This window comes from Streptomyces hokutonensis (assembly GCF_042751305.1).
Classification (GTDB): domain Bacteria; phylum Actinomycetota; class Actinomycetes; order Streptomycetales; family Streptomycetaceae; genus Streptomyces; species Streptomyces hokutonensis_A.
On record NZ_JBHYWD010000021.1, the window covers coordinates 122,677 to 167,709 of the forward strand.

Sequence of the window (45,033 nt, forward strand, 5' to 3'; positions counted from 1 at the left end):
CGGACCGCACCCCGCCCAGACCCCAGTACGTGCTGATTAGACGCGCGTCGGGCCCCGGGGGCGCCGTATACACCAAGGCGGCAGTTGTGGTGGTCGGGCGCGCACCACACCGCGTCGTACGCGCCCACGCCGATGTCGGCGAAATTGGCGAGGCTGTCGGTGCCGGCGGCGAAATAGCCGGTGTGGCCCTGGGCGTCCTTCGCGGCCAGCACCCGTGCGCCGAACGCCCTGGACACCGGGTCCTCGCCGTGGCCGAGACCGCCGACCTCCATGTACGGCACGTCCTGGATCCAGTCGTTGGCGTCCCGCATCGCCCACACCCGGGCGAGAGTGCGCAGATGGGCGGCGTTCGAGGCGCGCATGCCGGGGCTGCCGGCCACCGCGATGTCGGTCACCCGGGGCGGCAGTTCGTGCGCGGCGACTCCGCACACCACCGAGCCGTAGCTGTGGCAGAACAGGGCGACCTGGGAGGCGCCGGGAAGGGCGCGCACCAGCGCGTTCAGTCGTACGGCGCCTGCCTCGGCGCGGCCCGCGGTGGCCGAGTCGATGCCGAGGCCGCCGGGCGCGGTGTAGTCGGCCCAGGCGATGACGGCGGTGCGCGTGCCGGTGTCGGTCGCGGACTTCGCCGTGTTCTCGGCGGCGTACAGGTTCTGCGCCATGCCGACCGGCGCCGAGTAGCTCTTGTTCGTCTTCTGGAAGGTCAGCAGGTCGGTGTCGACACCGGGGACGATGACCGACACGCGCTGAGCGGTGTCCAGGTCGCCGAAGACCTCGGCGATGCGGCCCGAACCCTCGGGGTCGAAGGCCAGGATGTGACGGTCCCCGCTCATCAACGCCTCGAAGCGGTGCATGAGGCGGCCCGCCTCCTGCTTGCCGTAGGGCGTGAGGCGGCTGTCGTGCATGCGCTTCCGCTCGACCTTGCGGGCCCGGTCGAGGGCGATGTGGTTGGCGCGGTAGCGCAGCTGGACCGGGGCGCCGTTCATGTTGCCGACCGCGAGCGGGTAGCGGTGCGCGAGGCGGGTGCGCTGCTGTGCGGTGAGCGAGGCGAAGAAGCGGGCCAGCCGGGTCGGGGAGGCGTCCGGGTCGGGCAGCTCGCGCCCGTTCACATGGCCGTGCTCCCACGCGGAGAGGGAGGTCTGGAGCGCCGTTTTCCCGGGATGGCTGCGCACCGCGGTCCAGCCGGTGGTCGCCAGCATCACGAACACCACGGCCAGCGCGAGCAGCGCGCGCCAGGCGTTCAGCGTGGGGGAGGAGTCGAAGGAAGTCACTGGGAGGACACACTAGGAGAACGAGAGGGTCTCGCGTTAACCGAGTGATGGGGATCACGTTTCAGCGGTACGTGATGAGGAACTCAGTACGACTCGCTCGCGCGCCAGTTCCCCGCGAGCGCCGGGCCCACCCCGTCGAGGTAGGCGGCCGTCAGCTCCCGCATCGCCTCGATGCTGAGGTCGTCCCCCGCGATCCAGGTCCGCTCCACCACCCGCATCGCCCCGCCGAACACCGCCACCACCAGGCGGGGCCGGTGGTCCGTGTCCACGTCGAGCCCCTCGCGTACGGCGATGATCTGCGCGAGTTCCTCCTCCAGCTCCATCGAGCGCCGCAGATGCGCGGCGAGCAGCGCGGGCGTCGACTCGATGACCCGGTAGGTGCGCATGTGCAGTTCCAGCGGTACGACCTGCTGGACCGCCTCGTTGATGGTGTCCCAGCTCTCCAGGACGGCCCGTCGCAGCGCCTCCAGCGGGGCCTCGTGCGGCGGGCGGGCGCGGACGGCCTCGACGAAGTGCGTCTCGGTGAGCCGGGGCACGAAGAAGGCGGCCTCCTCCTTGCTCGCGAAGTAGCGGAAGAAGGTGCGCTGCGAGACGTCGACGGCCTCGGCGATCTCGTCGACGGTGGTCTGTTCGTAGCCCTTGGCGGTGAACTGTTCGAGGGCGGCACGCAGCAGCGCGTCCCGCGTGCGGGCCTTCTTGCGCTCGCGCAGTGTCTCCATGCCGTTCTCCTCGCGATTGTTGACAGCCGCCGACATCTGAATCTGTTTGTCAACTGTCAGTGGCTGACACTAGCCTCGAACGCATGACTGGTCAGACCACCATCAGCGCGACGGGGCCGGGGGACAAGGCAGCAGCCGCCCCGTCCGACCCGACGCCCTCCACGGGGCTGCGCGGCCACCCGTGGTTCACCCTCATAACCGTCGCCGTCGGCGTCATGATGGTGGCCCTCGACGGCACCATCGTCGCCATCGCCAACCCGGCCATCCAGAAGGACCTCGGCGCCAGCTTCGCCGACGTCCAGTGGATCACCAACGGCTACTTCCTCGCCCTCGCGGTCTCCCTCATCACCGCCGGCAAGCTCGGCGACCGCTTCGGCCACCGCCAGACCTTCCTGATCGGCGTCACCGGCTTCGCCGCCGCTTCCGGCGCCATCGGGCTCTCCCACAGCATCGCGTTCGTCGTCACCTTCCGCGTGCTCCAGGGCCTCTTCGGCGCGCTGCTGATGCCGGCCGCGCTCGGCCTGCTGCGGGCCACCTTCCCGGCCGAGAAGCTCAACATGGCCATCGGCCTGTGGGGCATGGTCATCGGCGCCTCCACCGCGGGCGGCCCGATCCTCGGCGGCGTCCTCGTCGAGCACGTCAACTGGCAGTCGGTGTTCTTCATCAACGTGCCGGTCGGCGCCATCGCGCTCGTCCTCGGCCTGCTGATCCTCCGCGACCACCGCGCGGAGAACGCGCCCCGCTCCTTCGACCTCCTCGGCATCGCGCTGCTCTCCGGCGCGATGTTCTGCCTGGTCTGGGCCCTCATCAAGGCCCCCACCTGGGGCTGGGGCGCCGGCACGACCTGGGCGTTCCTCGCCGCGTCCGTACTGGGCTTCGCCCTGTTCGCCTTCTGGGAGCAGCGCGTCAAGGAACCCCTCATCCCGCTGGGCCTGTTCCGCTCGGTCCCGCTGTCCGCGGGCGTCGTGCTGATGGTCCTGATGGCGATCGCCTTCATGGGCGGCCTGTTCTTCGTGACGTTCTACTTGCAGAACGTGCACGGTATGAGCCCCATCGACGCCGGTCTCCACCTCCTCCCGCTCACCGGGATGATGATCGTCGGCTCCCCGCTGGCCGGCGCCGCGATCACCAAGCTCGGCCCGCGCATCCCGCTGGCCGGCGGCATGGCGGCCACCGCGATCGCCATGTACGGCATGTCCACCCTGGAGTCGGACACCAGCAGCCCCGTCATGTCGATCTGGTTCGCCCTGCTGGGCCTCGGCCTCGCCCCCGTGATGGTCGGCGCCACCGAGGTCATCGTGGGCAACGCGCCCATGGAGCTCTCCGGTGTCGCCGGCGGTCTCCAGCAGGCCGCGATGCAGATCGGCGGCAGCCTCGGTACGGCCGTCCTCGGCGCCGTGATGGCCTCCCGCGTCGACAGCGACCTGCCCGGCAACTGGACCGGCGCAGGCCTGCCCAAGCTCACCCGGCCCCAGCTGGACGCGGCCTCCGAAGCGGTCCAGGTCGGCGTCGCCCCGATCGCCAAGGGCACCCCGGAGGCGATCGCCGCCAAGATCACGACGGTCGCCCACGACACGTTCATCTCCGGCATGAGCCTGGCCTGCCTGGTCGCCGCCGGCGTCGCGGTGGTCGCGGTGTTCGTCGCCCTGCTCACCAAGCGCGGCGAGAACGCGGAGGCGGGCGCGGGAGCGGCCCACATCTAACCCTTTTCCAGGGCGAGTTCGCCTATCAGGGTGACTGCGCTAAAGATTCCTGGCGTTCGGTACGCGCCGCAGGTCACAGTAAGTCAAGTCCTCCGCAGGGCAGGGGGGACGGGTGGTCTGCGGCGCGCTGCCGGAGGGGGGCAGCGCGCAGGCAGGCTTTTTTCGCGCGTAAGGGGGTATCCGGTCATCGTAGGAGTACGGGCCGAACGGGCGCGAACGCCCAGGGAGTTGACGATGACAGGCTTCGGCAACGGAACGCGCAGGACCCCCCGCTCACGTGGCCGTATGGGGTCAGGGACCGGGCCGGACCGCGCGACGCTCGCCATCGTCGGCCTTGTCTGCGCGATCGCGGGCTTCTTCCTGGCGGGGAACCTGGGGATCGTCCTCGGCCCGATCGCCGTGATCTGCGGCTGGCTCGCCATGGGCCGCAGGTGGACGGGCTCACGCCGGGTGATGGCCCTGGTGGCGCTGGTCCTGGGCGTGATCGACACGGTGGCGGCGGTCCTGTGGACGTTCTTCTGAGTCGGGGCTGGATCCGCGGCTAGCGGGACACCTCGTCCCCGACCGGCTGGACGGCTCCCGCTCCCGACAGGGCCGCCACCTCCGCCCGCAACGCCCGCACTTCCTCCGTGAGCGCCTCGATGGCCTCGGTCTGCCGCCGTTCCTCCACGTCGTCCTTCTCGAACCGGGCGATGAACCAGGTGGCGATGTTCGCGGTGACGACACCGAGCAGCGCGATCCCGGAGAGCATCAGCCCGACGGCGATCATCCGACCGAGACCGGTGGTCGGCGCGTGATCCCCGTACCCCACCGTCGTCATGGTCGTGAACGACCACCACACGGCGTCACCCAGCGTCCGGATGTTCCCGTTCGGTGAGTCCCGCTCCACGGACAGCACCGCGAGCGAGCCGAACATCAGCAGCCCGACCACCGCGCCGGCGACATACGTCGTCAACTGGATCTGCGAGGCCATCCGGGCCCGCCGCCCGACGAGTATGAGCGTCGACACCATCCGCAGCAGCCGCAGCGGCTGGAGTATCGGCACCACCACCGCGCACAGGTCCATCCAGTGCGTCCGCACGAACCGCCGCCGGTCCCGGGCCATCGCGAGCCGCATCAGATAGTCGGCGGCGAACGCCGCCCACACCACCCACTCGACCGCCGTGCACACCGCCGTCAGTGAATGACCGGCGGTGGTGTCCACGATCGGCACGGCATAGGCCACGGCAAACGCAACGGCGAGCGCCAGCAACGGCCGCTGAGTCCGCTGCTCCCAACGGGCTTGCGCCGATTGTTGCTTCATGCCCGCATGTTAGGGGGATGGGCAGCCCCGAAGGGGCGCCCATCAGGGGCGCGGGGAACCGCGCGACCAGCCCCCACGCACCCGCACCCAAAAAACTACGCGTCCCCTCCAGCAGCCCCCGGATCAGCCGAAGCCACATCCAGCAACTGATACCGGTCGATCGCCTGCTTCAGCACAGACCGGTCGACCTTCCCCTCCCGGGCCAGCTCCGTCAGCACAGCCACCACGATCGACTCCGCGTCGATGTGGAAGAACCGCCGAGCAGCCCCCCGAGTGTCAGCGAACCCGAACCCGTCAGCCCCCAACGACTGATAGGTGCCCGGCACCCACCGAGCGATCTGATCAGGAACCGACCGCATCCAGTCGGAAACCGCCACGAACGGCCCCTCCGCCCCGCTCAACTTCCGCGTGACATAAGGAACCTGCTGCTCCTCCTCGGGATGCAGCAGATTGTGCCGCTCCACCTCGACGGCCTCGCGCCGCAGCTCGTTCCAGGAGGTCGCCGACCAGACATCGGCCCGAACGTTCCAGTCCTCCGCGAGGATCCGCTGCGCCTCGATGGCCCACGGCACCGCCACACCCGACGCCATGATCTGCGCCGGAACCGTGCCCGAGGCACCCCGGCTGATGCGGTGGACGCCCTTGAGGATGCCCTCGACGTCCACGTCCGCCGGCTCGGCCGGGTGCTGGATCGGCTCGTTGTAGACGGTGAGGTAGTAGAAGACGTCCTCACTGTCCGGCCCGTACATCCGCCGGAGCCCGTCCTGCACGATGTAGGCGATCTCGTACGAGTACGCCGGGTCGTAGGCGACGCAGCCCGGGTTGGTGGAGGCCAGCAACTGCGAGTGTCCGTCCGCGTGTTGCAGACCCTCGCCGGTCAGCGTCGTACGCCCGGCGGTCGCGCCGAGCACGAAACCGCGCGCCAACTGGTCGGCCATCTGCCAGAACTGGTCACCGGTGCGCTGGAAACCGAACATCGAGTAGAAGACGTAGACCGGGATGAGCGGCTCGCCGTGCGTGGCGTACGCCGAACCCGCCGCGATCAGCGAAGCGGTACAGCCCGCCTCCGAGATGCCGTCGTGCAGCATCTGCCCGGTCGGCGACTCCTTGTACGCGAGCAGCAGATCGCGGTCCACCGACTCGTACTGCTGGCCCAGCGGGTTGTAGATCTTCGCGCTCGGGAAGAAGGAGTCCATGCCGAACGTTCGGTACTCGTCCGGCGCGATCAGCACGAACCGCTTGCCGATCTCCTTGTCCCGCATGAGGTCCTTGAGCAGCCGTACGAACGCCATGGTGGTGGCGATCGACTGCTGGCCCGAACCCTTCTTCACACTCGCGTACGTCTTGTCCTCGGGCAGCGCGAGCGGCTTCGAGCGGACGACGCGCGTCGGGACGTAGCCGCCCAGCGCCTTGCGCCGGTCGTGCATGTACTGGATCTCCTCCGAGTTCCGGCCCGGGTGGTAGTACGGCGGCGCGCCGGACTCCAGCTCCTGGTCGGTGATCGGGAGGTGCAGGCGGTCGCGGAAGCCCTTGAGGTCGGCGACCGTCAGCTTCTTCATCTGGTGCGTGGCGTTGCGGCCCTCGAAGTTGGGGCCCAGCGTCCAGCCCTTGACCGTCTGGGCGAGCACGACGGTCGGCTGGCCCTTGTGCTCCTTGGCCGCCTCGAAGGCCGCGAACACCTTGCGGTGGTCGTGGCCGCCGCGCCCCAGGTGCAGGATCTGGTCGTCCGTCATGTTCTCGACCATCGCGCGCAGCCGGTGGTCGTGCCCGAAGAAGTGCTCGCGGATGTACGCGCCGGTCTCCGTGGCGTACGTCTGGAACTGGCCGTCCGGCGTGGTGTTGAGCTGGTTGACCAGCACACCGTCGCGGTCCTGGGCGAGCAGCGGGTCCCAGGTGCGGTCCCAGACCAGCTTGATGACGTTCCAGCCGGCGCCCCGGAACTGGGACTCCAGCTCCTGGATGATCTTGCCGTTGCCGCGCACCGGGCCGTCGAGCCGCTGGAGGTTGCAGTTGACGACGAAGGTCAGGTTGTCGAGGCCCTCGCGCGCGGCGATCGACAGCTGGCCGAGCGACTCCGGCTCGTCCATCTCGCCGTCGCCGAGGAACGCCCACACGTGCGACCTGGAGGTGTCCGCGATCCCGCGTGCCTCCATGTAGCGGTTCATCCGCGCCTGGAAGATCGCGCCGAGCGGGCCGAGGCCCATGGACACGGTCGGGAACTCCCAGAAGTCCGGCATCGACCGCGGGTGCGGATACGAGGACAGCCCGTACGGCGCCTTCGACTTCTCCTGGCGGAACGCGTCGAGCTGCTGCTCGCTGAGCCGGTCCAGGAGGAACGCGCGGGCGTAGATGCCCGGCGAGGCGTGCCCCTGGAAGAAGATCTGGTCGCCGCCGTCGCCCTGGTCCTTGCCCCTGAAGAAGTGGTTGAAGCCCACGTCGTAGAGGGAGGCGGAGGAGGCGAAGGTGGCGATGTGGCCGCCGACCCCGATACCGGGACGCTGGGCCCTGGACACCATCACCGCGGCGTTCCAGCGGGTGGCGTTGAGGATCTTGCGCTCGATCTCCTCGTTGCCGGGGAAGAACGGCTCGTCCTTGGTGGCGATGGTGTTGACGTAGTCCGTGCTGCGCATCTCGGGCACGGCCACGCGCTTCTCGCGGGCCCGCTCGATCAGCCGGAGCATCAGGTAGCGGGCCCGCTCACGGCCGCGCTGGTCCACGGCGGCGTCGAGCGAGTCGAGCCACTCCTGGGTCTCTTCGGGATCGAAGTCAGGAACCTGACTCGGAAGGCCGCCAATGATGATCGGATTGCGATCGGATCCGGAAGCCACGCTGTTCCTTACCTGTCAGAGGGAGCTGGGTGAGGGGGCTGCACCGTTCCCCATGGTCTACCGCTGGGCGGCAATCGTCATCTCTACCGTGAGGTAACCGTGACTCGTTTAGCAAAGTCATTCGAGTCGCGTACCCTCGGAGGGTTCTCAAACGTGCAAACCGGGCAGAACGCTGTGGTGTACGTCACCAGCGGCCGCGATAGCGTGCCTGGAGTTGCGGCGACACGGCCAGGATCGTCACCGTTTCGGCGTTCCGAATCGCCGGGTACTTGCGCGATCCGGCCCGTCCGTGTGGACTACGGCCAATGCTTCGCGCACGCGCGTGGCTGGACATTCATCAAGACATGATCAGGAGGCAACCCGTGAGCGCGACCGCGGACCACGCGGAGGAGCGGACGAACCCTGCCGTCAGGCTGGGGTTCCAGCCCGAGCAGGTGGTCCAGGAGATCGGCTACGACGACGACGTAGACCAGGAACTCCGCGAGGCCATTGAAGAAGTCATCGGCAGCGACCTGGTGGACGAGGACTACGACGACGTCGCCGATGCCGTGGTGCTGTGGTTCCGCGACGAGGACGGCGACCTGACCGACGTGCTGGTGGACGCCATCTCGTACGTCGAGGAGGGCGGCTCCATCCTGCTGCTGACGCCGAAGACCGGCCGTGACGGCTACGTCGAGCCGAGCGACATCTCGGAAGCCGCCACGACCGCGGGACTCTCCGCGGCCAAGAGCGTCAGCGTGGGCAAGGACTGGAGTGGCAGCCGGCTGGTGACGCCCAAGGCGGCCAAGTCCAAGAGGTAGTCCACGGAGGTACCTCGATCGTCGAACCCCGGACGGGCCGGCCACGCCGGCCCGTCCGTCCGCATGCCGTGATCGCTGCGTAGGGTGGTGGACCCAGGGTGCTCTCACCCGAACAGCCCCACCGAAGGGATGCAGGACGAGATGGCGATCCAGGTAGGCGAAAAGGCCCCCGATTTCGAGCTCAAGGACAACCACGGCGCCACCGTGAAGCTCTCCGACTTCCGCGGCGACAAGAACGTGGTGCTGCTCTTCTACCCCTTCGCCTTCACCGGCGTCTGCACCGGCGAACTGTGCTCCCTGCGCGACAACCTGCCGCAGTTCGCCGACCGCGACACCCAGCTCCTCGCGGTCTCCAACGACTCCATCCACACCCTGCGCGTCTTCGCCGAGCAGGAGGGCCTGGAGTACCCGCTGCTCTCCGACTTCTGGCCGCACGGCAACACTTCGCGCGCGTACGGCGTCTTCGACGAGGACAAGGGGTGCGCGCTGCGCGGCACCTTCATCATCGACAAGGAGGGCGTCGTCCGCTGGACGATCGTCAACGCTCTGCCGGACGCGCGTGACCTCAACGAATACGTGAAGGCGCTCGACACCTTGTGATTGTTGGGTTCCAGGGCCTGCGAGGGTCGGGAACCCGTCACTAGGATCGAGACGTTGATCCGATACCGACGCACTACGGGGCATCCCCGCCCCTGGACACCAATGGAGGACTCGTGGGAGTCAGCCTCAGCAAGGGCGGCAACGTTTCACTGACCAAGGAGGCCCCGGGCCTGACCGCGGTCATCGTCGGTCTGGGGTGGGACGTCCGCACCACCACCGGTACCGACTTCGACCTCGACGCCAGCGCACTGCTGCTGAACAGCGCGGGCAAGGTCGCGAGCGACGCCAACTTCGTCTTCTTCAACAACCTCAAGAGCCCCGACGGCTCCGTCGAGCACACCGGTGACAACACCACCGGTGAGGGCGAGGGCGACGACGAGGCGATCAAGGTCAACCTGGCGGCGGTCCCGGCCGACGTCGACAAGATCACCTTCCCGGTCTCGATCTACGACGCCGAGAACCGCCAGCAGTCCTTCGGCCAGGTCCGCAACGCGTTCATCCGCGTGGTGAACCAGGCCGGCGGCGCCGAGATCGCCCGCTACGACCTCTCCGAGGACGCCTCGACCGAGACGGCCATGGTCTTCGGCGAGCTGTACCGCAACGGCGCGGAGTGGAAGTTCCGCGCCATCGGCCAGGGCTACGCCTCGGGCCTGCGCGGTATCGCCCAGGACTTCGGCGTCAACGTCTGACGTCCCCAGGCTTCACCGCCCGGCGCCGCACGGTTCGCGTGCGGCGCCCGGGCGTCCCCCTCTGGGGGAGCGCAGGACAACTCACACAGCATCGCCTCGGGGAGGACCAGCACTATGGGCGTCACACTCGCCAAGGGGGGCAACGTCTCCCTGTCCAAGGCCGCACCGAACCTCACGAACGTACTGATCGGGCTCGGCTGGGACGCGCGTTCCACCACCGGAGCCGACTTCGACCTCGACGCCAGCGCGCTGTTGTGCAACGGCGGCCGGGTGCTCGGGGACGAGTGGTTCATCTTCTACAACCAGCTCAAGAGCCCCGACGGCTCGGTGGAGCACACCGGCGACAACCTCACCGGTGAGGGCGAGGGCGACGACGAGTCGATCCTGGTCGACCTCTCCAAGGTCCCGGCCAACGTCGACAAGGTCGTCTTCCCGGTCTCCATCCACGACGCCGACAACCGAGGTCAGACCTTCGGCCAGGTCAGCAACGCCTTCATCCGCGTCGTCAACCAGGCCGACGGCCAGGAACTCGCCCGCTACGACCTCTCCGAGGACGCCTCCACCGAGACGGCCATGATCTTCGGCGAGCTCTACCGCTACCAGGGCGAGTGGAAGTTCAGGGCGGTCGGCCAGGGGTACGCGTCCGGACTGCGGGGCATCGCACTGGACTTCGGGGTCAACGTCTCGTAAAGGACGTTGGTACCGACCGGCTGTCCCGGTCCGGGGAGTCTCCCTCTAGACTCAGTGCTCGACGTCAAATTTTAAGTAAAGCCGAGTGCGGCGCGGGGGAGACCCGTACACACAGGGATTGGGTAGCCAGTGCTTCTGAAAACCTTCGGCTGGTCGTTCGCGGTCACCGCGCTCGGCCTGGTCGCGGCGGCGTTCTACGGGGGGTGGGAAGCCTTCGGAATCGTGGCGATCCTGGCCGTCCTGGAGATCTCGCTGTCCTTCGACAACGCGGTGGTCAACGCCGGGATCCTGAAGAAGATGTCCGCCTTCTGGCAGAAGATCTTCCTCACGGTCGGCGTCCTGATCGCCGTCTTCGGCATGCGGCTGGTGTTCCCCGTCGTCATCGTCGCCGTCACCGCGAAGATCGGCCCGATCGACGCGGTCGACCTCGCGCTCAACAACAAGGACCACTATCAGCAGCTGGTCACCGACGCCCACCCGGCGATCGCGGCCTTCGGCGGCATGTTCCTGCTGATGATCTTCCTCGACTTCATCTTCGAGGACCGGGACATCCAGTGGCTGCGCTGGATCGAGCGCCCGCTCGCCAAGCTCGGCAAGGTCGACATGCTGTCGGTCTGCATCGCGCTGATCGTCCTGCTCATCACGTCCTTCACCTTCGCGGCCCACGCGCACCAGCACGGCGGCGCGCACACCGACAAGGCGCAGACGGTCCTGATCGCGGGCATCTCCGGCCTGATCACGTACATGATCGTCGGCGGGCTCTCCGGCTACTTCGAGGACAAGCTCGAGGAAGAGGAGGAGCGGGAACACGAGGCGGAGGAAGAGGCCGCGCGCACCGGCAAGCAGCGCTCGGCGGTGGTCCTCGCCGGCCAGGCCGCGTTCTTCATGTTCCTGTACCTCGAAGTCCTCGACGCGTCGTTCTCCTTCGACGGCGTGATCGGCGCCTTCGCCATCACGAACGACATCGTGCTCATGGCCCTCGGCCTCGGTATCGGCGCGATGTACGTCCGCTCCCTGACGGTCTACCTGGTCCGCCAGGGCACGCTCGACGACTACGTCTACCTGGAGCACGGCGCCCACTACGCGATCGGCGCCCTGGCCGTGATCCTCATGGTCACCATCCAGTACCAGATCAACGAGGTCATCACCGGCCTGGTCGGCGTGGTCCTGATCGGCTGGTCCTTCTGGTCCTCGGTCCGCCGCAACAACGCCATCGCGGAAGCCGAGGGAAAAGCCGGCTCGGACGAGAAGACTGAGGTCTCGTCCGGGGTGTGACAAGCTCCCAAGTAAGGGAACGCTCTGTTCGGGGCGGCAGACAGAGGACATGCCCTCGGTCCGCCGCCCCGACAGCTTTGTCGTGAGTGATGTGGACGTGGGGGCGGGAATGGGCTTCTTCGACGGAATCTGGCGGCGCGAGATCGACTTCGACTCGGGCAGCGCGGCCAGCAACGCGATCGAACTGACCAAACGGCACCACCAGGTCTCGCTCACCAAACAGGGCGCGGCCACCGGCAACCTGCGCGTCAACCTGACCTGGCGGATGCGGACCTCCGACATCGGCGGCCTCCAGCGGGAAAGCCTGCTCCGGCACCCCTTCAAGGCCCTCAAGCCGCCCGAGGTCATGGGCCACAGCCAGAGCATGGTCAACGTCGACCTCGACCTCGGCTGCCTCTACGAACTCATGGACGGCACCAAGGGCGTCGTCCAGCCCCTCGGCGGCCTCCTCGGCGACGTCAACTCACCCCCGTACGTCAAGCTCAGCGGCGACGACCGCTTCGGCTCCGCGTCCGGCGAGACGATGTACGTCAACCTCGACCACCGCGACCAGATCAAGCGCCTCCTGGTCTTCGTCTACATCTACGACCAGACGCCCGCCTTCGACCGCACCCACGCGATCGTCACCCTCTACCCCAGCAACGGCCCCCGCATCGAGATAGGCCTCGACGAACGCCACCCCCAGGCCCGCTCCTGCGCGGTGGTGATGATCGAGAACGTCAAGGGCGAGCTGGTCGTCCGCCGCGAAGTGAAGTTCGTCTACGGCTTCCAGGCCGAACTGGACCGCTTGTACGGGTGGGGACTGCAGTGGGGCCGAGGCTACAAAACCAAGGTCGAGCGATAGGTTTTCAGGGGCGCGGGGAACTGCGCGACAAGCCCCCACCGGCCCGCGCCCAGAAAACTGCGCACTCACCCTCAAATGAACTGCGGCCCCTGCGGAGGCAACCGGAAATCCGGATCCACCGCGGAAGCGACAGGCACCGGCTGCGGATACCCGTACGTCCCCGCGGGAGCCGTCTGCGGATACCCGTACGCAGGCTGAGTCACCGGCTCCTGCGCCGGCGGATACCCGTACCCGGACTGCTCCGGAACCGCCGGAGGCACCTGCGCCGGAACCGCCGGGGGCAACGGCTGCGAGACCGCCTCAGGAGCGCCCCCCGCCTCCGACTCGTCCACCGTGATGCCGAAGTCCATGGCCAGCCCGCGCAGCCCGTTCGAATACCCCTCGCCGAGCGCCCGGAACTTCCACCCCTCGCCCCGCCGGTACAGCTCCCCGCAGATCAGCGCGGTCTCCTCGCCGGTCTCCGGCTTGATGTCGAAATACAGCAGCGGATCGCCCTCGGCGACCGCCGCGTCGTACAGCATGATGCGCAGACCCTGTACGCGGTCGAAGGTCTCGTCCTCCGCCGATGCGACCACCAGAATCCGGCTGACTTCGGGCTCGACACCGGCCAGATCTGTCTGGATCGTGTCGGTGGGGCCTTCGGCGACGCGCTTCTTGCCGAGCCGCCAGACCTTCCCGGAGGGGTGCCGGGGCTGGTTGTAGAAGACGAAGTCCTCGTCGGAACGCACCCGACCGGCGGGGCCGAGGAGCAGCGCCGAGACATCCACGTCCGGGCCCCCCTGCCCGGGCGTCCAGCGCAGCACGGCACGTACCGTGGTGGCCTCCAGCGGGACGTTCGACCCTTTCAGCATCGCGTGCGTCATGCGGTCATCCTGCCCTCTCGGTCCTGGTCACGACAACGTGGGGTGCGGACTCCGACACGGCCGAGTTACCTGAAGTTCATGCCCGGCGGGAACTCCTGACATGGATTTGTACGTACTATTACCGGCCACCTATCGAAAACACACACGGTTCACATCGTCACCACGGGGGAGCTTTATGCGTCATTTCGGGCACATTGCCCCTGAGGTACGGCAGCGTCTCTTCTTCCAGGAGCCGTGCGAGTTCGACGCGGACTCCCCGGCCCGACTGCTCGCCGCCGGCCTCGGCGCCACGCTCTACAGCCCGGCCACCCGGCCCCAGCTGGCCGACGACATCGTCAAGCTGGCCGGACGCGGCGTCGTCTCGATGGTGCTGTGCCTGGAGGACTCGATCGGCGACGAGGACGTCCCGGCCGCCGAGGAGAACCTGGTCCGGCAGTTCACCGAGCTGGCCGCCCGCCCCGACGCGGAGCTCCCGCTGCTGTTCGTCCGGGTCCGCGTGCCCGAACAGATCCCCGACCTGGTCCGCCGTATGGGCCCGGCCGTACGACTCCTCTCCGGCTTCGTGATGCCGAAGTTCACCGAGGAACGCGGCATGCCCTTCCTGGAGGCGCTGTCCGACGCCGAGACGGAGAGCGGCCGACGCCTCTTCGGCATGCCGGTCCTGGAATCGCCCGAGCTGCTCTACCGCGAGTCGCGCGTCGAGACCCTGGAGGGCATCTCCCGCGCGGTCGACAAGTACCGCGACCGCGTCCTCGCCCTGCGCCTGGGCGTGACGGACTTCTGCTCCTCCTACGGCCTGCGCCGGGCCTCCGACATGACGGCCTACGACGTCCAGATCGTCGCCTCCGTGATCGCCGACGTGGTGAACATGCTGGGCCGCGCCGACGGCACCGGCTTCACGGTGACCGGCCCGGTGTGGGAGTACTTCCGGGTCCAGGAGCGCATGTTCAAGCCGCAGCTGCGCCGCAGCCCCTTCCTGGAGGGGCAGGCCGAGGAGCTGCGCGAGGCGCTGATCGAGCACGCCATGGACGGCCTGCTGCGCGAGATCGCCCTCGACCAGGCCAACGGGCTGATGGGCAAGACCTGCATCCACCCCACACACGTGCTGCCCGTGCACGCGCTGTCCGTGGTCAGCCACGAGGAGTTCTGCGACGCGCAGGACATCCTGCGGCCGGAGCGCGGCGGCGGGGGTGTGCTGCGCTCGGCGTACACGAACAAGATGAACGAGGTGAAGCCGCACCGCGCCTGGGCCGAGCGGACCATGCTGCGCGCCGAGATCTTCGGCGTCGCACGCGAGGACGTCGGCTTCGTGGAGCTGCTCGCCGCCGGAATCCCCGGCTGAATCGCAAGGGACGCATGAACAAGGCAGTGAACAACGGGGTCTGGTCCGGCAGTTGGGTCGCGGAGCGACTCGGCGTCGAACTCCACGGCGACCCCGAACTGACCGACCTCCTGGGCCTGGCCCTCCGCCGCAACCCCAAACGGGCCCACCTCCTCGTGTCTAACGTGCTCGGCAAACACGTCCCCCAGTCCCCGTCGATCGTCTACGGCTACGGCGTCACCCTGGGGCACCGCGTACGCGACCTCCTGGGCCCCGACGAGTCCCGCCGTGCGGTGGTCCTCGGCTACGCGGAAACCGCGACGGGCCTGGGCCACGCGGTGGCCGACGGCATCGCCGTCGCCCCCTACCTCCACTCCACCCGCCGCCCGATCCCCGGCGTGGCCACGGCAGGCGGCTTCGAGGAGTCCCACTCCCACGCGACGTCGCACCTCCTGCTGCCGGAGGATCCGGAACTGCTGGCCGGTGACGGCCCGCTGGTGCTGGTCGACGACGAGTTCTCCACCGGCAACACGGTTCTCAACACCATCCGTGACCTGCACGAGCGCTACCCGCGGGACCGGTACGTGGTGGTGGCCCTGGTCGACATGCGCTCCCCGGCGGACGCGGGCCGCCTCGGCGACTTCGCGGCGGAGATAGGCGCGAGGGTGGACCTGGTGGCGGCGGCATCGGGAACGGTGAGTCTGCCTGACGGAGTGCTGGAGAAGGGCCAGGAGCTGGTGGCGCGGTATGAGGCAGGGGGTGCCGGGACAGGTGGTTCGTCGTCTGCGGCGCTGTCTGGGCCGGCCGCGCAGTTCCCCGCGCCCCTGAAGACTCACCTGGACGCCAACCCCCCAGGGGCGCGGGGAACTGCGCGACCAGCCCCCACCGACCCGCACCCGACCCACAACCGAACCACCCGAGTCGATCTCCGCTGGCCCGGAAACCTCCCCGACGGCGGAAGACACGGCTTCACCCCCCAGCACCGAATACGCCTGGAACGCGCCCTCCCGGCGATGGCCGCCCGCCTTGCAGATGCCCTCCCCTCAAATGCGCACCGCGTGCACATCCTGGGCTTCGAAGAGCTGATGTACGCCCCCCTCAGACTCGCCCGCGAACTGGAGCAGATAGCCGACGCCGACGTCACCTACTCCACCACCACCCGTTCCCCCGTCCTCGCGGTGGACGACCCCGGCTACGCGATCCGCACCCGCCTCACCTTCCCCGCCCACGACACCCCCGCCGACGGCCCGGGCGACCGCTACGCCTACAACATCGCCGGTGCCGGCTTCGACGCGGTGGTCGCGGTCGTCGACTCGCGCGGGGACACTCCCGAACTGCACGGCCTGCTGGCCGAGTTGGCCGCACACACCCCGCACGTCGTCCTCGCGGTGGTCCCCTCGTACGTCCCCGAAAGGCCCCCCATGCTGCCCGAGCCCCTCCGCGGCCCCGCCTTCTCCTCGTACGCGCCGGAAGAGGTCGGCTGGCTGCTCCAGGATCTCTCGGACGTGACGCTGGAGGCGCCGACCGAGGAGCGGGAGGAGGCCATCCAGAGCGGCGGCGCGCACTACGCGGAGTCGCTGCCGGTGGAGTACCAGCCGAGCGAGCAGTACCAGGAGCTGTTCCACACCGCACTGGACGAGGCCGCCGACCGGCTCGCGCTGGCGGTCGGCGCGGTCACCGAACTCGTCCTCGCCGAACGCTCCCCGCACCCCGTGCTCGTCTCCCTCGCCCGCGCCGGCACCCCCGTAGGTGTCCTGATGCGCCGCTGGGCCCAGTACCGCCACGGCCTCGACCTGCCGCACTACGCCGTGTCGATCGTGCGCGGCCGGGGCATCGACGCCAACGCGCTGCGCTATCTCGCCGCCCATCACGACCCCGCCGACGTCGTCTTCGTCGACGGCTGGACCGGCAAGGGCGCCATCACCCGCGAACTGGCCGACGCCATCAGGGAGTTCGAGGAGTCGGACGGCATCACCGGCTTCGACCCGGAGATCGCGGTACTGGCCGACCCCGGCTCCTGCGTGAAGACGTACGGCACCCGCGAGGACTTCCTCATCCCCTCCGCGTGCCTCAACTCGACCGTGTCGGGCCTGATTTCACGCACGGTGCTGCGCTCGGACCTGGTCGGCCCGCATGACTTCCACGGTGCGAAGTTCTACCGCGAACTCGCCGGCGCGGACGTCTCGGTGGAGTTCCTGGACGCCGTGGCCGCCCGCTTCCCGGACGTGACGGACGCCGTGGCGACCCTCGCCAAGGAGCTGCTGGCCGCCGACCGCACCCCAACCTGGGAGGGCTGGGCGGCAGTTGAGCGGATCAGCGAGGAGTACGGCATCCACGACGTGAACCTCGTGAAGCCCGGCGTCGGCGAGACCACCCGGGTGCTGCTGCGCCGGGTGCCCTGGAAGATCCTCGCGCGGGCCGGTGCGGGTGCCGACCTCGACCACGTCAGACTGCTCGCCGAGCAGCGGGGCGTACCCGTCGAGGAGGTGGCCGAACTGCCGTACACCTGCGTGGGGTTGATCCACCCCAAGTACACGCGCGGTGCGACCGGTGCCGACGGCAAGGCGGTGGCGGTCTGATGCCTGTTCTCGTCGCGAGCGACCTCGACCGTACGCTCATCTACTCCTCGGCCGCCCTCGCCCTGACCATGCCGGACGCGCGGGCGCCCCGGCTGCTCTGCGTAGAGGTGCACGAGAGCAAGCCGCTCTCCTTCATGACGGAAACGGCGGCCGGACTCCTCACCGAACTCGGCGGACTCGGCGCCGACACGGCCGTCTTCGTGCCGACCACCACCCGTACCCGCAAGCAGTACCAGCGCATCAGCCTGCCCGGCCCGGAGCCGAAGTACGCGATCTGCGCCAACGGCGGCCATATCCTGGTCGACGGCGCGACCGACGAGGACTGGCACGCCGGGGTGCAGGCCAGGCTGGCCGCCGAGTGCGCGCCGCTGGAGGAGGTCCGCCAGTACCTGGCCGACTCCGCCGACCCGTCCTGGGTCCGCAAGCACCGCGTCGCCGAGGACCTCTTCGCCTATCTCGTCGTGGAGCGCGAACTCCTCCCCGAGGAGTGGGTCAAGGAACTGGCGGTCTGGGCCGAGAACCGCGGCTGGACGGTCTCCCTCCAGGGCCGCAAGATCTACGCCGTACCGAAGCCGCTGACGAAGAGCGCGGCCATGCGCGAGGTGGCTCGCCGCACCGGCGCCGACCTGACCCTGGCCGCCGGAGACTCCCTACTGGACGCCGACCTCCTGCTGGCGGCCGACAAGGGCTGGCGCCCGGGCCACGGAGAACTGGCGGACGAGGCGTGGACGGCCCCCAACATCACAGCCCTCCCGGAGCGAGGCGTCCTGGCAGGCGAACGGATCCTCCGAGAGTTCCTGAGGGCAACCGCCTAGGGGCGCGGGGCTGTATCGATTTGCGGCTCCGCCGCGCGGGCGCGACCAGCCCCCACGCACCCGGCAACGCACAGGACCTGCCTAGCCGCAGCAGCCCCCGCCACAGCAACCGCCCCCTCCGCCCGCCGCAGGCGAGGGGGCGGACGACGTCCCGCCCACCGCCACAGCCGACAGCAACTTCACCGTGTCGTCATGCCCCGCAGGGCAGTCCGCCGGCGCGGAAGACTCCGCCATCGGCCGGCTGACTTCGAACGTCGATCCACAGGTACGGCAGCGGTACTCATAGCGAGGCATGAGGACAGGCTAACGGGAGTGAAGGACACGGTTGCAGTCGTAGAGCGTGAAGCTGCCGCCGGTGTGGCGGCCGTAGGCGCTGGGCGGGATGCGGGTGCAGTGGGACTTGACCCAGGTGGTGGTGGCGGTGGTGGGGCGCTGGGTGGTGAGCAGTGCGTAGCGCAGCTGGCGGGTGGTGACGAGGCTGCTGAGCTGCTGGGTGGTGGGGAAGGGGGTGTTGCCGGTGAAGCCGCCCATGACGAGGATGGGTTCGGACTTCGCACGCAGCAGAGGCTCGGCGCCGTAGGCGGTCTGTGTGGCGAGCAGGTATTTCTCGCCGTGGCGGTGCGTGGTCAGGTAGTCGAGCAGGGCGGTGTCGCGGGCGCTGGGCCGGTCGAGCCCTATCCGCCGCGGAGTGTGGTGTTCACGGAGGCTGTTGTAGTACGCGTTGCCGACCGGACCGGCTATCGGCGCGGTGGAGGCGCCCGCGTAGAGCGGGTCGAGGCTGGAGACGGCCCAGCCGGCCGGTACGACCAGGGTGGCCGCGATCCCGGCGGCGAGGGCACCCTGGACCTTCTTCGGGGAGGTGCGCGGCCCGCGGCTCCAAAGACCCACCACCCCGCACAGCGCGAGCATCACGGCGATGGGCAGGAGCCAGGAGACGAAGCGGGTCGGCCAGTCGAGCACCAGCGCCCACACCACCGTGAGTACGATCGCCGCCGGCAGCGCCATGTGCCGCCGACCGCCCGACGTGTCCTTCGCCCCGTCCTTCGCCCCGTCCTTCGGTTCGTGCGCCGGCACATGCGCCGACCAGGGCTCCGCCTCGTGTGCCGACATGTACGGCGACCAGCGCTCCGACTCGTGTTCCGGCTCGGCTTCCGGTATGTACTCCGGCTCGGTTTCCGGCTCGGCTTCCCGCTCGGTTTCCGGCCTGTACGCCGACTCGTACTCCGATCGGAAGAGCGCGAGCCCGCCGCCGGTCAGTGCGGCGAGTGCCGGGGCGATGACGGCCATGTAGTAGGCGTGGTTGCCGTTCGAGGCGCTGAACACCAGGGCGTGCACGGCCAGCCAGCCGCCCCACAGCAGAAATCCCGCGCGCTGCATGTCCGTTCGAGGTCGCCCGGTGCGCCAGACGACGCCCAGGACCGCGGCGAGCACGGCGAGCGGCAGGAACCAGGCCACCTGCGGGCCGACCGTGTCGTTGATCAGCATGTTCCAGCCGGTGTTGCCGGTGGTGCGGCTGTTGGCGGTGCCGGCGACGGCGCCGAACGCGGTGGAATCGCTGCTGAAACGGCTCAGGCCGTTGTAGCCGAAGACCAGGGCGAACGGATTGTTGTCGGTCGTCCCGTCCAGGTACGGGCGGTCGGCGACCGGTGTCGCCCAGGCGATCAGCACCCAGAAGCACGAGACCGCCAGCGCGACCGTACCGCCCAGCAGAAAGCGCAGAGCCCGCTTCAACGGCGTGCCGGGCGCGACGACTTGGTACACGGCGGCGAAGACCGGCAGCACCAGCCACGCCTGCAGCATCTTGGCCTGGAAGGCGAGCCCGATCCAGATCCCGCAGGTGATCAGTGGCAGCAGCCGCTCGGTGCGCACCGCCTTCTGCAGCGCTCCGGCGGCCGCCACCAGGAGCAGGGTGAGCGCGGTGTCCGGGATGGTGGCCCGGTTGAGGACCACGGCGACCGGGGTGAGCGTGAGCGTCAGCGCGGCGATCAGCGCGGCGAACGGCCCGGCCCAGGCCCGTACGATCCGGTGCAACAGCCATACCGTCAGCACGCCCTCGACGACCTGCGGAAGCGCGGCCGCCCAGGTGTGCGGGCCGAAGATCCAGACGGAGACGGCGTCGGGCCAGAAGGCGCCGGGGAGCTTGTCGATGCTGATCGAACCGCTGGTGTCGAGGCCGCCGAAGAAGAAGGCACGCCAGCCGCCGGTCATCGACCGTATCGCCGCACCGTAGAAGGGGTGGAGCGCGGCGTTCCCCATGCCCCAGGAGTACAGCACCGTGGCGACTGCCAGCACCGCGGCGAGCGCCGGGCGCTCCCAGCGCGGGGCGTCTTCCGGCAGGCCGGATCGGCGGTTCGCCGCCCGGCGGCCTCGGTGCGCTCCGGTGGGCCGGGCGGCGGAGATGGCGGTCATGGCAGTGGTCCTCGGATCGGCAGGTCAGGTGGAGCTGTGGTGCACTGGCGGCGGGATCACAGGCGGCGGGCCGACCGGAAGCCGCGGGCGTAGAAGTCGGTGCCGTCCAGCAGCGCGTGGCCCGACAGGTCGCCCATGGTCGGGCCGTTGGCGGCGGAGCGGCTGGAGTAGAAGCGGTGGCGGCCGTTGTCGTCGAGGCCCATGTAGATGCCCACGTGGTCGATGAAGTCCGGCCGGTCCTTGATGATGGCGAAGAAGACCAGGTCGCCGGGTTGCAGGATGCTCAGGTCGGTGGCCTGCTTCGTGCCGGTGTGGGGGATCACCACTTGGCCGGGACCGTAGGCGGCGATGGCGTAGGCGCGGCGCGGCAGACCGGTGCCCTTGGTGTTGGTGTTGTGCATGGGGATGCCCATGCGGTAGCCCCACACCAGACGCTGGAAGCCGGAGCAGTCGACGCAGCCGTAGCGGGCCTGCTCCGGCTGCACGTGCGTGCCGTCGAAGTCCCAGGGAACGCCCAGATAGTCGTAGAAGTCGGACTTTTCGTCGTAGTAGGCGAAGTCCAGCGGGTTGGCGACCTTGGAATTGCGCGGGCCGAAGTGCGCGGTGCCCGCGTAGCGCACGTCGTCGGCGTTGTGCTTGTCGGGCGCCCCGGCGCTGCTGTACTGGAACGCGACCGCGAAGACGTCCGGGCTGGTGTCGCCGAGCGTCTTGCCGAACCAGCCGGCGAACCAGGCGGACTTCTCCATGCCCCGCTGCCAAGTGTGGGGCAGCAACCGCACCCAGGCATCCGTGGTCACCTTGGCCTCGGTGGTCCGCGGCTCGCTGAAGGTGCGGGTGCGCCCGGTGAGCACGGCCGTACGGGCTCCGTCGGTGAACGTGGCGAGCGTGCCGCCGTCGGAGCCGCGCACCACGGTGCGGTCGGGGGCGGACAGCCGCTCGAAGGTCTGCTTCCCGGTGTTCGAGCCGCTGTTCGTGCCGTCGGCGGCCGTGCCGTCGTCGCCGCTGTCGTGCCCGAGCCGGTTCCAGGCGTACCCGCCCGTCGCCCCGACGGCCGCCACGCCCGCGATCGTCCCGAGCAGGGCGCGGCGAGTCGGGCGGCTGCCTCTGCCGGCGGAGTGGGAGTGCATGGCCGATCCTCCTGGAGGTACGGGGTGAGAGGGCGATGGGCGGGTCAGCCGGTGGGCAGGGCGCCGATCAGGAGACCGGAGACCAGCACCACGTACGTGATCAGCGTCACCGCCGTGGTCGAGATGAGTGTGGCCGCCATCGGTTGACGGACCATCTGGTAGGAGACCAGACCCGGGACGATGAAGCCAAGGGTCTGAGATGTGTACAGCAGCGGGAACTCGTGACTGAGGGCGAGCATCACGGTGGTCTGGATCAGCACCGCGCTCAGCACCACGGCGGCGAACAGCCGCTTGCCGTAGAGAATCACCGTGCGCTGCAGCAGTTTCGTCGTGAAGAACGTGAGCACCGCCACGCCGACCATCAGCCCGGCCATCTGCACGTCGGTGAGGAGCATGAGGGCGATCCAGCCCGGGGTGATCATCCCCCCTGGGGAGAGGTTGGTGGTCAGATAGCAGACGAGCGAGAAGACCAGCCCGAGGGCGATCCCGAGTGCGGAGGTCTGTGCGGTGAGGTCGGCGGGGATCACGGGTTCCTCGTGAGCTGGGACGGATCGTAGGAGTTCTGCGGGTCGCCTTCGACGTTCTGGCCGTCGGGCCGGCCGTGGCGGGCGGCGAACCGGCGGGCGAGTTCGCGCTGGTCCGGGATGTGGATGCTCTGGGTCGTCTCCAGCGGCGCCACCCAGCTGTACGGCTCCGGCTCGGGCGGCCGGCCCATCGCCATCTGCGGCCGGAACAGCGCGATCTGCATGGTCTCCTGGTCCAGGCCGTCGCCCTGGGGGACCGCGTCGAGCGGCTCCTCGGAGTCGTCCAGCGGCAGCCCGGCGAGGCATTCCAGGAACAGCTCGCCCTGGCCGTGGATGTTGCCGATCGCCACCAGCGAGGAGGTCGGGCCGAGTTCCGCGAGGATCGACTCCGTCACCTCCTCGGGGTCCCGGCGGTCGCCGCCGAGATCCACCACGCGCCCGGTGAAGCCGGCCGGGATCGCGTCGCGGGCGCTCTTGGTCGGGTGGCCGATCAGGAACACCGTCTCGGCGGCGAGGCCGGGCACGATCGCGCCCATCTGGCCGTTGCGTTCCACCCGGTCCGGGCGGCAGTTGATGACGACGTTCAGCGGCCGTCGGATCGCGCCAAGGTCCTCCAGCTGCTGGACGTTCATCAGCGTCGACTCGGGGTCGTTGGCCGCGAAGACGTTGGCGAACCGCAGCTGCTTGCCCTCGGGGGTGACATAGCGTTCCACCGACAGCACGCCCGGGTCGGGCGGCGCGTCCCACATGCCCTGCATCGCGGTCTGCCGCTCCACGCCGAGCAGTTCGGCCACGGCGAGCGCGATCGCCACGTTCTCCTTGAAGGTGAACCAGCTGAAGCCGCGCAGCTCGGCGTCGCTCACCGACTCCGGATCGACCGCGATCAGACGGCAGTTCCGCTTGTCGGCCTCCTCCTGGAGGATGTGCAGCCGGTCCTTCTCCGCCGTCACGCACACTCCGCCCACCGGCATCGAGCGGGAGAGCGAGCGGGCGACGTCGTCCAGGGTCGGTCCCATCTCCTCCAGATGGTCCTCGCGGACATTGCAGAGCACGCCGATCGTGGAACGGATCAGCTTCTCCTGGTTGATCTCCTGCAACGCGGGCATCACCGCCATGCACTCGATCACCAGCGCGTCCGGCCGGTAGGTCGCGGCCCGCCGCACGATGCCGATCTGCTCGACGACGTTGGCCAGCCCGAACTTGCGGTACACCGGCTCCTCGGTGGCATCCGGATGGATGAACCGGGCCGCGGTGCCGGTGGTCTTGGCCACCGTGACCAGGCCGCCGCCGCGCAAGGCGCCCGCGCACAGCCGGGTGATCGAACTCTTGCCGCGGATGCCGTTGACCAGCACCCGCGTCGGTATCTGTGCCAGCGAGGCGAAGTGCCGCCGCTGTTCCACGATTCCGGCGATCCACAGCCCGGCGCAGCACAGCACGACGATGACGTAGAGGAAGAGCATGCCGATTCCTTCCTTCTACCGCTGGAGGGTGGTCTGACGCAGGGACGGGGAGGGCTCGGCGAAGTGGCCGGATCTGGCCGCCCGGTCGTGTTCCGCCAGGGCCTGACGCACCAGCTCCAGGCTGCGGGTGACGGAGCCGACCTCGTCGTGGTTGACCGGGTGCAGCACGGTGCGGCGGTCTCCGGCGGCGAGCCGCTCGACGAGCACCGCGACCGAGCGCAGCGGCCGGATCACCACGACATACAGCCAGCCCAGGCAGGCCAGGCCCAGGGTGAGGCCCAGGATCCCCGCGAGCATGGTGCGCTGTTCGGCCTGCACCGCGGGAATCTGGAGCGCGGCCGCGGGTTCCGCGGTCACCACGTGCCAGCCGAGGCGGGTCGTCGGGCCGCTCTGTGCCAGCGGCGCGGCAGCGTCGACCGATGGGCCGGAGGACGTACGGAGCACCCGCGAGGTCGCGGTGCCCGCGGTTCCCGGGGCGCCCTGGGTGGCGCGGGCGAGCCGGCTCAGACCGGAGTCGGGCAGCGACTGGAAGGCGCGGTAGCCCACGTTCGCCGCCAGCACCTTGTCGTTGGCGTCCGTGACCCAGACGCTGCCCAGCTTCGGTCGGGACAGTATGGAGTTGAGTGCCTTCACGTCGATCTCGCCGAACAGGACCACGCCGGCCGCCGGGGTCTTGCCCTTGACGGCCTGGACCTGGGTGTAGGCGGCGATCGCCGGGATCCGGCCCGAGGTGTTGACGGTGGTGATCCCGCCGCCGTCGGGCACGTGGACGATGGTGCGCAGCGGTGATCCGCCCACGCGCAGCGTGATGCCGCCCGAGCTGTCCAGGAGATACAGCGAGCGGAACTGCTTGTGGTCGGCGAGGGCGCGCTGCAGCACCTTCTTCTGAGCGGCCCGCTTGCCGCCCGGCAGACTCGCGGCCGTGTCATTCAGGTCGGTGTACAGCTGGTCGAGGGACTGCCGGACCCGGTTCGACGCGATCTCGGTGCGGGTCTGCTGGACGGCGAGGACCGGAGCCGGGACCGCGGTCGCGGTGTCCGCCCGGTTCAGCACGAAGATCATCGGCACCGCCCAGCAGACCATCACCAATGCGCCGACCCCGGCAAACGCCCGGTAGCCCGGTCGGCGCCGGACCGGGAACTCCTGCGGGCCGCTCTCGCCGATCAGCTGCCGGCGCAGCGACTCCAGTGCCCGCCCGGTCCGGGACAGTTCCCCGAAGCCGTTCACCGGCACCGGCCGGGACAGCTCCTCCCACGCGGCCGGCCCGCCCTCGGTCGCGCCCCGGGCCAGGCGGCCGGCGGACAGATAGAGCCACAGCAGCGGCCGCTGCAGGAGGAAGTGCAGTGCCAGCCAGAACAGCAGCGCGAGCACGACCAGTGCCCCCGCGGCCCGGAACGCGAAGCCCGAGTAGTCGACGCCGGTGGTCGTGGTGGGCACCGTGCGGAAGGTGAGCACCACCAGACCGAGGTCGTCGGTGTCGCCCGGACCGGTCGTCGAAGCGACCTGGGCCCAGCCGGCCACCGTGTGCCGGTTGCCCGTGGCGGAGCCCCGCAGGTTTCCCGAGGCGTCGGTGTCGTGCCCCGACCTCTTCGCGGCGCGGGCCGCCGCCGAGGGCAGACCGCCGGCGGCGGGCGAGGTCGTGCCGCGGGACGCGGTGGCGAGCGCGGTGCCGCTCGCGTCCAGCACCTCGGCGGTGCGTCCGTCGCCGTACGCCGTGGGGGAGGGGAGCGCCTCGGAGACCACCAGCAGCCACTGCCGGTCGGGCCCGGTGACCTGGTTCTGGTCCTGGTTGGCGTCCTCCTGCTGCGCGGGCAGCGTGACCCTGGCGAAATACAGCAGCTGCCGCGTGCCGTCCGACGTCACCAGCCGGGGCCGGACCGCCCCGTGCCCGGATGCCGCCTTGGCGACGTTCACCCCGGCCAGCTGCACCGTCTTGCCGCCGACCGCCAGCAGTTTGCCGGTCTTCGGGTCGAGCAGCGCGCTGCCGAGGATCCCCTTCCTGGCGGAAGTCAGTGCTTTGAGCGTGGTCGCGGGGGTCGATGTGCTCGTCGCCGGGTACGCCTTGGCCGCACGGCGTACGGTGCTCGCCTCGGCGTCGATCGCGGTGCGCATGGACAGCGCGGTGTCGGCGGCGATCCGCTGCTCCCCGTCCGACACCGCCTGCGGCACACCTGCGGAATGGATGCCGTCGAGGCCGATCATGGTCAGGGCGGCGACCACCAGCAGGAGTACGACGAGTGAGGCGATCGGCGGGCGCACCCCACCGAGGATCGGCATATCGGCGCGGCGGCGGGTGCGGTGCCGGCGCGGCGCCCGGGGGGCGGAGGGCAGGGGAGATGATCCTTTGTCAATTGGCGCCGAGCGCCCGAATGTTCTACAGAACAAACACTCTAGCGTCACGCGATTACATAACCATCACACTTGCACGCCTGTTTCGTACGTGTGAACCAGACCACTCAGGAGTGGTCGGCGTATACGAATCCACGGCGAGCCGAGGGGCGGGCCCACGAGCAGGACCCGCCCCTCGGATGTCCGGTCGGCCGACCGGCCGACTGCCGGGTCAGGGGACGAAAGAGATCTCCGGGTACTTGCTGCTGGTCCCGTCGAGCAGGGTGCTGTGCTTCTTGAGCAGCTCCTGGTCGAAGAAGGCCGCGAGATAGACACGCTGGACCGCGATCGCGCGGGTCGGGTCGATCGTGCCGTACTGCTGCTGGAGCTGCGCCTGGGAGAGTCCGAGCAGGCGCGCCTCCTGGGCCACCATCCACTCGTTGTCGCTGAAGGACAGGTGCGCCGCGCCCTTGAGCTTGATGTCGACCTTGTATCCCTTCAGGTGCGACCACATATTGCGCCACGACGAGTCGTTGTTGCGGTTGTGGCTGCCGGAGCTGAAGAGCATGAAGGGGCGCTTCAGGTCTTTGTTCTGAGCCGACCCGAAGAACTGGCCGTCCAGGTTGGCACCGGCGGCGATACGGCTGTCGAGCTGCATGGAGGTGGCGACCGCTCCGCCGCCCAGCGACCAGCCGAACATCCCGATCTTCGTCATGTCGACCGACTTCGTCAGCCCGGTGGGGAGCGTGGCGTGGCCGGCGTCCGGGTTGCCGCCCGTGCTGAGCGTCTTGAGCTGGTTGATGACGAACTTGATGTCGGCCGCGCGCACCTTGAGCGTGTCGGAGGAGTGCGTGCCCGCCGGCATCCTGTTGACCTCGAGCCGGCTGCCGGGGAACTGCACCTCGTTGGCGTCGTGGGTGTGGTCGACGGTGACGACGAGGTAGCCGCGGCTGGCGAGATCCTGGACGAGGGCGGTGCCCATCGCACGGTCCGAGTGCAGTCCGGTCGAGTACAGCAGGACCGGCAGCTTGCCGAGCGCGGTGTTCACCGGGGCGAGAACATGACCCGCCGTGGTCGGCAGGGTCACCAGCTGCGGAGACAGCCCGCGCGTGGCGAGGAAGTGGGCACCGGAGATCGACGGCATGTACGGCGCCTTGTAGTGCCCGGACGTGGAGGTGGCCGGATACCAGAGCGAGACCATGAGCTCGCGGGACGTGCTGCCCGACACGTACGGGTCCGTACGGGTCTTGTCGACGAGGTGCAGGCCGACCATGCCCACGCTGTACTTCCCGCTCGGCGCGGGAATCTTGAGCTGCAGAGCGGACGCGGCCTTGCGGTCGGCCGAGAGGGTCTGCGGGTGTACGGCGGCCTTCTTCTGGCCCAGCGGCTTCTCGTCGTTCTCGGGCGCCCAGGGCGTGGTCGTGGCGGACGAGGACGCGGAGGGCGCGGGCGTGGCCGACGACGACCCGGTGGCCATCGCCGAGGTCAGCCCCACACCCAGTACAGCGGCCAGCGCACCTGCCGAACCGACCGATATGGCGATCAGTCTGCGACGGTGGCGCAGGCGGCGGTGATTCATGAAACCCCCTCGTGGGTCAGCGATCACAGAACGGGCGATCGACTGCCGCACACCGTACCGTGACAGCGGCCGACCGATCCGCGCGCCCCGGACGACTGCCGGACCGACCCCGAGTGGCCCCCAAAGAAGCCGAGTTGGCAGGAAAGGTGTAGCCGACCACCGCATTGCCCCGGACCGGGAGCGGGGCCGCCGGCACCGAGGCCCGGGTCACCGCGACCACCACTCCGATCATGACGACCACCTGCCGGACCTGCTCGTGGGTCACTTCCGGGCAAGCAGGAAAGGGGAGTTCACCGAGGTGGGAGAGCAGACCGGGAGGCCGACCGCACCGCTGCGGGACGTACTCGCAGCCGCGTTCGGACGACCTCAGTGCCCGGCGGAGGTCCCGCGCTCCCCGCGGATCTGGCCGACCACCCGCGCGACCGTCTGCCGTACGGCCTCGGTCTCGGTCAGGAAGTGCCAGTAGTCGGGGTGGCGGCCCTCCAGCGTGGCGATCGCGCGGTCGAGGCGGGCCACGGCGTCGTCGAGCGGACGGGCGTGCCGCGGGTCGGGCGTGGACCGGCCCGACATGGCCAGGCGCTGGGCGTCGCGGATCGCGAAGCGGGTGCGGTCGATCTCCTGCTGGGGGTCCTTCTGTACGGCGTTCAGCCGCCGCAGCCGGTCACCGGCCGCCGACACGGCCTCGTCGGTGGTGTTCAGCAGCGCCCGTACCGTCGACAGCAGTGAGGTGGCGTCCGGCCAGCGCTGCGCGTCCCGCGCGGCCTGCGCCTCCTTCAGTTTCGCCTCGGCCTGCCGTACGTTCTCGACGGCCTGGTCCGGGACATGCTGGAGGTCCTGCCAGCAGGCGGCCGAGAAGCGCCGCCGCAGCTCGCTCAGCACCGGCTCGACCTGCCCGGCGCGGGTGGTCAGCGCCTGTGCGCGGGTCCGCAGCGACACCAGCCGGTGGTCGATCTCGGCGGCCCGCTCGGGCAGTTGAGCGGCCTCGGCCGTGATGGCCTCCGCCTCCCGCGCGACCTGCGTGGCCCGCTCCAGCGTCTGCGGCACCCCGTGCTGCCCGGCACCCTGGTTCAGCTTCGTCAGCTCCGGCCCGAGCTTGGCGAGCCGCCCGGCGAGATCGTCGGCCCGCAGCCCCGACGCCCGTACGGCGTCCAGCGCGTTGCTCGCGGCCAGCAGCGCCTGCCGGGCCCGCTCCACGGCCGGCGCCAGCCGCGCGAGCTGTGTCTCCGCCTTGCCGAGCAGCGGCCCGAGCCCGCTCTCGAACCGGTCCAACTCCTGCTTGACCTGGCCGAGTTGGTCCTTGGCGGCGGTCAGCTCGGCGCGGGCGCGGTTCGCGGCGGCGGCCTCCAGGTCGTCGCGGTCGAGGTCGTGCGCGTCGACGGCGTTGATGTACCGGCCGCTCGCCTCGTCGATCCGCCGGCCCAGTGCCTCGAAGTCGGTCACCGCGCGGCGCGCGGCCGGCGAGTCGTCGACCGCCGTGATGGTGTCTATCGAGATCCGCAGATCCCGCTGGGCGGTGTCCAGCTCGTAGAACGCGGCGGCCGCGGCGTCCTTCGCCGCCTGCGCCTCGGCCCGCTGGCTCTCCGCCCGCCCGCCGAACCAGCGCCGGGTGCCACCGCCCGCGAACGCGGCGGCCAGCACCGGCGCGGCGAGCAGCGGCAGACTCATCAGCATGAGGGTGTCGAAGGCGGCACGGGCGGCGGTGGAACCGCGCCGGGACCGTGTGAGCGGCGAATACGGCTGCGCAGGTGTCGCCGTCACATCCCTCTCCCGTGTTGTGCGTCCTGACCGTTGTCATTCTCCCACCGGTAGAGGACGAACACACGGGCCGGTCAGTTCGCGTTCCGCACCGTGACTTTCCCGTCGCTCGTACGGGCGCTCACCACATGGGAACTCGACGAGTCCCGGGGCACCGACACATCCACCCCGCCGTCCCCTGTCCTGGTCGTCACCCGGTACTTGGCGGCCCCCTTCGGCAGCGTGACCGTCACCGACCCGTCCCCGCTGCGGGACTCCACCAGGTCCGGTACGACCCCGAGTTCCAGGTGCACCGACCCGTCACTGGTCGTCGTACGCACCTCCCGGGACGACACCACGGCGTGCACGGACCCGTCCCCGGTGTGCAGTGTCAGCGGCCCGGTCGAGTCGGTCACATGCACGGAACCGTCGCCGGTGCGCACACTCAGCGCGTCCTTGAACCCCCGCGCCCGCACACTCCCGTCCCCGTCCTCCACCTTCACGGAGACCCCGCGCGGCACCTCGATCCGGTGCTTGGCCGAACAGTCGGCGACCACCCCGGAACACTTCAACCGCAGCACCAGCCGGTCGCCCTTCATCGCCCAGGTCACCTTGGGATCCGACCCGAGTGCCACGCTGCCCTGCCACCACCGGGTGACCTCGATCTTCCCCGCCGGGTTGGAGTCCGCCGCGACGACTTCGAGCGCCGAGTCGTCCGAGTCGATGGTGAGGGTCCCGCCGGACAGCGCGAAGGTCCGCTGATCGGGGTGCTTGTCGTCACTGGCGGAGGCACCGGCGCACGCGGTGGCGCCGGCGAGGAGCAGGGCGAGACCGCCGGTCGCGGCGAGGACACGGCGGGTGCTGCGGGTGCGGGTCACGATGATTTCCCCCTGGGACGGTCGCGGAGTCCCGATGACTCCTACGGCTCCCCTCGACCGTAGGGAGCGACGCTCGCGAGGGGCATCCGGCGCACTCCCGGACCTGGGGTGGGGAAAACCCCCGTCCCTGTCGCCATGGATATAGGGACGGGTATACGGGTTTGCAGGACAGGCCCCCTGGCAATGTAGGCTGTCGAATCGTCCTGGGCGCGTAGCTCAGGGGTAGAGCGTCGCCCTTACAAGGCGAATGTCGGCGGTTCGAAACCGTCCGCGCCCACCAGGATAAGTAGCAGGTCAGAGGCCCAGGTCAGCCGGTGTGAAGCCGGTGACCCGGGCCTCTGTCTTTGGTGAAGGCGCTCGCGGATTCCGGGGGCGGTGGGCAGGATGGGGGCATGACTCAACCTGGCGCCACGTCCTCGGGTTCCGTGTTGTCCCTGTGGTCGAAGGACTCGGTGTTGTCGATCGGTTCGGTGGGGTCGGTGCTGTCCATCGGGTCCGTCGGCTCGGCCCTGTCCGTCGGGTCGATCGGCAGTTCGCTGTCGGCCGGTTCGATCGGCTCGGCGCTGTCGTTGGTCTCGGCGGGGTCGTGGCTCAGCACGGGGTCCGTACTGTCCGCGCAGTCGCGGTGGTCGGTGCTGTCGTGGCGGGCGACGCGCGGCTTCCGGGCGGTCGGGGACGGGGCGGGGACCGGCACCGGGGTCCGTTTCGCCGGGGTGCCGGTCGTGGGGGCGGTGGGAGTCGCCGGGGCTGTCGCTGCCTTGGCGCTGGCCCAACGGGTGCTGCGCAAGCCGTAGTTCGGGGACGGCGGGGTCAGGTCGTCAGGACCAGAACTCGTTCGACCTGTCGATGTCCTCGACGCACTCGTCCAGATCCGTGATCTTGTCGCCGAGAATGCGGAAGACGATGCCGCCGGTCTCGTCGATGCGCTTGCCGTCGCGCTCGGCCGTGAAGCGGTGGAGCGCGACCGCGTGGCCCCGGCCGTCGACCAGGACGTTGCGCAGTTCGACGTGCAGGGTGCCGTTCGTCTGGGCGAAGAGCTGGCCGTACATGTCGATGGTCGCGTCCAGGCCCTTGAAGTCGCCGGACAGCGGGTGGGTGCCGGGGACGTGGTGCGTGACGTCCGAGGACATCAGTGAGCGCAGGGTGTCCATGTCGCCGCGGACGAAGGCGTCGTAGCCCTTGCGGACGAGGAGTGCGTGCGGGTGGTCGGCCATGATCGATCGCCGCCTCTCGGTTGCTTCGGCGATATGAGGCTTAGCTCACCCATTGTCCGCCTTTTCGTCCACCAGTGGCGCCTCGTGGGCGTGCTTCAGCTTCATCCGTGACTCCACGCGCTCCGAGGCGGTGACCTCCGTCCAGAAGCGGTGGCCGCTGACGAAGACCGCGAGCTCGTGCTCGCGCTGCCGGAGCTTCTCCACCTCGGCCTGTTCGTCGGGCGTCCAGCCCGGGGAGGCGGGGCGCTCCACCTTGCGCCAGCCGCCCGTGTCGCTGAACCCGTCCAGGGGCTCGACCGACCAGGGCAGCCGCTTCAGCAGGGTCGCCAGCTCTGCCCGCACCTGATGCAGCTCCTCCTGACCGGCGAGGAGGTCGCTAGGGAAGTCATAGGTCGTTGCCACGCGCTAATGCTACGCCTGTTCGAATTTGGGTCGCGAGTTCCTTCAGGGACTTCATACGAACGGGTGTGGGCGGCCCTGGCGGCCGAGGAGCCCGGCGGTGTCGGTGGGCCCGCCTACTGTGGTCGCCATGGACGTGGAACGGGTGCGGCTCCGGCCGTGGGCGGACAGTGACTTCTGGTTGTTGGGGCGGCTCAACAGCCCTGAGATGACAGAGCACTTGGGGGGTCCCGAGACCGAGGCGCAGATCGAGGCCCGGCAGCGGCGGTACGTCGGGCTGGAGTTGGGGCGCATGTACCGGGTCGAGTCGGTGGTGAGCGGGGAGACCGTCGGCTCGATCGGGTTCTGGGAGCGGGAGTGGCGGGGCGAGCCGGTGTGGGAGACCGGGTGGGGGGTGCTGCCCGGGTTCCAGGGACGCGGGCTGGCCTCTCTCGCCGCCCGCGCCGTCGTCGAAGAGGCACGGGCGGCGGGGCGGAACCGGTACCTGCACGCCTTCCCGAGCGTCGGCCATCACGCGTCCAACTCGGTCTGCCGGAAAGCCGGGTTCACCCTGCTCGGCGAGGCGGAGTTCGAGTACCCCAAGGGGCACTGGCTCACCTCGAACGACTGGCGGTTCGACCTCGAAGAGGCGTGAACCGCCGGTCAGTTGGTCTGCGGCCTCTCCAACTCCCTTACCAGCGCTGCCGCGACCGGCACCGCGATTCCCTTCCGCTCCGCCGCCCGCAGCAACGACCCGCCGATCGCGTCCAGTTCGAGCGGGCGGTGGGCCTCGGCGTCGCGCTGCATCGAGGACTTGGTCCCCGGAGGGAACGTGTCGTAGCGGGCCAGTGCCCCCGCCGGGTCGGACGGGCCGCCGTAGGAGCGGCTCACGGCCGCCGTCTCCTCCAGCAGGGCCGTCAACTCCTCGCGGTGGCGCGTGCGGATGTCGCCGAGAGGGAGGTCGTAGCGCGTGGTGAGGAGGGCGAGGGGGGCCAGGAAGGTCATCTTCGCCCAGAGTGCCGCCGTCTCGTCGGGCAGGACTCGGGTGGTGGGGCCGGCCGTGCGCAGTGCGGCTGCCAGTGCCTCCAGGCGTTCGCGGGGGACCGGGTCGCCGCTGACGTCGATCTCCGCGAACGGGCTGCCGTGCTCAATCACCCCCGGGGCGACGCGAGTTGACTCGACGCGGATGATCGCGGGGGCGACCTGGGCGGGCGGGTAGTGGGCGCGGAGGTGGGCCGGGTGTTCGACGCCGTTCAGGAACGGGACGAGGAGGCCGTCGCCGAGCGCCTGTGCCGGGACGCGGGCCAGCGCCGGGGTGAGTGCCGTCGCTTTGACCGTGATCAGGCAGGCGTCGACCGGTTCGCGCAGTTCCGTGTCGGCCTCGACCGGTGCCGTGAAGTTCCCGAAGGGGGCGCTGCGGACGCGGATTCCGTTGGCGCGGAGGGTGGCGGCCGTTTCTGCTCCGGCCAGGCAGATCACCCGGTGGCCGGCCCGGGACAGCAGCGCCGCGAGCAGGCCGCCCACGCCGCCGGGGCCCAGTACGGCCACGGTGAGTTCGTTGTTCGCCATGTTGTCGGTCCTCTCGTCGGTCGGCCCTGTGCGCGGTATCGCTCTCGGGGCGCGAGACTGGACGTATGTGCCGCAGTATCAAGACTCTTCGACCGCCCGCCCTGCCCGACGAGGCCACGGAGGAGGAGATCCGCGCCGCCGCGTTGCAGTACGTGCGCAAGGTCTCCGGGTTCCGGGCGCCCGCCGCGCACAATCGCGAGGTCTTTGACCGCGCGGTCTCTCTGATTGCCGATGCGACTGCTGAGCTGCTGGCGGGGCTTGAGGTGAGGGGCGCTGCGCGGTGAGTCCGTGATCAAAGCGCGGGCCGGTGGGGGCTGGTCGCGCCCACGCGGCGGAGCCGCACATGTCACAGCCCCGCGCCCCTGAAGGCGGTCGCCTGCGGCGCCCGGCCTTCAAGCGACAGCTCCGGCGCCCGGGCCCTCTACGGCGCGGCCGTCGCCTCCGTCGCCCCCGGCTGCCGTCGCATGACAAACGCCGCCCCCGCCCCCGCCCCGAACAGCGCCGCGAGCGACACCCCCGTCGCCAGCCACGTCGCCCCCAGCCACTGGGCGCCGTAGTAGCCGAGTGCCACGCTGTATGCCGCCCAGGACAGGCCCGCCAGGGCCGACCAGGGGAGGAAGTCGCGGGCTCGGCGGTGGGCGGCGCCCGCGCCGAGGGAGACGACCGAGCGGCCGGCGGGGGCGAAGCGGGCCAGGATGACGAGGGCCCCGCCGCCGCGGGCCAGGGCGTGGCCGAGACGTTCCTGCGCGGTGGTGAGGCGGCGGGAGCGGGAGATGGCGCGGTCGAGGCGTTCGCCGCCGAGCCAGGCCAGGCGGTACGCCACCAGGTCGCCCAGGACGGACGCGGCGGCGGCCGACGCGATCAGGGCCAGGATGCTGGGGACCTCGTGCGGGACGGGAACGGCGTCGGTCGCCGCGCCGGTGCCCGCTGCCGCCGCCGTGGCCGCCGCGATGACCAGGACCCCGCTCGGCAGTACCGGCAGGAACACATCAAGCAGTACGGACAGGGCGATCATGGCGTAGATCCATGGGCTGCCGGTCAGCGACCCCACACTCTCGAACAACGCATCTCCCCGTGAACTCCCCCGTGGGCCGCGGCAGCAGCGGCCAGTGACAGCCATACAGCGTACGCCTGGGCGGGGACAGGAGATTCACGGGGGGCGCGTGTGATCGGCACAGCTTGTTCACTCGGCTGCCCCGTCCCGAGGGGCGGGGTGGGCCCGCATCCCGTAGCAACGTAAAGGGGATCAAAGCGCGACTGAACGTGAGGAACGGTACACATCATGGTGGCAGGCATATGCGCGGGCGCCGTCGTAGCGGCCCTACTGGCGAGCGGCGGCACCGGCACAGGCGCCCCGGACGGCTACTCGATGCGCACGGACGCGCGGTTCGCGCCGGTCGGCGCCCTCGTGCCGTCGGCGGCGGTGACGTACGACACGAAGCTCGTCCCCGCCGGCGCGTGGATCGAGGTCGGCCAGCGGACGACGGCGGGCGGTGCCACGACCGTACGGCTGAAGGTCGACGGGATGGTGCCGGGGCACGCGTACGCCGCCCATGTGCACCAGAAGCCGTGCGGCGCCGACCCTGCCGCTGCGGGCGGGCACTTCCAGCACAAGCCGTCCACCGCCCCGGCCGACATCAATGCCGACAACGAGGTCTGGCTCGACTTCACGGCCGACGAGCACGGCGCCGGTGAGGCGAGCGCCCAGCACGACTGGAACTTCCGGGAGGGCGAGGCGTCCTCCGTCGTGATCCACGAGATGCCGGGCAGCAAGATTCGCGCCGCCTGCTTCACCGTGCCGTTCGGCTGGGCTCCCTGAGCCGGTGATACGACGACCAGGAGCGGGCGTCGGCCGGTGACGTCCGCTCCGTCGTGGCGACCCCGAGCACCGCTCGCGCCACCGCGTCCGCGTCCGACAGCGTGACCGAGTCCACGCCGGGGCGGGCGCCTGCCGCGGTCACCCAGTGCACGCCCTCCGTGGGCACCCCGAACGCGAACCGCCGTGCGTGTGCCCGTCCCTGACGGTCAATCAGGCGGTACGGGCGTGCTGTCACGTCCAGCCCGCCCGTCTCGTAACCGTCCACGGTGTGCGGCCGGCACCCGCCCGTCTTCAGCAGCCGGCCGAGCAGCGGGTCGGCGGTGCGCCGCAGGTCCGGTTCGGGGAGGCGTGCTTCCACGAGCGTGGTCACCCGCACCGCCGAGCCCGGTATCGCCGGAGACCCCGCCACCCAGGCGCCGTCCGCCTCCCGTACCTCCAGCCGCGGCCCCAGCACCTCCACCACGCCCGCCGCCACCAGCGCGGCCAGCTCCTCGATACGGCGCCGGGGCGGGCCGATGGACAGGAACGCGTTGAGCGGGGTGTACCAGCGGTCCAGGTGCTCCCGGCGCGAGTCGCCCGCGAGGCCGCGGTGGTCGACGACCAGCCGGAGTTCGTTGCGCAGATCGCGCAGCACGTCCAGGGCGGCCTTGAGCGGGCCGTCCACATTGCCGAGCGCGGCCTGCCCGGCGTCCTCGCGCAGATACGCCAGCAGCCAGTCCCGCCAGGCCGCCGGGCCGGCGAGAGCGCGCTCCGGGTAGGGACGGGACAGCCGGTCCCAGCTCCAGCGTTCGGCGGCCGGGATCCCGAACTCGTCGAGTATCAGCGCCTCTTGGGGATCGCGGTGCGGCACGGAGAGGAAGCGTCCGGTGAACTCCGGGCGCCGGGAGGGTCGTAGCAGAGCGGTGTAGTAGACCGTCTCGACCTCCTTCGCCACCAACGGCCATATCTCCGGGAGGAATTCGGGTGGCTCGCCGGAGTCCGCGCGCTTGCGGAAGGCGGCTATGGCCTCCGGGGTGAGGACGAGGGGCGTGTGCCGGCCGTGCGGGCCCTTCGCGTTGTCGCCGCGGGCCTGGTACGGGACGCCACGGCGTGAACCGGCGTACAGGCGGGGCTCGTTGCCGGACGGCAGATAGCGGAGCGAGCCGTCCACCGCGCGGACGAAACGGCCGCCCCTGCCCGTCGTCAACAGGGCTATGTGGTCGAAGAAGTTGAGGCCGAGGCCGCGCAACAGCACTGGTTCGCCGGGCTGTACGGCGGTCAGGTCGGCGTCGGCCGGGTTGGCGGGCGGGAGGTGGCGCAGGCCGTGGTGGCAGGCGTAGGCGGCGAGGCGCCGTTGGGTGGTGTCGCCGAGTGTCGGAAGGTGGCCCTGGGCGAGGACCACCGCCGAAAGGGCGGACAGGGTGCGGCCGTTGTCCAGGGTGAGGGACTGGTGGCCGTCGGGTGCCTCGTCGAGGCGAATCGCGCTCGCCCGGTGTGCCGTGACCTCGACGGAGTCGGGTGCCTCGCGGACCGTGCGGGCGAACACCCACTCCAGATAGCGGCCGTAGTGGGCGCGGGTGGGGTAGTCGTCGGGGCCGAGTTCGGCGGGCGCCCACTCGTGCAGGCTCGGGCCGGGGCGGATCGGGCCCGAGCAGTCGACGCTGTCGTCGGTGAAGAGGGTGACCTGGGAGGCCACGGTGTTCATCAGCAGCTCGGGGGACTGCGCGGAGCGCCAGACGCGGCCCGGGCCCGGGGGCGCCGGGTCGACGACGTGGACGGTGAGGCGGGTGCCGGGCGGGAGGAGTTCGGGAGCCGAGGCGCAGAGGCGTTCCAGGACGCTGGTGCCGCGTGGACCGGTGCCGACCACGGCGACGGAGACGGATACCGGTTCGTCGTCGGACGCGTTCACTGCAGACAAAGGGGGGACTCCCGGGCGTGTGGGGCGCAATGGAGCGGACCGCCCACCGGAAGCGGACGGTCCGCCTCATCATGCCCGCAGCGACGTCACGGGGATGTCAGCGGGGACTCCTCGACGGTCCTCAGCGTTCCGTCCGCCCGGGCCTGCTCCAGCCGCAGCCGGGCCGAACGGCCGTGCAGCGTAAGGGTCATGAGCTGGTTGCCGAACCAGGGCCCGCCCGTCTTCCGCCATTTGACCGAGGGCTCGGCGCAGCGGCCGTGCCGGGCGAAGCGGCGGCCCAGGCCACGGGCGACGGCACTCCAGCCGAAGCGGAAGCCGACCCGTATGTAGGCCGGGATGGAGTTGTGGACGGGCGAGCAGGTCAGCTGGAGGACGCGCGAAGTCGGCCCGCCGGTACGCCACTTGGGCTCCGCCACGTACGCGTGGTGCACGTCCCCCGACAGCACGAGCACCGACGCCGGTGCCGCCTCGCCCGAGCCCACCTCGGCGATCAGACTCGCCAGCTCCTCGAAGGAGTTGGGGAACGCGGCCCAGTGCTCCAGGTCGGCGGCCCGGCGCAGCTTCTCGCCGAACTCGGCCCAGCGGGCGCCCCGTTCACCCCGGCACAGGGCCGCGTCCCAGGACTCGGCGTCGTGGACGAGGTGCGGCAGCAGCCAGGGCAGTGAGGTGCCGATGAGGAGATGGTCGTAGGAGGCGGGTTCGGTGAGCGCCTCGGTGCGCAGCCAGTCGGCCTCGCCGGGGTCGAGCATCGCGCGGTGCTGTTCGTCGAGGACGCGGGCGGCGCGGCTGTCCACCATCAGCAGGCGTACCCGGCCGAAGTCGCGCCGGTAGCTCCAGCGGACGGAGGCCGGGTCGGCGTCGGCCTTGCAGGCGAAGGCGCGGAGTTCGTCGGTGCCGTCCGGGGTGTCGCGGACCGCCGAGTAGAGGGGATCGGCGGCCAGTTCGGCGGGGGAGAGGTTCCCCAGGTGCTGGTGCACCCAGTACGACATCAGCCCGCTCAGCAGCCGCTCGCGCCACCACGGGGTCTCCCGCATGCCGGCGAGCCAGGAGGCGCTGGTGTTCCAGTCGTCGATCACGTCGTGGTCGTCGAAGATCATGCACGACGGCACGGTGGAGAGGAGCCAGCGGATCTCGGGATCGAGCCAGGACTCGTAGTAGAGGCGCGTGTACTCCTCGTAGTCCGCGACCTCGCTGCCGGGCGGCTCGCTGAGGTCGCGGCGGGCGGAGAGCCAGCGGCGGGTCGCGTCGGAGACCTCGTCGGCGTACACCTGGTCGCCCAACAGGAGGAGTACGTCCGGCCGTTCGCCCTCCGGGTCGCGCGCGAGGCGCGAGGCCAGCGTGTCCAGGGCGTCCGGGCCCACCGGGTCGTGGCCGTCGGCGGGCGGCGCGGCCCAGCGGCAGGAGCCGAACGCGACGCGGACCGTGCCGTCGGCGTCCGGGGTGCGGATCGCGGAGGGCGGGAACGGCGAGTCCGGCGGCGGCCACACCCGCGTGCCGTCCAGGAGGACGTCGTACGGCGTCGAGGTTCCGGGCGTGAGGCCCTCCACCGGCACCAACGCGTAGTGATGGCCCGCGACTTGGAAGGTGCGGGCCGTGCCGGCGGCCCCGTCCGCGCAGCGCACCTCGGCGGTGCACGGACGGCTCGCCTCGACCCACACGGTCGCGGACGAGCCGTCGGCGTAGCGAAGCAGTGGTCCAAGGAGCAGTCCGGCCAAGGCTGATCACCTGCCCCTTTCCATGGTCGGGCTCGCCTCCGGGGCGCCTCAGCCTGTGTCGAGAGCACGACCGTGCTCAGCGCTTCGCGCCTCCGCGCGCTCGCGTTCTCGACACTGGCGCGCCCCTTCGGCTCGCCCTTCTCCGTCGCCCCGTACGGTACGGAACGACGGAGGCCGGCGCCTAGATCTCCAGGGAGATCAGCAGCCGCTGAGGACCGAGGTCAGCTTGGCCTTCTCGGCGGTGTCGACCGAGAGGTCGTAGTAGTACTTCACCTGGACCCAGGCACGGACGTAGGTGCAGGCGTACGAGGTGAGCGGGGGCATCCACTCGGCCGGGTCCTGGTCGCTCTTGGACTGGTTGACGTTGTCCGTGACGGCGAGGAGCTGCGGCCGGGTGACGTCGTTGGCGAAGGCCTGGCGCTGTGCGGTGGTCCAGTTGCGGGCGCCGGAGTCCCAGGCCTCGGCGAGCGGGACGAGGTGGTCGATGTCGACGTCGGAGGCGGCGGTCCAGGTGGCGCCGTCGTAGACCGAGTACCAGCTGCCGCTGGTCGCGGTGCAGGCGGAGTTGGTGACGACGTTCGTACCGTCCCGCTTGAGGATGTACTCACGGGTGTTGCAGGTGCCGCTGATCGTGATCCAGGTGGGGAACAGGTCACGGGCGTAGCCGGTCCGGACCTCGGTCGCGACGGTGAGCGAGGCCAGGTAGGTGCGGGCGGTGGCGGCGCTGACGGGGGTGGGGAGGGCGGCGGAGGCGGTCGGGCCGTTGAAGAGCGCGACAGAGGCTATGAATCCGGTAAGAGCCGCGAGTATGCTCAGCCGTCGACGCGCGTAGAACTTCGGCATACGAACTCCCTTGTGGTGTGGGGGTGTTGGAGTCGAGCGAAGGAATGCTTGCGGTGCCGTGTTGCGGCCGGGTGTGCGTTTGGTAAGAAGTTAGTGACGCGTGCATGACAAGGCAATGCCTTGAGGGTCACGTACTATGAATGGCGCAGAAGGGGAGTAGCTCTTCGCCGGACCGTCGACATACTGCTCAGCTCGTCTGAGCCGGCGCCCGGAGGACGACCTCTTGCAGGTCGGCCAGCGAGACCTTCGGCAAGCAGTGCACCGTTATCTGTGTGCTGCCATGCCGAGGTGTCCGTGGACAGCAGTAACACTCTCGGTGGGGCAGCCCCGACCGATTGAGGAACCTTGATCAGCATCACCGTCACGGCGCTCGTCTTCGGCGTCGTCTTTCTCGCCGAGCTTCCCGACAAGACCGCGCTCGCCGGACTCGTCCTCGGCACCCGCTACCGCGCCTCGTACGTCTTCGCCGGTGTCGCCGCCGCGTTCCTGCTGCATGTGGTGCTGGCGGTGGCGGCGGGCAGTGTGCTGACGCTGCTGCCGCAGCAGATCGTGCACGCGGTCACCGGTGTGCTCTTCCTGGGCGGGGCCGCGGTGCTGCTCTTCAAGAAGGGTGATGACGAGGAGGAGGTCCGGGCGCCCAAGGACCAGTCGTTCTGGAAGGTCGCGGGTGCCGGGTTCATGCTGATCCTCGTCGCCGAGTTCGGGGACTTGACCCAGATCATGACCGCGAACCTGGCTGCGCGGTACGACGACCCGTTCTCCGTCGGTCTGGGCGCGGTGCTCGCGCTGTGGGCGGTCGCCGGGCTCGGCATCGTGGGCGGAAAGGCGCTGATGAAGCGGGTGCCGTTGGAGTTGATCACGCGGATCGCGGCGGTGCTCATGCTGGCGCTGGGGGCATGGAGCCTGTGGGAGGCCGTGACCGCCTGAGCTGAACGGTGAGTGAACTGTTTCCGGAGGCGGTGGCGCGATGCCGGTCCGGTTTTGTATCGTGGAGAAACAAAGTGGCTCCCGTCCGTTTTCCCTGACCGGCGGACGGGGCCGCCTTGTCCCGCCCACGCGCCTTGGAGCTTGCCGATGACGGCCACCACCGTGCTCACCGCCCGTGCCCTCCTGCTGGACATGGACGGCACCCTCGTCGACTCGCACGCCGTCGTCGAGCGGATCTGGCGGCGCTGGTCCGAGCGGCACGGGCTGAACGCTGACGAGGTCATGAAGGTCGTGCACGGCCGGCAGGGCTACGCATCCATGGCGCTGCTGCTGCCCAACCGGCCCATGGAGCAGAACCACGCCGAGAACGCCCGCATGCTCGCCGAGGAGACCGCCGACGTCGAGGGCGTCGTCCCGATCCCCGGCGCGCCGGAGTTCCTCGCCTCGCTGCGGGGGCTGCCGCACGCACTGGTGACATCGGCCGACGTCGCGCTCTCCACGGCACGGATGGGCGCGGCCGGGCTGGAACTGCCCGACGTCCGGATCACCGCGGAATCCGTCGGCGCCAGCAAGCCCGACCCCGAGGGCTTCCTCAAGGGCGCCGCCGAACTGGGCATCGCGCCCGCGGACTGTGTCGTCTTCGAGGACTCCGGGGCGGGGATCGCCGCGGGGCGCGCCGCCGGGATGCGCGTGGTGGGGGTCGGGCCGCAGGCCGCTTATCACCGGGCGGACGTGGTGGTGCGGGACCTGCGTGCGGTGCGGGTGGAGGGTGTGGGCGGGGAGATTCGGTTGTACGTGGGGTAGGGGGCCCATGGGCAGGGGGCCCACGGGCGTTGGATGGGCGTTGCGTTACGGCTCTGTCGTCTCCGACTCCAGCTTCGCTCGTGTGGCCGCCCCGTACACCCCGAGCGGGTCGGACTGGATGCCTCGGGCCAGCTGGTAGGTGCGTACCGAGGCCTGCACCTGCTTGTCGAAGACGCCGTTGTGCGGGCCCGTGTAGAGGTTCAACTGGGTCAGCCGGAGCTGGAGTTCGGTGACCTCGGGGCCCTCGTCGCCGCGTTGCAGGACCGGGGCGGTGCTGCTGCCGCTGCCCTGGCGCTCGGTCGCGGACGCGCCCGACGCCGTGGCGCTGGTCGTCGGGGTCGGGCTGGAGGCCGGGGACCGTGACGCCGTGGCGGACGGACTGCTCGACTTCGACGGTGACGGGCTCGCGCTGAGCGTCGGGGACGGGGACGCCGACGTCGGCTGTGCGGACGCAGAGGCGCTCGTGGACGGTGTCGCCGGTGCCGCGCTCTTCGACACGGTCGGGACACTCCCCCGTATGTCCTGGGGTGCCGCGTCGTCCCGCGACGGCGGCTCGTACGAGAACATGCCGCTCGCGAAACCGGCCGCCGCGACCACCGCCACGACGGCTCCTGCGGCGGCGAGGAGCACGGTACGGCGGCGCCGGGGCGGGCGGTCGTCGTCGGGGTCGGAGCCGGCGTCTGCGGGCGGTTCCGGGGTGCTCTCGAACAGGTTCAGGCCGGTCGTGTTCGGGGGCGGGTCTGCCGGCGGCACGGCGCGCAGCGGCATCGTCTGCTCGACCGCCGGCAGCTGTTGCGTCTCGCCCTCGGGTGGCGCCGGGGGCCCGGGCGTGGGCCGCTGCTCCTGCGGGGTGGCGTCCAGCTCCACATACGGTCTGATCCGCAGCGGGTCGAAGTCCTCCGCCGCTGCCGCCTCCGCCGTGCGCGCGTCGCGCAGCGCGTCGGACGCCCGTTGGGTGCAGGTGCAGGACGGGGAGCCGTCGGCTGCCCGCGGCGCCCCGCACTGCGGGCATATGTGGCCCTTCGCCTCGTTCACGTGTTCGTCCCTCCCCATCCGAACTCCCGAGGTTATGCGGATCTCCTTCACGCCGTCTCCTCCGACCCCCGGAATGACCGCTTCCATTCGGACTCGACAGGCCGTAACGGGACACACCGATCACCATGGATGTGTAACGAGAGCCTCGGGAGGTCTTCATGGCCGGCGATGCGCACGGTATGACAGGGAATGTGCACGACGCGCGGCCACCGGAGAAACCCCCGCGGCGGGGCAGCGCCGCCCAGGAACACGTGCCGGGCAACGTCCTCGTCTCCATCGGGGCGCTGCTTCTCGGGCTGCTGCTCGCCGCCCTCGACCAGACCATCGTCTCGACCGCGCTGCCGACGATCGTCAGCGATCTCGGCGGGCTGGAGCATCTGTCATGGGTGGTTACGGCCTACCTGCTGGCCTCGACCGCCGCGACCCCGCTGTGGGGCAAGCTCGGCGACCAGTACGGGCGCAAGCGGCTGTTCCAGATCGCGATCGTGATCTTTCTCGTCGGGTCCGCGCTGTGCGGCGCCGCGCAGAACATGCCCCAGTTGATCGGCTTCCGGGCACTCCAGGGCCTGGGCGGCGGCGGGTTGATCGTGCTGTCGATGGCGATCGTCGGCGATGTCGTCCCGCCGCGTGAACGCGGGCGCTACCAGGGGCTGTTCGGGGCGGTGTTCGGTGCGACGAGTGTTCTCGGGCCGCTGCTGGGAGGACTGTTCACCGAGCATCTGAGCTGGCGGTGGGTCTTCTACATCAACCTCCCGGTCGGTGTCGTGGCCCTGGCGGTGATCGCGACCGCGCTGCGTATCCCGCGCAAGTCCACCCGTCATGTCATCGACTACCTCGGTACGTTTCTCATCGCCGCCGTCGCGACCTGCCTGGTGCTTGTCGCCTCGCTGGGGGGTACGACCTGGGGCTGGGGGTCGGCGCAGATCGTTGGGCTGGCGGTGCTCGGTGTGGTGCTGGCGGTGGCGTTCGTCGCGGTGGAGCGGCGGGCCGCCGAGCCTGTGCTTCCGCTCAAGCTGTTTCGCGTCCGCACCTTCTCGCTGGCCGCCGTCATCAGCTTTGTCGTCGGCTTCGCGATGTTCGGCGCGATGACCTATCTGCCCACCTTCCTCCAGGTCGTCCAGGGCATCTCGCCGACCATGTCCGGCGTGCACATGCTGCCGATGGTGTTCGGCATGCTGATCTCGTCCACCGCCTCCGGGCAGATCGTCAGCCGTACCGGCCGGTGGAAGGTCTTTCCGATCGCGGGTACCGGGGTTACCGCGCTCGGTCTGCTTCTTCTCCATCAGCTTGACGAGAACAGTTCCACCGGGGAGATGAGCGCCTACTTCTTTGTTTTTGGGCTTGGACTCGGGCTGGTCATGCAGGTGTTGGTGCTGATTGTGCAGAACGCCGTGTCCTATGAAGATCTTGGAGTCGCTACCTCCGGTGCGACCTTCTTCCGGTCCATTGGTGCCTCGTTCGGTGTTGCCATCTTCGGCACGATCTTCGCGAGTCGGCTGGGGGACAAGCTTGCGGATGCTCTGCGGGGTGCCTCGTTGCCGAGTGGGGTCACGGCGGACGGCCTTGAGTCCGATCCGCGGGGCATCTCCCAACTTCCCTCCGGCGTACGGCCCGAGGCCTTGCATGCCTACGCCTCGTCCATCACCGACGTCTTCCTCTACGCCGCCCCCGTAGCCCTCGTCGGCTTCGTCCTGGCCTGGTTCCTCAAGGAGGACAAGCTCCGCGGCTCCGTCACCGCACCCGACCTCACGGAGACCCTCGCCAGCAATCCGGTTCAGCGGTCTTCCTACGACGAGGTGTGCCGCGCGCTGTCCGTGCTGGGCACGCGGGAGGGGCGCCGCGAGATCTACAAGACGATCACCGCGAAAGCGGGCTACGACCTTCAGCCGGCGGCCAGTTGGCTGCTCCTGCGCATCAAGCGGGACGGGTGGGCGGAACCTGGTGTGCTGGCCGAGCGAAGTTCCGTGCCGCTGCCCGTCATCCTCGCCGCCGTTCGACAGATCGAGGGGCGGCGGCTGGCCGTGCGGGAGGGGCTGGACCTGCAACTGACCGATCAGGGGCGGGAGATGGCCGAACGGCTGTCACAGGCCCGTGAGGAGTCTCTTACGGAGACGCTGGGCGACTGGTGGGGGCCTGATCGGCCGACGGATCTGGTGCAGTTGGTAAAGGAGCTCAACGGGGAGTTGTGCGGGTCGGATCGGGAGCAGCCGCATAACGGGGCGGTGGTTGGCGGTAGTTGAGGTTCTTGGGGGGGCGGTGTTGGGAGGGTGCCGGGTTGGTGGGGCGGTGTTGGGTGGGCATCGGGGAGGTGGGGCGGTGTTGGGTGGGCGCCGGGGAGGTGGGGTGGTGTTGGGTGGGCATCGGGTTGGTGGGCCGGTGCTGGATAGGCGACGTGCGCGCACCTCTTTTGGTTCGGTCGCCTTCGGGGCGCCTTAAGCCGGTGTCGAGAGGCCCCCAGAGGGTGTCAAAACATCGCCACACCCCCCGCGCGGGCCC

At 70.1% G+C, this 45,033-nt stretch carries 40 protein-coding genes and 1 tRNA gene; 19 read left to right on the forward strand and 22 right to left on the reverse strand.

Annotation, left to right across the window (positions count from 1 at the left end):
* On the reverse strand, positions 1-1,268 hold a 1,268-nt coding region (locus ACFXC1_RS39140; protein ID WP_381251999.1), incomplete at its 3' end, for an alpha/beta hydrolase.
* Positions 1,269-1,351: 83 nt separating this feature from the next.
* Entirely contained in the window at positions 1,352-1,987 is a 636-nt protein-coding gene (locus ACFXC1_RS39145) for a TetR family transcriptional regulator (RefSeq protein WP_381252001.1), read from the reverse strand.
* 83 nt (positions 1,988-2,070) lie between these two features.
* Here ACFXC1_RS39145 and ACFXC1_RS39150 point away from each other — a divergent pair, with 83 nt between their 5' ends.
* Together ACFXC1_RS39150 and ACFXC1_RS39155 are read left to right on the forward strand one after the other, a co-directional pair.
* Positions 2,071-3,690, forward strand: coding sequence for an MFS transporter (locus tag ACFXC1_RS39150; RefSeq protein ID WP_381252003.1), 1,620 nt, complete (start codon positions 2,071-2,073; stop codon positions 3,688-3,690).
* A gap of 234 nt (positions 3,691-3,924) precedes the next feature.
* Positions 3,925-4,212 carry a DUF4190 domain-containing protein gene (locus ACFXC1_RS39155; protein ID WP_381252005.1) on the forward strand — a complete coding sequence of 96 codons (288 nt, stop codon included), beginning with the start codon at positions 3,925-3,927 and terminating at the stop codon, positions 4,210-4,212.
* 19 nt (positions 4,213-4,231) lie between these two features.
* On the opposite strand, the gene ACFXC1_RS39160 is transcribed toward ACFXC1_RS39155, so the two are convergent.
* Together ACFXC1_RS39160 and aceE are read right to left on the reverse strand one after the other, a co-directional pair.
* Positions 4,232-4,993 (reverse strand): potassium channel family protein, encoded by a 762-nt coding sequence (locus tag ACFXC1_RS39160; protein ID WP_381252007.1) that lies wholly within the window; start codon positions 4,991-4,993, stop codon positions 4,232-4,234.
* A 95-nt stretch (positions 4,994-5,088) separates the two neighbouring features.
* Positions 5,089-7,821 carry a pyruvate dehydrogenase (acetyl-transferring), homodimeric type gene (gene aceE / locus ACFXC1_RS39165; protein WP_381252009.1) on the reverse strand — a complete coding sequence of 911 codons (2,733 nt, stop codon included), beginning with the start codon at positions 7,819-7,821 and terminating at the stop codon, positions 5,089-5,091.
* Positions 7,822-8,183: 362 nt separating this feature from the next.
* On the opposite strand from aceE, the gene ACFXC1_RS39170 reads away from it, so the two are divergent.
* From ACFXC1_RS39170 to ACFXC1_RS39195, 6 genes are all read left to right on the forward strand, one after another.
* The gene (locus ACFXC1_RS39170) at positions 8,184-8,621 is read left to right on the forward strand and encodes a DUF3052 domain-containing protein (RefSeq protein ID WP_019060358.1); all 438 of its coding nucleotides are present in this window, start codon (positions 8,184-8,186) and stop codon (positions 8,619-8,621) included.
* A 141-nt stretch (positions 8,622-8,762) separates the two neighbouring features.
* The gene (locus tag ACFXC1_RS39175; protein WP_381252011.1) at positions 8,763-9,221 is read left to right on the forward strand and encodes a peroxiredoxin; all 459 of its coding nucleotides are present in this window, start codon (positions 8,763-8,765) and stop codon (positions 9,219-9,221) included.
* A 113-nt stretch (positions 9,222-9,334) separates the two neighbouring features.
* Positions 9,335-9,910, forward strand: a complete 576-nt coding sequence (locus ACFXC1_RS39180) for a TerD family protein (RefSeq protein ID WP_019060360.1) — start codon at positions 9,335-9,337, stop codon at positions 9,908-9,910.
* A gap of 114 nt (positions 9,911-10,024) precedes the next feature.
* Positions 10,025-10,600: a TerD family protein gene (locus ACFXC1_RS39185; protein ID WP_019067108.1), complete on the forward strand. Its 576-nt coding sequence runs from the start codon at positions 10,025-10,027 to the stop codon at positions 10,598-10,600.
* A gap of 129 nt (positions 10,601-10,729) precedes the next feature.
* Positions 10,730-11,875 carry a DUF475 domain-containing protein gene (locus tag ACFXC1_RS39190; protein WP_093626219.1) on the forward strand — a complete coding sequence of 382 codons (1,146 nt, stop codon included), beginning with the start codon at positions 10,730-10,732 and terminating at the stop codon, positions 11,873-11,875.
* A gap of 109 nt (positions 11,876-11,984) precedes the next feature.
* The gene (locus ACFXC1_RS39195; RefSeq protein ID WP_043683829.1) at positions 11,985-12,719 is read left to right on the forward strand and encodes a TerD family protein; all 735 of its coding nucleotides are present in this window, start codon (positions 11,985-11,987) and stop codon (positions 12,717-12,719) included.
* A gap of 71 nt (positions 12,720-12,790) precedes the next feature.
* Here the strand turns inward: ACFXC1_RS39195 and ACFXC1_RS39200 are convergent, their stop codons facing one another.
* The gene (locus ACFXC1_RS39200) at positions 12,791-13,582 is read right to left on the reverse strand and encodes a TerD family protein (protein ID WP_381252013.1); all 792 of its coding nucleotides are present in this window, start codon (positions 13,580-13,582) and stop codon (positions 12,791-12,793) included.
* Positions 13,583-13,757: 175 nt separating this feature from the next.
* Between ACFXC1_RS39200 and ACFXC1_RS39205 the strand changes: the two genes are divergently transcribed.
* From ACFXC1_RS39205 to ACFXC1_RS39215, 3 genes are read left to right on the forward strand one after another with little or no spacing between them, the layout of a single operon-like run.
* Positions 13,758-14,924 (forward strand): HpcH/HpaI aldolase/citrate lyase family protein, encoded by a 1,167-nt coding sequence (locus ACFXC1_RS39205; RefSeq protein WP_381252015.1) that lies wholly within the window; start codon positions 13,758-13,760, stop codon positions 14,922-14,924.
* A gap of 14 nt (positions 14,925-14,938) precedes the next feature.
* Entirely contained in the window at positions 14,939-17,482 is a 2,544-nt protein-coding gene (locus ACFXC1_RS39210) for a phosphoribosyltransferase (protein ID WP_381252017.1), read from the forward strand.
* Positions 17,482-18,297 carry an HAD family hydrolase gene (locus ACFXC1_RS39215; protein ID WP_381252019.1) on the forward strand — a complete coding sequence of 272 codons (816 nt, stop codon included), beginning with the start codon at positions 17,482-17,484 and terminating at the stop codon, positions 18,295-18,297. The genes ACFXC1_RS39210 and ACFXC1_RS39215 overlap by 1 nt, the downstream gene beginning before the upstream one ends.
* 81 nt (positions 18,298-18,378) lie before the next feature.
* Here ACFXC1_RS39215 and ACFXC1_RS39220 read toward each other — a convergent pair whose 3' ends face one another.
* The 9 genes from ACFXC1_RS39220 to ACFXC1_RS39260 all read right to left on the reverse strand — a co-directional run bounded on the left by ACFXC1_RS39220 (position 18,379) and on the right by ACFXC1_RS39260 (position 30,336).
* The gene (locus ACFXC1_RS39220; RefSeq protein ID WP_381252021.1) at positions 18,379-18,591 is read right to left on the reverse strand and encodes an FmdB family zinc ribbon protein; all 213 of its coding nucleotides are present in this window, start codon (positions 18,589-18,591) and stop codon (positions 18,379-18,381) included.
* A 9-nt stretch (positions 18,592-18,600) separates the two neighbouring features.
* Positions 18,601-20,706 (reverse strand): mannosyltransferase YkcB-related protein, encoded by a 2,106-nt coding sequence (locus ACFXC1_RS39225; RefSeq protein ID WP_381252023.1) that lies wholly within the window; start codon positions 20,704-20,706, stop codon positions 18,601-18,603.
* Positions 20,707-20,762: 56 nt separating this feature from the next.
* Positions 20,763-21,833 (reverse strand): NlpC/P60 family protein, encoded by a 1,071-nt coding sequence (locus ACFXC1_RS39230; RefSeq protein ID WP_381252025.1) that lies wholly within the window; start codon positions 21,831-21,833, stop codon positions 20,763-20,765.
* A 44-nt stretch (positions 21,834-21,877) separates the two neighbouring features.
* The gene (locus tag ACFXC1_RS39235) at positions 21,878-22,360 is read right to left on the reverse strand and encodes a poly-gamma-glutamate biosynthesis protein PgsC/CapC (RefSeq protein WP_093626201.1); all 483 of its coding nucleotides are present in this window, start codon (positions 22,358-22,360) and stop codon (positions 21,878-21,880) included.
* Complete coding sequence (pgsB, locus tag ACFXC1_RS39240) at positions 22,357-23,817, reverse strand: poly-gamma-glutamate synthase PgsB (RefSeq protein WP_381252027.1); 1,461 nt, start codon at positions 23,815-23,817, stop codon at positions 22,357-22,359. The genes ACFXC1_RS39235 and pgsB overlap by 4 nt, the downstream gene beginning before the upstream one ends.
* Before the next feature lie 15 nt (positions 23,818-23,832).
* Entirely contained in the window at positions 23,833-26,076 is a 2,244-nt protein-coding gene (locus ACFXC1_RS39245; RefSeq protein ID WP_381252029.1) for a HAMP domain-containing protein, read from the reverse strand.
* 301 nt (positions 26,077-26,377) lie between these two features.
* Positions 26,378-27,724, reverse strand: coding sequence for an alpha/beta hydrolase family protein (locus ACFXC1_RS39250; RefSeq protein ID WP_381252031.1), 1,347 nt, complete (start codon positions 27,722-27,724; stop codon positions 26,378-26,380).
* Between the two features lie 366 nt (positions 27,725-28,090).
* Positions 28,091-29,482: a hypothetical protein gene (locus ACFXC1_RS39255; RefSeq protein ID WP_381252033.1), complete on the reverse strand. Its 1,392-nt coding sequence runs from the start codon at positions 29,480-29,482 to the stop codon at positions 28,091-28,093.
* Between the two features lie 71 nt (positions 29,483-29,553).
* On the reverse strand, positions 29,554-30,336 hold the full coding sequence (locus ACFXC1_RS39260) for a DUF4097 family beta strand repeat-containing protein (RefSeq protein WP_381252035.1): 783 nt from the start codon (positions 30,334-30,336) through the stop codon (positions 29,554-29,556).
* Positions 30,337-30,541: 205 nt separating this feature from the next.
* Here ACFXC1_RS39260 and ACFXC1_RS39265 point away from each other — a divergent pair.
* Together ACFXC1_RS39265 and ACFXC1_RS39270 are read left to right on the forward strand one after the other, a co-directional pair.
* A tRNA-Val gene (locus tag ACFXC1_RS39265) sits at positions 30,542-30,616 on the forward strand.
* Positions 30,617-30,728: 112 nt separating this feature from the next.
* Complete coding sequence (locus ACFXC1_RS39270; RefSeq protein WP_381252036.1) at positions 30,729-31,130, forward strand: hypothetical protein; 402 nt, start codon at positions 30,729-30,731, stop codon at positions 31,128-31,130.
* A 24-nt stretch (positions 31,131-31,154) separates the two neighbouring features.
* Here the strand turns inward: ACFXC1_RS39270 and ACFXC1_RS39275 are convergent, their stop codons facing one another.
* Together ACFXC1_RS39275 and ACFXC1_RS39280 are read right to left on the reverse strand one after the other, a co-directional pair.
* Positions 31,155-31,550 (reverse strand): nuclear transport factor 2 family protein, encoded by a 396-nt coding sequence (locus ACFXC1_RS39275; RefSeq protein WP_381252038.1) that lies wholly within the window; start codon positions 31,548-31,550, stop codon positions 31,155-31,157.
* A gap of 45 nt (positions 31,551-31,595) precedes the next feature.
* Positions 31,596-31,952 carry a hypothetical protein gene (locus ACFXC1_RS39280; RefSeq protein WP_381252040.1) on the reverse strand — a complete coding sequence of 119 codons (357 nt, stop codon included), beginning with the start codon at positions 31,950-31,952 and terminating at the stop codon, positions 31,596-31,598.
* 127 nt (positions 31,953-32,079) lie between these two features.
* On the opposite strand from ACFXC1_RS39280, the gene ACFXC1_RS39285 reads away from it, so the two are divergent.
* Positions 32,080-32,583, forward strand: a complete 504-nt coding sequence (locus ACFXC1_RS39285; RefSeq protein ID WP_381252042.1) for a GNAT family N-acetyltransferase — start codon at positions 32,080-32,082, stop codon at positions 32,581-32,583.
* Between the two features lie 8 nt (positions 32,584-32,591).
* On the opposite strand, the gene ACFXC1_RS39290 is transcribed toward ACFXC1_RS39285, so the two are convergent.
* On the reverse strand, positions 32,592-33,497 hold the full coding sequence (locus ACFXC1_RS39290) for a ketopantoate reductase family protein (RefSeq protein ID WP_381252044.1): 906 nt from the start codon (positions 33,495-33,497) through the stop codon (positions 32,592-32,594).
* A gap of 65 nt (positions 33,498-33,562) precedes the next feature.
* On the opposite strand from ACFXC1_RS39290, the gene ACFXC1_RS39295 reads away from it, so the two are divergent.
* Positions 33,563-33,781, forward strand: a complete 219-nt coding sequence (locus tag ACFXC1_RS39295; protein ID WP_381252046.1) for a DUF2277 domain-containing protein — start codon at positions 33,563-33,565, stop codon at positions 33,779-33,781.
* Positions 33,782-33,918: 137 nt separating this feature from the next.
* Here ACFXC1_RS39295 and ACFXC1_RS39300 read toward each other — a convergent pair whose 3' ends face one another.
* Positions 33,919-34,560: a DedA family protein gene (locus tag ACFXC1_RS39300; RefSeq protein ID WP_381252048.1), complete on the reverse strand. Its 642-nt coding sequence runs from the start codon at positions 34,558-34,560 to the stop codon at positions 33,919-33,921.
* Between the two features lie 219 nt (positions 34,561-34,779).
* On the opposite strand from ACFXC1_RS39300, the gene ACFXC1_RS39305 reads away from it, so the two are divergent.
* On the forward strand, positions 34,780-35,316 hold the full coding sequence (locus ACFXC1_RS39305) for a superoxide dismutase family protein (RefSeq protein ID WP_381252050.1): 537 nt from the start codon (positions 34,780-34,782) through the stop codon (positions 35,314-35,316).
* Here ACFXC1_RS39305 and ACFXC1_RS39310 read toward each other — a convergent pair.
* The 3 genes from ACFXC1_RS39310 to ACFXC1_RS39320 all read right to left on the reverse strand — a co-directional run bounded on the left by ACFXC1_RS39310 (position 35,288) and on the right by ACFXC1_RS39320 (position 39,771).
* Positions 35,288-37,213 carry an FAD/NAD(P)-binding protein gene (locus tag ACFXC1_RS39310; protein ID WP_381252052.1) on the reverse strand — a complete coding sequence of 642 codons (1,926 nt, stop codon included), beginning with the start codon at positions 37,211-37,213 and terminating at the stop codon, positions 35,288-35,290. The two genes, ACFXC1_RS39305 and ACFXC1_RS39310, sit on opposite strands and share 29 nt — an antisense overlap.
* A gap of 86 nt (positions 37,214-37,299) precedes the next feature.
* Complete coding sequence (locus tag ACFXC1_RS39315; protein WP_381252053.1) at positions 37,300-38,928, reverse strand: alkaline phosphatase D family protein; 1,629 nt, start codon at positions 38,926-38,928, stop codon at positions 37,300-37,302.
* Between the two features lie 198 nt (positions 38,929-39,126).
* Positions 39,127-39,771: an HNH endonuclease family protein gene (locus ACFXC1_RS39320; protein WP_381252055.1), complete on the reverse strand. Its 645-nt coding sequence runs from the start codon at positions 39,769-39,771 to the stop codon at positions 39,127-39,129.
* A gap of 345 nt (positions 39,772-40,116) precedes the next feature.
* Between ACFXC1_RS39320 and ACFXC1_RS39325 the strand changes: the two genes are divergently transcribed.
* Both ACFXC1_RS39325 and ACFXC1_RS39330 read left to right on the forward strand, forming a co-directional pair.
* Positions 40,117-40,698 (forward strand): TMEM165/GDT1 family protein, encoded by a 582-nt coding sequence (locus ACFXC1_RS39325; RefSeq protein ID WP_381252057.1) that lies wholly within the window; start codon positions 40,117-40,119, stop codon positions 40,696-40,698.
* 147 nt (positions 40,699-40,845) lie between these two features.
* Positions 40,846-41,502, forward strand: coding sequence for an HAD-IA family hydrolase (locus ACFXC1_RS39330; RefSeq protein WP_381252059.1), 657 nt, complete (start codon positions 40,846-40,848; stop codon positions 41,500-41,502).
* 45 nt (positions 41,503-41,547) lie between these two features.
* Here ACFXC1_RS39330 and ACFXC1_RS39335 read toward each other — a convergent pair whose 3' ends face one another.
* On the reverse strand, positions 41,548-42,537 hold the full coding sequence (locus ACFXC1_RS39335) for a peptidoglycan-binding domain-containing protein (RefSeq protein WP_381252061.1): 990 nt from the start codon (positions 42,535-42,537) through the stop codon (positions 41,548-41,550).
* Positions 42,538-42,695: 158 nt separating this feature from the next.
* Between ACFXC1_RS39335 and ACFXC1_RS39340 the strand changes: the two genes are divergently transcribed.
* A complete protein-coding gene (locus ACFXC1_RS39340) occupies positions 42,696-44,777 on the forward strand; it encodes a DHA2 family efflux MFS transporter permease subunit (RefSeq protein ID WP_381252063.1) in 2,082 nt (693 codons plus the stop codon).
* The last annotated feature ends 256 nt before the right edge of the window (positions 44,778-45,033 follow it).

Coding starts and splice junctions, on each gene's coding strand:
- ACFXC1_RS39145 (WP_381252001.1), bottom strand. CDS start 1,987: ATGGAGACACTGCGCGAGCGCAAGAAGGCCCGCACGCGGGACGCGCTG.
- ACFXC1_RS39150 (WP_381252003.1), top strand. CDS start 2,071: ATGACTGGTCAGACCACCATCAGCGCGACGGGGCCGGGGGACAAGGCA.
- ACFXC1_RS39155 (WP_381252005.1), top strand. CDS start 3,925: ATGACAGGCTTCGGCAACGGAACGCGCAGGACCCCCCGCTCACGTGGC.
- ACFXC1_RS39160 (WP_381252007.1), bottom strand. CDS start 4,993: ATGAAGCAACAATCGGCGCAAGCCCGTTGGGAGCAGCGGACTCAGCGG.
- ACFXC1_RS39175 (WP_381252011.1), top strand. CDS start 8,763: ATGGCGATCCAGGTAGGCGAAAAGGCCCCCGATTTCGAGCTCAAGGAC.
- ACFXC1_RS39185 (WP_019067108.1), top strand. CDS start 10,025: ATGGGCGTCACACTCGCCAAGGGGGGCAACGTCTCCCTGTCCAAGGCC.
- ACFXC1_RS39195 (WP_043683829.1), top strand. CDS start 11,985: ATGGGCTTCTTCGACGGAATCTGGCGGCGCGAGATCGACTTCGACTCG.
- ACFXC1_RS39200 (WP_381252013.1), bottom strand. CDS start 13,582: ATGACGCACGCGATGCTGAAAGGGTCGAACGTCCCGCTGGAGGCCACC.
- ACFXC1_RS39205 (WP_381252015.1), top strand. CDS start 13,758: ATGCGTCATTTCGGGCACATTGCCCCTGAGGTACGGCAGCGTCTCTTC.
- ACFXC1_RS39210 (WP_381252017.1), top strand. CDS start 14,939: ATGAACAAGGCAGTGAACAACGGGGTCTGGTCCGGCAGTTGGGTCGCG.
- ACFXC1_RS39215 (WP_381252019.1), top strand. CDS start 17,482: ATGCCTGTTCTCGTCGCGAGCGACCTCGACCGTACGCTCATCTACTCC.
- ACFXC1_RS39220 (WP_381252021.1), bottom strand. CDS start 18,591: ATGCCTCGCTATGAGTACCGCTGCCGTACCTGTGGATCGACGTTCGAA.
- ACFXC1_RS39225 (WP_381252023.1), bottom strand. CDS start 20,706: ATGACCGCCATCTCCGCCGCCCGGCCCACCGGAGCGCACCGAGGCCGC.
- ACFXC1_RS39230 (WP_381252025.1), bottom strand. CDS start 21,833: ATGCACTCCCACTCCGCCGGCAGAGGCAGCCGCCCGACTCGCCGCGCC.
- pgsB (WP_381252027.1), bottom strand. CDS start 23,817: ATGCTCTTCCTCTACGTCATCGTCGTGCTGTGCTGCGCCGGGCTGTGG.
- ACFXC1_RS39250 (WP_381252031.1), bottom strand. CDS start 27,724: ATGAATCACCGCCGCCTGCGCCACCGTCGCAGACTGATCGCCATATCG.
- ACFXC1_RS39270 (WP_381252036.1), top strand. CDS start 30,729: ATGACTCAACCTGGCGCCACGTCCTCGGGTTCCGTGTTGTCCCTGTGG.
- ACFXC1_RS39275 (WP_381252038.1), bottom strand. CDS start 31,550: ATGGCCGACCACCCGCACGCACTCCTCGTCCGCAAGGGCTACGACGCC.
- ACFXC1_RS39285 (WP_381252042.1), top strand. CDS start 32,080: ATGGACGTGGAACGGGTGCGGCTCCGGCCGTGGGCGGACAGTGACTTC.
- ACFXC1_RS39290 (WP_381252044.1), bottom strand. CDS start 33,497: ATGGCGAACAACGAACTCACCGTGGCCGTACTGGGCCCCGGCGGCGTG.
- ACFXC1_RS39295 (WP_381252046.1), top strand. CDS start 33,563: ATGTGCCGCAGTATCAAGACTCTTCGACCGCCCGCCCTGCCCGACGAG.
- ACFXC1_RS39305 (WP_381252050.1), top strand. CDS start 34,780: ATGGTGGCAGGCATATGCGCGGGCGCCGTCGTAGCGGCCCTACTGGCG.
- ACFXC1_RS39320 (WP_381252055.1), bottom strand. CDS start 39,771: ATGCCGAAGTTCTACGCGCGTCGACGGCTGAGCATACTCGCGGCTCTT.
- ACFXC1_RS39330 (WP_381252059.1), top strand. CDS start 40,846: ATGACGGCCACCACCGTGCTCACCGCCCGTGCCCTCCTGCTGGACATG.
- ACFXC1_RS39340 (WP_381252063.1), top strand. CDS start 42,696: ATGGCCGGCGATGCGCACGGTATGACAGGGAATGTGCACGACGCGCGG.